Source organism: Paenibacillus sp. MAHUQ-63, from assembly GCF_028765165.1.
GTDB lineage: Bacteria > Bacillota > Bacilli > Paenibacillales > NBRC-103111 > Paenibacillus_E.
Genome location: NZ_JARADB010000004.1, coordinates 115,343 through 172,443, shown reverse-complemented (window position 1 = coordinate 172,443; position 57,101 = coordinate 115,343). Strand labels below are relative to the sequence as shown.

At 51.2% G+C, this 57,101-nt stretch carries 59 protein-coding genes and 1 other annotated feature (2 of these 60 running past the window's edge); of the genes, 21 read left to right on the top strand and 38 right to left on the bottom strand.

The annotated features are described in order from the left end of the window. A protein-coding gene (gene ftsW / locus PUT07_RS23965; protein ID WP_274471146.1) for a putative lipid II flippase FtsW crosses the window boundary here: on the top strand, positions 1-8 show its end. 1,141 nt of this gene lie to the left of the window's left edge; 8 of the gene's 1,149 nt are visible here — the last part of the coding sequence; the start codon falls outside the window, past its left edge; it ends in the stop codon at positions 6-8. A gap of 29 nt (positions 9-37) precedes the next feature. Here ftsW and PUT07_RS23960 read toward each other — a convergent pair whose 3' ends face one another. After that, on the bottom strand, positions 38-424 hold the full coding sequence (locus tag PUT07_RS23960) for an Asp23/Gls24 family envelope stress response protein (RefSeq protein WP_274471145.1): 387 nt from the start codon (positions 422-424) through the stop codon (positions 38-40). Between the two features lie 190 nt (positions 425-614). On the opposite strand from PUT07_RS23960, the gene cax reads away from it, so the two are divergent. Beyond that, positions 615-1,661 carry a calcium/proton exchanger gene (cax, locus tag PUT07_RS23955; protein WP_274471144.1) on the top strand — a complete coding sequence of 349 codons (1,047 nt, stop codon included), beginning with the start codon at positions 615-617 and terminating at the stop codon, positions 1,659-1,661. A gap of 37 nt (positions 1,662-1,698) precedes the next feature. Here cax and PUT07_RS23950 read toward each other — a convergent pair whose 3' ends face one another. From PUT07_RS23950 to PUT07_RS23935, 4 genes are all read right to left on the bottom strand, one after another. Continuing rightward, positions 1,699-1,986: a YlaN family protein gene (locus PUT07_RS23950; protein WP_167064061.1), complete on the bottom strand. Its 288-nt coding sequence runs from the start codon at positions 1,984-1,986 to the stop codon at positions 1,699-1,701. Between the two features lie 122 nt (positions 1,987-2,108). After that, complete coding sequence (locus PUT07_RS23945) at positions 2,109-2,357, bottom strand: HPr family phosphocarrier protein (protein WP_274471142.1); 249 nt, start codon at positions 2,355-2,357, stop codon at positions 2,109-2,111. A gap of 117 nt (positions 2,358-2,474) precedes the next feature. Beyond that, positions 2,475-3,152, bottom strand: coding sequence for a TVP38/TMEM64 family protein (locus PUT07_RS23940; RefSeq protein ID WP_274471660.1), 678 nt, complete (start codon positions 3,150-3,152; stop codon positions 2,475-2,477). Positions 3,153-3,314: 162 nt separating this feature from the next. After that, a complete protein-coding gene (locus tag PUT07_RS23935) occupies positions 3,315-5,306 on the bottom strand; it encodes a sensor domain-containing diguanylate cyclase (protein WP_274471141.1) in 1,992 nt (663 codons plus the stop codon). Positions 5,307-5,658: 352 nt separating this feature from the next. Here PUT07_RS23935 and rpsD point away from each other — a divergent pair, with 352 nt between their 5' ends. Beyond that, the gene (rpsD, locus tag PUT07_RS23930) at positions 5,659-6,258 is read left to right on the top strand and encodes a 30S ribosomal protein S4 (RefSeq protein ID WP_274471140.1); all 600 of its coding nucleotides are present in this window, start codon (positions 5,659-5,661) and stop codon (positions 6,256-6,258) included. A 48-nt stretch (positions 6,259-6,306) separates the two neighbouring features. On the opposite strand, the gene tyrS is transcribed toward rpsD, so the two are convergent. Continuing rightward, positions 6,307-7,566 (bottom strand): tyrosine--tRNA ligase, encoded by a 1,260-nt coding sequence (tyrS, locus tag PUT07_RS23925; protein WP_274471139.1) that lies wholly within the window; start codon positions 7,564-7,566, stop codon positions 6,307-6,309. Positions 7,567-7,615: 49 nt separating this feature from the next. Further along, positions 7,616-7,896 (bottom strand) — a binding site (T-box leader). A 128-nt stretch (positions 7,897-8,024) separates the two neighbouring features. Here tyrS and PUT07_RS23920 point away from each other — a divergent pair. Continuing rightward, a complete protein-coding gene (locus PUT07_RS23920) occupies positions 8,025-11,126 on the top strand; it encodes a transglycosylase domain-containing protein (protein WP_274471138.1) in 3,102 nt (1,033 codons plus the stop codon). Between the two features lie 41 nt (positions 11,127-11,167). Here PUT07_RS23920 and acsA read toward each other — a convergent pair whose 3' ends face one another. Next, positions 11,168-12,892, bottom strand: coding sequence for an acetate--CoA ligase (gene acsA / locus PUT07_RS23915; protein WP_274471136.1), 1,725 nt, complete (start codon positions 12,890-12,892; stop codon positions 11,168-11,170). A gap of 221 nt (positions 12,893-13,113) precedes the next feature. Here acsA and PUT07_RS23910 point away from each other — a divergent pair, with 221 nt between their 5' ends. Together PUT07_RS23910 and PUT07_RS23905 are read left to right on the top strand one after the other, a co-directional pair. Continuing rightward, complete coding sequence (locus PUT07_RS23910) at positions 13,114-13,752, top strand: GNAT family N-acetyltransferase (protein WP_274471134.1); 639 nt, start codon at positions 13,114-13,116, stop codon at positions 13,750-13,752. Between the two features lie 69 nt (positions 13,753-13,821). After that, entirely contained in the window at positions 13,822-15,009 is a 1,188-nt protein-coding gene (locus PUT07_RS23905) for an acetoin utilization protein AcuC (protein ID WP_274471133.1), read from the top strand. Positions 15,010-15,075: 66 nt separating this feature from the next. Here the strand turns inward: PUT07_RS23905 and PUT07_RS23900 are convergent, their stop codons facing one another. From PUT07_RS23900 to PUT07_RS23870, 7 genes are all read right to left on the bottom strand, one after another. After that, positions 15,076-15,777 (bottom strand): 5'-methylthioadenosine/adenosylhomocysteine nucleosidase, encoded by a 702-nt coding sequence (locus tag PUT07_RS23900; RefSeq protein ID WP_274471132.1) that lies wholly within the window; start codon positions 15,775-15,777, stop codon positions 15,076-15,078. Between the two features lie 92 nt (positions 15,778-15,869). Further along, positions 15,870-16,871, bottom strand: a complete 1,002-nt coding sequence (gene ccpA, locus PUT07_RS23895; protein ID WP_274471131.1) for a catabolite control protein A — start codon at positions 16,869-16,871, stop codon at positions 15,870-15,872. Between the two features lie 180 nt (positions 16,872-17,051). Beyond that, positions 17,052-17,459: a hypothetical protein gene (locus PUT07_RS23890; RefSeq protein WP_274471129.1), complete on the bottom strand. Its 408-nt coding sequence runs from the start codon at positions 17,457-17,459 to the stop codon at positions 17,052-17,054. Between the two features lie 124 nt (positions 17,460-17,583). Beyond that, positions 17,584-18,126 (bottom strand): type 1 glutamine amidotransferase domain-containing protein, encoded by a 543-nt coding sequence (locus PUT07_RS23885; RefSeq protein WP_274471128.1) that lies wholly within the window; start codon positions 18,124-18,126, stop codon positions 17,584-17,586. Position 18,127: 1 nt separating this feature from the next. Then, positions 18,128-19,876, bottom strand: coding sequence for a phosphoenolpyruvate--protein phosphotransferase (gene ptsP, locus PUT07_RS23880; protein ID WP_274471127.1), 1,749 nt, complete (start codon positions 19,874-19,876; stop codon positions 18,128-18,130). Next, positions 19,873-21,762: a glucose PTS transporter subunit IIA gene (locus PUT07_RS23875; RefSeq protein ID WP_274471126.1), complete on the bottom strand. Its 1,890-nt coding sequence runs from the start codon at positions 21,760-21,762 to the stop codon at positions 19,873-19,875. Before PUT07_RS23875 ends, ptsP begins: the two co-directional genes overlap by 4 nt. A 121-nt stretch (positions 21,763-21,883) precedes the next feature. Next, positions 21,884-22,591, bottom strand: a complete 708-nt coding sequence (locus PUT07_RS23870; protein ID WP_274471125.1) for a hypothetical protein — start codon at positions 22,589-22,591, stop codon at positions 21,884-21,886. Positions 22,592-22,774: 183 nt separating this feature from the next. On the opposite strand from PUT07_RS23870, the gene PUT07_RS23865 reads away from it, so the two are divergent. Further along, positions 22,775-23,341 (top strand): FAD-dependent oxidoreductase, encoded by a 567-nt coding sequence (locus PUT07_RS23865; RefSeq protein WP_274471124.1) that lies wholly within the window; start codon positions 22,775-22,777, stop codon positions 23,339-23,341. Positions 23,342-23,426: 85 nt separating this feature from the next. On the opposite strand, the gene PUT07_RS23860 is transcribed toward PUT07_RS23865, so the two are convergent. From PUT07_RS23860 to crcB (PUT07_RS23840), 5 genes are read right to left on the bottom strand one after another with little or no spacing between them, the layout of a single operon-like run. Continuing rightward, on the bottom strand, positions 23,427-23,852 hold the full coding sequence (locus tag PUT07_RS23860) for a CoA-binding protein (RefSeq protein WP_274471122.1): 426 nt from the start codon (positions 23,850-23,852) through the stop codon (positions 23,427-23,429). 11 nt (positions 23,853-23,863) lie between these two features. Continuing rightward, the gene (locus PUT07_RS23855) at positions 23,864-24,682 is read right to left on the bottom strand and encodes a C39 family peptidase (protein WP_274471121.1); all 819 of its coding nucleotides are present in this window, start codon (positions 24,680-24,682) and stop codon (positions 23,864-23,866) included. Between the two features lie 39 nt (positions 24,683-24,721). Next, positions 24,722-26,017 carry a 3-phosphoshikimate 1-carboxyvinyltransferase gene (gene aroA / locus PUT07_RS23850; RefSeq protein ID WP_274471119.1) on the bottom strand — a complete coding sequence of 432 codons (1,296 nt, stop codon included), beginning with the start codon at positions 26,015-26,017 and terminating at the stop codon, positions 24,722-24,724. Positions 26,018-26,043: 26 nt separating this feature from the next. After that, positions 26,044-26,403 carry a fluoride efflux transporter CrcB gene (gene crcB / locus PUT07_RS23845; RefSeq protein WP_274471118.1) on the bottom strand — a complete coding sequence of 120 codons (360 nt, stop codon included), beginning with the start codon at positions 26,401-26,403 and terminating at the stop codon, positions 26,044-26,046. Next, the gene (gene crcB / locus PUT07_RS23840; protein ID WP_274471117.1) at positions 26,400-26,837 is read right to left on the bottom strand and encodes a fluoride efflux transporter CrcB; all 438 of its coding nucleotides are present in this window, start codon (positions 26,835-26,837) and stop codon (positions 26,400-26,402) included. The genes crcB (PUT07_RS23845) and crcB (PUT07_RS23840) overlap by 4 nt, the downstream gene beginning before the upstream one ends. A 53-nt stretch (positions 26,838-26,890) precedes the next feature. Here crcB (PUT07_RS23840) and PUT07_RS23835 point away from each other — a divergent pair, with 53 nt between their 5' ends. Beyond that, positions 26,891-27,181, top strand: a complete 291-nt coding sequence (locus tag PUT07_RS23835) for a rhodanese-like domain-containing protein (RefSeq protein ID WP_274471116.1) — start codon at positions 26,891-26,893, stop codon at positions 27,179-27,181. Positions 27,182-27,202: 21 nt separating this feature from the next. Here the strand turns inward: PUT07_RS23835 and PUT07_RS23830 are convergent, their stop codons facing one another. Continuing rightward, the gene (locus PUT07_RS23830; RefSeq protein WP_274471115.1) at positions 27,203-27,709 is read right to left on the bottom strand and encodes a shikimate kinase; all 507 of its coding nucleotides are present in this window, start codon (positions 27,707-27,709) and stop codon (positions 27,203-27,205) included. Between the two features lie 171 nt (positions 27,710-27,880). Between PUT07_RS23830 and PUT07_RS23825 the strand changes: the two genes are divergently transcribed. Further along, entirely contained in the window at positions 27,881-28,180 is a 300-nt protein-coding gene (locus PUT07_RS23825; protein ID WP_274471114.1) for a hypothetical protein, read from the top strand. Positions 28,181-28,192: 12 nt separating this feature from the next. On the opposite strand, the gene gndA is transcribed toward PUT07_RS23825, so the two are convergent. The 7 genes from gndA to PUT07_RS23790 form a co-directional block, all read right to left on the bottom strand. Then, the gene (gene gndA / locus PUT07_RS23820) at positions 28,193-29,605 is read right to left on the bottom strand and encodes an NADP-dependent phosphogluconate dehydrogenase (protein ID WP_274471113.1); all 1,413 of its coding nucleotides are present in this window, start codon (positions 29,603-29,605) and stop codon (positions 28,193-28,195) included. 33 nt (positions 29,606-29,638) lie between these two features. After that, positions 29,639-30,406 carry an SDR family oxidoreductase gene (locus PUT07_RS23815; protein WP_274471112.1) on the bottom strand — a complete coding sequence of 256 codons (768 nt, stop codon included), beginning with the start codon at positions 30,404-30,406 and terminating at the stop codon, positions 29,639-29,641. 62 nt (positions 30,407-30,468) lie between these two features. Further along, positions 30,469-32,040, bottom strand: a complete 1,572-nt coding sequence (gntK, locus tag PUT07_RS23810; protein ID WP_274471110.1) for a gluconokinase — start codon at positions 32,038-32,040, stop codon at positions 30,469-30,471. Further along, positions 32,037-33,308 carry a lactate racemase domain-containing protein gene (locus PUT07_RS23805; protein ID WP_274471108.1) on the bottom strand — a complete coding sequence of 424 codons (1,272 nt, stop codon included), beginning with the start codon at positions 33,306-33,308 and terminating at the stop codon, positions 32,037-32,039. The genes gntK and PUT07_RS23805 overlap by 4 nt, the downstream gene beginning before the upstream one ends. A gap of 18 nt (positions 33,309-33,326) precedes the next feature. Next, entirely contained in the window at positions 33,327-34,331 is a 1,005-nt protein-coding gene (locus tag PUT07_RS23800; protein ID WP_274471107.1) for a LacI family DNA-binding transcriptional regulator, read from the bottom strand. 179 nt (positions 34,332-34,510) lie between these two features. Further along, on the bottom strand, positions 34,511-35,107 hold the full coding sequence (locus PUT07_RS23795; RefSeq protein ID WP_274471105.1) for a hypothetical protein: 597 nt from the start codon (positions 35,105-35,107) through the stop codon (positions 34,511-34,513). A gap of 214 nt (positions 35,108-35,321) precedes the next feature. Beyond that, entirely contained in the window at positions 35,322-35,558 is a 237-nt protein-coding gene (locus PUT07_RS23790) for a DUF6953 family protein (protein WP_274471659.1), read from the bottom strand. Between the two features lie 220 nt (positions 35,559-35,778). On the opposite strand from PUT07_RS23790, the gene PUT07_RS23785 reads away from it, so the two are divergent. Continuing rightward, a complete protein-coding gene (locus PUT07_RS23785; protein ID WP_274471104.1) occupies positions 35,779-35,871 on the top strand; it encodes a YjcZ family sporulation protein in 93 nt (30 codons plus the stop codon). Positions 35,872-35,926: 55 nt separating this feature from the next. On the opposite strand, the gene PUT07_RS23780 is transcribed toward PUT07_RS23785, so the two are convergent. Genes PUT07_RS23780 through PUT07_RS23770 form a run of 3 tightly spaced genes read right to left on the bottom strand, consistent with a single transcriptional unit; the run spans position 35,927 to position 39,188 of the window. Further along, positions 35,927-37,081, bottom strand: coding sequence for an ABC transporter permease (locus PUT07_RS23780; protein WP_274471103.1), 1,155 nt, complete (start codon positions 37,079-37,081; stop codon positions 35,927-35,929). Then, positions 37,074-38,240, bottom strand: a complete 1,167-nt coding sequence (locus PUT07_RS23775) for an ABC transporter permease (protein ID WP_274471102.1) — start codon at positions 38,238-38,240, stop codon at positions 37,074-37,076. Before PUT07_RS23775 ends, PUT07_RS23780 begins: the two co-directional genes overlap by 8 nt. A 12-nt stretch (positions 38,241-38,252) precedes the next feature. Continuing rightward, a complete protein-coding gene (locus PUT07_RS23770) occupies positions 38,253-39,188 on the bottom strand; it encodes an ABC transporter ATP-binding protein (protein WP_274471101.1) in 936 nt (311 codons plus the stop codon). Positions 39,189-39,371: 183 nt separating this feature from the next. On the opposite strand from PUT07_RS23770, the gene PUT07_RS23765 reads away from it, so the two are divergent. After that, a complete protein-coding gene (locus PUT07_RS23765; protein WP_274471100.1) occupies positions 39,372-40,502 on the top strand; it encodes a sensor histidine kinase in 1,131 nt (376 codons plus the stop codon). A gap of 27 nt (positions 40,503-40,529) precedes the next feature. Further along, on the top strand, positions 40,530-41,192 hold the full coding sequence (locus PUT07_RS23760; RefSeq protein WP_274471098.1) for a response regulator transcription factor: 663 nt from the start codon (positions 40,530-40,532) through the stop codon (positions 41,190-41,192). A 5-nt stretch (positions 41,193-41,197) separates the two neighbouring features. Here the strand turns inward: PUT07_RS23760 and PUT07_RS23755 are convergent, their stop codons facing one another. Continuing rightward, the gene (locus tag PUT07_RS23755) at positions 41,198-42,052 is read right to left on the bottom strand and encodes a stalk domain-containing protein (protein WP_274471658.1); all 855 of its coding nucleotides are present in this window, start codon (positions 42,050-42,052) and stop codon (positions 41,198-41,200) included. Between the two features lie 198 nt (positions 42,053-42,250). Between PUT07_RS23755 and PUT07_RS23750 the strand changes: the two genes are divergently transcribed. After that, on the top strand, positions 42,251-42,883 hold the full coding sequence (locus PUT07_RS23750; protein WP_274471097.1) for a YktB family protein: 633 nt from the start codon (positions 42,251-42,253) through the stop codon (positions 42,881-42,883). A 115-nt stretch (positions 42,884-42,998) separates the two neighbouring features. After that, positions 42,999-43,685: a hypothetical protein gene (locus tag PUT07_RS23745; RefSeq protein WP_274471096.1), complete on the top strand. Its 687-nt coding sequence runs from the start codon at positions 42,999-43,001 to the stop codon at positions 43,683-43,685. 162 nt (positions 43,686-43,847) lie between these two features. Here the strand turns inward: PUT07_RS23745 and PUT07_RS23740 are convergent, their stop codons facing one another. Next, a complete protein-coding gene (locus PUT07_RS23740; protein ID WP_274471094.1) occupies positions 43,848-45,020 on the bottom strand; it encodes an MFS transporter in 1,173 nt (390 codons plus the stop codon). 34 nt (positions 45,021-45,054) lie between these two features. Further along, positions 45,055-46,290 (bottom strand): MFS transporter, encoded by a 1,236-nt coding sequence (locus tag PUT07_RS23735; protein WP_274471093.1) that lies wholly within the window; start codon positions 46,288-46,290, stop codon positions 45,055-45,057. 171 nt (positions 46,291-46,461) lie between these two features. Between PUT07_RS23735 and PUT07_RS23730 the strand changes: the two genes are divergently transcribed. Next, positions 46,462-47,931, top strand: coding sequence for an aminotransferase class I/II-fold pyridoxal phosphate-dependent enzyme (locus tag PUT07_RS23730; protein ID WP_274471092.1), 1,470 nt, complete (start codon positions 46,462-46,464; stop codon positions 47,929-47,931). 85 nt (positions 47,932-48,016) lie between these two features. Beyond that, positions 48,017-48,436: a DUF1885 family protein gene (locus tag PUT07_RS23725; RefSeq protein WP_274471090.1), complete on the top strand. Its 420-nt coding sequence runs from the start codon at positions 48,017-48,019 to the stop codon at positions 48,434-48,436. 70 nt (positions 48,437-48,506) lie between these two features. On the opposite strand, the gene PUT07_RS23720 is transcribed toward PUT07_RS23725, so the two are convergent. The 3 genes from PUT07_RS23720 to PUT07_RS23710 all read right to left on the bottom strand — a co-directional run bounded on the left by PUT07_RS23720 (position 48,507) and on the right by PUT07_RS23710 (position 50,505). Continuing rightward, the gene (locus PUT07_RS23720; RefSeq protein WP_274471089.1) at positions 48,507-48,818 is read right to left on the bottom strand and encodes a DUF1292 domain-containing protein; all 312 of its coding nucleotides are present in this window, start codon (positions 48,816-48,818) and stop codon (positions 48,507-48,509) included. Between the two features lie 91 nt (positions 48,819-48,909). Further along, a complete protein-coding gene (locus tag PUT07_RS23715; protein WP_274471088.1) occupies positions 48,910-49,530 on the bottom strand; it encodes a stalk domain-containing protein in 621 nt (206 codons plus the stop codon). An 81-nt stretch (positions 49,531-49,611) separates the two neighbouring features. Beyond that, positions 49,612-50,505, bottom strand: a complete 894-nt coding sequence (locus PUT07_RS23710) for an alpha/beta hydrolase (RefSeq protein WP_274471086.1) — start codon at positions 50,503-50,505, stop codon at positions 49,612-49,614. A gap of 121 nt (positions 50,506-50,626) precedes the next feature. Between PUT07_RS23710 and PUT07_RS23705 the strand changes: the two genes are divergently transcribed. Continuing rightward, positions 50,627-51,382: an MBL fold metallo-hydrolase gene (locus tag PUT07_RS23705; protein WP_274471085.1), complete on the top strand. Its 756-nt coding sequence runs from the start codon at positions 50,627-50,629 to the stop codon at positions 51,380-51,382. A gap of 159 nt (positions 51,383-51,541) precedes the next feature. Next, a complete protein-coding gene (locus PUT07_RS23700; RefSeq protein ID WP_274471084.1) occupies positions 51,542-53,134 on the top strand; it encodes an ATP-binding protein in 1,593 nt (530 codons plus the stop codon). A gap of 31 nt (positions 53,135-53,165) precedes the next feature. On the opposite strand, the gene PUT07_RS23695 is transcribed toward PUT07_RS23700, so the two are convergent. After that, entirely contained in the window at positions 53,166-53,603 is a 438-nt protein-coding gene (locus tag PUT07_RS23695; RefSeq protein WP_274471083.1) for a GNAT family N-acetyltransferase, read from the bottom strand. A gap of 83 nt (positions 53,604-53,686) precedes the next feature. Further along, positions 53,687-54,148, bottom strand: coding sequence for a divergent PAP2 family protein (locus tag PUT07_RS23690; RefSeq protein WP_274471081.1), 462 nt, complete (start codon positions 54,146-54,148; stop codon positions 53,687-53,689). Between the two features lie 96 nt (positions 54,149-54,244). Between PUT07_RS23690 and PUT07_RS23685 the strand changes: the two genes are divergently transcribed. The 3 genes from PUT07_RS23685 to PUT07_RS23675 form a co-directional block, all read left to right on the top strand. After that, complete coding sequence (locus tag PUT07_RS23685; protein ID WP_274471080.1) at positions 54,245-54,679, top strand: CBS domain-containing protein; 435 nt, start codon at positions 54,245-54,247, stop codon at positions 54,677-54,679. A 386-nt stretch (positions 54,680-55,065) separates the two neighbouring features. Next, the gene (locus tag PUT07_RS23680) at positions 55,066-56,376 is read left to right on the top strand and encodes a spore germination protein (protein ID WP_274471079.1); all 1,311 of its coding nucleotides are present in this window, start codon (positions 55,066-55,068) and stop codon (positions 56,374-56,376) included. A 34-nt stretch (positions 56,377-56,410) separates the two neighbouring features. Continuing rightward, positions 56,411-57,101, top strand: partial view of a GerAB/ArcD/ProY family transporter gene (locus tag PUT07_RS23675; RefSeq protein WP_274471077.1) — the 5' portion only. The gene runs 386 nt beyond the window's last position; the window shows 691 of its 1,077 coding nt (coding positions 1-691); it begins with the start codon at positions 56,411-56,413; its stop codon lies off the right edge, out of view.

Below are 57,101 nucleotides of genomic sequence, written 5' to 3'. Positions count from 1 at the left end.
GACCCTAATCGACTTCGCATTCGATTGGGTCTTTTTTTTATTTGACGCGATGAGGATCGTCCACTTCGGTGTTGTTGTCTTCTTTGAAGGCAACGCCTTCCACCTTCACATTCACTTCGACCACCGTTAATCCGGTCATATTCTCAACGGCTTCCCGCACGTTCTCCTGGAGATCCCTGCAAACGTCCTGAATGCGCGAACCGTAGTTGACGATGACGCGCAGATCGATCGCCGCTTCGACTTGACCGACCTCGACGGAGACGCCGCGCTGTACGTTCTTACCGCTCAGACGCTTCGCCAAGCCTTCGGAGATGCCGCCGGACATACCGGCGATGCCGGGTGTTTCCAGAGCTGCAAGACCTGCTATGGTGGATACAACATCATCAGAAATACGAATTAAGCCGGTTTGATTGTCTTCAGCCATATGTATCAACTCCTAACGTAGGATCATTGAACGGAGCCCCAAAGCCTCTCCGCTCAGGTATAAATCTATTGTAATAAGTTCAATACATGAAAGCAAGAAATGCCCAAATCGAATTTACTTTAAAAGCCAAACTGGGTATAGTAAGAAGAAGTTAAAAGGTTTCCATACTTTAGGAGTCGGAGGGTGTACATTGAAGGGTAAATTGTTTTACGCAGGTTTAATCATTTCTTTTGTGGCAACGGCCATTGCGCATTACATGCATGTGAACACGACCTGGCAATTCGTCATTGCCTGTATCGCGATTATATTTGTTGCCGGCTTCTTGGGCAAAGCGACGGAAAGCGTAGCTCATTATGCAGGCGAGCGTGTAGGCGGCTTCCTGAACGCCACGTTCGGCAACGCAGCCGAGCTCATCATCGCCTTCTTCCTGGTGAAAGACGGCTTGTATGACATCGTCAAAGCCAGCCTTACCGGCGCGATCATCGGGAACCTGCTGCTTGTGCTGGGACTCAGTATTTTTGCAGGCGGACTGAAGTTCAAGGAGCAGTCGTTCAATGTGAAGCTCGCTTCCCATAACTCTTCCCTGATGATTCTCGGTGTCGTCGCGCTCTTCATTCCAGCTATCTTCACCGGGGGTTTGACGACCAAAGAAACTTCGAGCATGAGCATGATCGTCGCCATTCTGCTCATAGCCGCCTACATCCTATGGCTGATCTTCTCCATGATTACGCACAAAAGCATTCTGTCCGATGAAGCCATCGAACACGGGGAAGCGGCCTGGTCCAAAACGACTTCGATTCTGTTCTTGGTGCTGGCTACGGTGATGGTGGCTTTTACGAGCGAATGGCTGGTCGGCACCTTAGAGGAAGTCACGCATAAGTTCGGATTCTCCGAGCTGTTCGTCGGGGCCTTCCTTGTGGCGATCATCGGCAACGCGGCCGAACACAGCGCTGCCGTCATGATGGCCATGAAGAACAAAATGGGCGCTGCCGTCGAGATCGCCATCGGAAGCTCCCTGCAAATCGCGCTGTTCGTAGCTCCCGTGCTGGTCATTGCCAGCTTCTTCATCAGCGGCACGCCGATGAACATCGTCTTCACTACATACGAGCTCGCCGCAATCGGGGTTGCCGTCTTTATAACGAAGTCCATTACGCAGGACGGTTCGACGAATTGGTACGAAGGACTGCTGCTGCTCGTCGTCTACATCATCCTGGGCGTCGTGTTCTTCCTCGTCTAGCGTTTCAATCCACAAAAAAAAGTAACCCAGCGATGGGTTACTTTTTGTTATTAAGCGCTTCATATAGCTGAGCAAGATTACGTTCAAGCTTGCTGAGGATTTGTTTGCCCGGCAGCTCGGAGATGAGCCCCGCCCGAATGGCAAAATCAATCTCTCTAGACAGACCGTACATTTGCGTATCTAGAACTTCTTCATACAGCGGGCATTGACGCGTCGTCAAGTTTTCCATCTGTACTTCGATCAGCTTCTCGATTTTATCTGCATCTTCTTGAAGAAGATTTAGCGCCTTTTGATTCATGTCCAGCAATAGATCAGATGAAGACATTCCACTTCCCCCTATACGCATAGTCATCCGTCCTTATATGATCTATATTAAGCGAAATTGCGCCAATATACAAGAGAAGGTACCCTCAGAGATTCTGAGAGTACCTTCATCCGGAGGTTGGACTAGTCTTCTACAACGTTAACCCCGAGTTCGTGTTTAGCAAAAACTTCAGCCATTGCGATTTTCGCTTCTTGTGCATCCGGCCCATGAACGTGCAAATCATATGTACTTGAGCTCAAAAGCGTTGTGAACAAGCCTAAGATACTCTTCACGTCGATATACTTATTATCGTATTGGAGAACGATGGATGATCTAAATTTATTAGCTGTTTGTGAAATTTCAACAATTGCTGCATTGTTAGCACTTGGCATATTTCATTCCTCCATTTATTTGCATATGAGTTAGTCGCCTTGCTTTCTATATGATAACTTGGATAGGTGATAAAGCGCAACTAGAAAATTTCCTTCATTCTCCAAGAAGAGAGCGCTTTATTTGGTCTTTGGCGCCAGCGCCCGCTTTACCCCGTTTCCAATGAAAATCAACACGATCAAAATGCCCAAGAGGATGAGCAGCCGCCCTTTGTACTTATGGAAATGAAACAAATCATGGGCGATCAATGACTCCAGGAACACAATCGGCAGTTTCCCCAGCACCGTTCCCCACAGGAAATGCGTAAACCTGATTCTCGTCAGCCCTGCAGCGAAATTAATCGCCGAAGAAGGCAATACCGGAATGAGCCTGCCTAACAGCACATACAGGAATCCCCGGCGTTCCATCCGGCGGCTGAACTGCGTAACGAGCGGGAATCGTTCCAGCTTCTTCTCGACCCAGGCATGTCCGTAATAACGGGCGAAATAAAACGAAGCGACGGCTCCCAGAACGGACATCACATAATTCACGAGAAATCCAACCTCTATCCCGAAAATGGCGACATTCGTTCCTGCGACAAGAACAAACGGGATAAAAGGAAAAAACGTTTGGCCGAAAATTAAGGCCATCCCGATGATTTTACCTGTCCAACCCAGATCCCTCAAGTGATCAGCCAGTTGACGCATATTGCTGTGAGCCAGCTTAATGCCGATAGGGTTATAGAAGAAGAAATAAATCAACCCAGCAAGTAAAACAAGAACACATAAAATTGAGAGAATCCGCTTTTTTCTGACCACTGACAAATTTCGACCATCCTTCCCTTAACCCAACTATTGTAACATGTTACCGTTAGTACAGGAAGAGAAAAGTAGCACGAACCTGCATCTAGCATGCCCTCTTTCCTCCGAAATATGAAAAATAAAAACCACCTGCCTGCCGGCAAATGGTTATATGCGTTATTAACCGACCTGAATCTGGTTACGGCCATTATTCTTCGCTTGATATAGCGCCATATCGGCGCGGTAGAACAAGGATTCTACGCTGATCTTGTCCTCTTCCCAATTCCAATCGGAGACACCGCAGGAGACCGTCACATGCGGGTCGGTCTCTTCCATCACCCGCGTGCGAATCCGTTCGGCAATGCGAATGGTCTGATCCTTGGCGACTTGAGGCAAGTACACGGCTAACTCCTCTCCGCCCCATCTCGCCGCGATATCGCTGTCCCGAATGCTGGTCTTAATAATCTGGGAGACCTGAATCAAGATTTCATCACCGATCTGATGGCCGTGCGTATCGTTGATCCGTTTGAAATTATCGATATCCACCACAATCAGGGAGCCGCAGAAATCTTTCTTCTGCAGGGCATTAGCCTGTTCATCCAAGTAATGGCGGGCATACAGCCCCGTCAAATTATCCGTAATAACCATGCGCTTCACTTCCGCATGCAGCGACGCATTCGTCATGGCCAGACCGATATGCCCGGAAAGCACCTGCAGCAGCTTGTAATTATCGTAGGAGAAGAAATTCGGCTTGCTGTGGACGACGAGGATGACACCTTGCACCTCTCCGTTCACCAGAATCGGCGAACCGATCAAGGATCTCGAATTCGTCAGCTGCATCAGCCTGGACTTCACTTTGTTGTTCGACCAATAATCCGAGATGATAACCGGTTCTTTCGTACGGTAGATCAGACCGGAAAAGCCTTGATCCATAGCGAAGGACTCATGAATAATAGCCGGCAAATTCGTCGCTTGAACGATCAGCTTGTCCTTCTGATCTTTGTTCGTTTGCAGAATGCAGCTGTAATCGGCACCGAAAATGTGTAACAGCTCCGCAGAGGCCGAGCTGAAAATTTCGTTCAACCTGAGGCTCTGATTCAGCTGCTTCGTAATCTCGTTAATTAAACGCAGCTCGTTGATCATCAGATTGGATTGCTCGTACAGCTTCGCATTCTCGAAGGCTGAGCCGGCCGTATCCGCAAGCAAAGAGATGAATTGCAGATCGGAAGCATGGATCAGATCGTGCTCGAATTGCATGTAGAGCACGCCGTAAACGCCTTGTTTGCCCGATAACGGAGCGGCTACCTTGCCCGTGCTGGGACCTTCGCTGCCGGGTGTCGGCTCGAAGATCACGGTGCTTTCCATAAAAGCCCGGGTACAGATATCGTTCTCAATACTCTGAAAATTCAACGGCTTCACGGACAAATTCGTCGAGTCATTATCTTGTGACAGCAGCAAATCCACCTGCATAAGCGGGTATACCCGGTATAAGCATTCGATGGCTTCCGTCAAAACGGAATCGACGTCAATCTTCGCATGAAGCTTCTTGGAAGCATCGAACAAAATATCGTGCTTCTTGAAATCCAGCTCGCGCTGTTGATGCTGGAGCAGCAGCAGATCGTATCTGCGGCGGTCTTCAATGCTCTGCACACAGCTGTGAAACGAAATGGATAATGTATATAATAATTGAGCGAGCTCATCTATATCATCGTGCAATTGGGAAAATAGTCCCAAAAAAGCGATTGGCTTTCCATGCGGATTCAGGATCGGTATGGCCGCTCCCTGCGTTGTCAGCAGCTGGGAGGATCCCATTTGCGCGCCGGACATCGTCTGCAGGCTCCGCATCTCAGCGCTGCGGGCAATCGGATTATCCAATCGGTCCGTGAAGCTCCATGATGTACCCGTTTGCAATAAATCGTCCAAGAACGGGGTATCATGCGAGCAGGCATTCATCACGCGGAGATCGCTGCCTGCGCTTAAGAACGCGGTTCGCGGCGGAAGCATGGCTTGTCCGAACTCATAGATCCAATACTCGAAGGCGTCTTGAAGCGCTTGATGGCAATGCCATTCTTCATAGGAAAAGTTGCTAGAAAGAACAAGTCCTTGCCGAATAAATGCTTCGAAGTGCTCTGCCGGGCTATGCTGTTTCATACTACGAAGTGATTCACTCATAGGCTCCCCTCACTACCAAACGTAGTCCTATTGATCCAGTACAAAATGTATACTTCGTAATCATACTATTTTTCTGCCCGCATTGCACGACATTTTCAATTCCAGACGATGGATTCAGACTTGACACTTGCCGTCGTTTTTAATAAAATAAGAAGTCGAGTAACACCAAGATTACGGTGAATGCCATTTGTGATCACCCTCACTGCTTTTGCTCCTGCCAAGACAGCGGCTGAACTACTCTTGACAGGGAATTACACATGATGATTCGTTAGCAAAATCAGGCACTTGTCTTCACCCTGACATCTAGATGCTTTCTACTAAACTATTTGTAAAAAGAAGGAGTTTTTCCTAAATGTCACGTTATACAGGACCTAAGTTCAAATTAAGCCGCCGCGTAGGTATTTCCTTGAGCGGTAACGGCAAAGACATGAAACGCCCATTCCCTCCAGGTCAACACGGCCCAGGACAACGCAAAAAAATGAGCGGCTATGGCGTTCAATTAAACGAAAAACAAAAACTTCGCCACATGTACGGTTTGAACGAGAAGCAATTCCGCAACTTGTTCGACAAAGCTTCCAAATTGAAAGGTATTGCCGGTGAAAACTTCATGGTTCTGCTTGAGAGCCGTTTGGACAACCTGGTTTACCGTCTTGGTCTTTCCAACTCCCGTGCAGGCGCACGTCAACTTGTTTCCCACGGTCACGTGACTGTGAACGGCAAGAAAGTGGATATCGCTTCCTACATCGTTTCCACTGGCGACGTGATTGCACTTCGCGAAAGAAGCAAAGGTCTTTCCGCAGTGAAAGAAGCTCTTGCTAACCGTAACCACCTGCCAGCTTACCTGGAGTTCAACGATGCAGCTGTAGAAGGCAAATACATCCGTTTGCCAGAGCGCGCTGAGCTTCCACAAGAAATTGACGAGAAACAAATCGTCGAGTTCTACAGCCGTTAATAAAAGCAAACCCCTTAGGGATTTCCCTGAGGGGTTTATTTTTTGTATCTATTTGAATTGCGCCAGGTAATAGTTCTTTTTGCCGCGGCGAATGACGAGATACGTCTCTCCCAGCCTGCCTAGATCTTGGGCTGCCGCTTCAAGCGACGTTACCTTGACGCCGTTGACGGTCACCGCGCCGCTCTCGATATCTTGACGGGCTTGACGCTTGGATGGCGCTGCACCGACGGCAATAAGCAGATCCACCAATGCGATATCCTCCTGCTCAATCACCGAGGAAGGCACATCTTTGAAAGCTTCCTCGATCTCTTGACGGGACAGCTCCTGAATATTACCGCTGAACAGGGCGGCCGTAATGTTCAGCGCGCTCTCCAGCGCCTCACTGCCGTGCACCAGCTTCGTCACTTCACGGGCAAGCAGCTTCTGCGCTTCCCGCTTCTCCGGCTGTGTCTGCACTTCAGTTTCCAGACGCTCGATCTCTTCATGGCTGATGAAGGTGAAATACTTCAAGAAACGAATAACGTCGGCATCCGCCGTACCCAACCAGAACTGGTAGAACTGATAAGGCGATGTTTTGTTCGCATCGAGCCAGATCGCTCCGCCTTCCGTTTTGCCGAATTTTTGCCCGTCGCTTTTGGTAACGAGCGGCAGCGTGACGCCGTAAGCCCGGTTCTCGGTCGTCTTGCCGATGAGCTCTAGACCGGCGGTAATATTGCCCCATTGATCGCTTCCGCCAATTTGCAGAGAGCAATTCTTCGTTTCATTCAGCTTCAAGAAATCGTACGATTGCAGAATCATATAGCTGAATTCTGTGAACGATATTCCTTTGGAAATCCGGGAATCCACCGAATCTTTGGCGAGCATGTAGTTCACTGTGAAGTTTTTGCCTACATCGCGCAGGAATTCGATCACATTGAGCGAGCCGAGCCAATCGTAGTTATTCACCAGCTCTGCGCTGTTGTCGAGCTCCGGCGAGAAGTCCAGGAAGCGCGATAGCTGCTCTTTGATGCTTTGTGACCAGGCTTGCACCGTCTCTGGACCGTTCAGCGTTCGCTCGTTCGCTTTGCCGCTCGGATCGCCAATCAGACCTGTGCCGCCCCCAACGAGCGCCAGCGGAATATGTCCGGCCTGTTGAAACCGTCTCAGCGTCAATATCGGCAGCAAGCTGCCGATATGCAGGCTGTCCGCCGTCGGATCGAACCCGCAGTAGAGCACGACCCGCTCTTCGCTAAGCTTCTTGTCTAAACCTTCGCGGTCCGTAATTTGATGCAGCAAGCCGCGAAACTCCAAATCTTTCAAAATCGACATGTCCATCCATCTCCTTGTCTCGTGTAAACGCAAAAAAGCCTTTCATCCACAAAGGGACGAGAAGACTTGACTCGCGGTACCACCCTAATTAAAACAGCAGTTACGTACCTCTATATCCGAAGATCGGATCTGTACGGCTGACTATTTTCACTCTGTGGCCTATAACGGGGCTTAACCGGTAAATACTACTAATGCAGCTCGTTCGGCTGCAAATTCCCACTTACTGCTCCTGACCGTAATTCACTAACCTGCAGGTACCGGTTCGCACCTTCCACCGGCTCTCTGAAAGCATCCGCAAGCTACCTACTGCTGATCCATCTCCGCATTTGATTCCATATATATCACAAATTTCTGCGAATTGTCAAACGGTGCAAGCACGTATTCTTCGTTCATCATTACCGCAGGAAGGGCAATTATGGTATACTATTAGCGTTCATGTAAGGAGGATATCTGAACTTATGCGCAATTTTTTCGCTAAATGGAATCGCCCATGGGTGAGAACAACACTCAAAGTAACATGGATTACGCTAAAATGGACGCTGATTTCCGCATTTCTGGCAGGTCTTGTAGGTGGATTCGCCGCATTCGGATATGTCAGCGCTCTCGTCAAGAAAGACCCGGTTCGCAGTGAAGAAGAGATTCGCCAGCAGATGCAGGAAAATGCCATCACCGGATTCGCTTACTTCAATGACGATACGGTCATTGGACAATTAAGAACCGAAGAAGACAGGCGTCTTGCCCAGCTCGATGACATCCCGCAAGTGCTGTTGGATGCCGTTCTGTCGATTGAAGACAAGGACTTCAACAAACATCACGGGATCGATTTCCGCGGATTATACCGCGCAGTCACGCAGAAGCTGCTGAACGAAGAAGTTCAAACCGGCGGAAGCACGATTACCCAACAGCTGGCCAGACGGGTATTCCTGACCCTCGACCGCGATGACGGCCGCAAGGCAAGAGAATTGCTGCTTGCACTCCGAATGGAGCGGCTCATGTCGAAGGACGAAATTTTGCTCGCTTATCTCAACAAAATTCCTTACGGCAACGGCGCGACAGGCTACAACCTGTACGGCATCAAAGCCGCAGCCAAAGGGCTGTTCGATATTGACGATCTGAGCAAATTGAATGTTGCCCAAGCCGCCTATCTGGCCGGTCTGCCGCAATCCCCTTCGCAATATTCGGCCTTTACAAGCAAGCCGGCGTTCGATGAGGAAGGCTTCAAGAAAGCCGTCACCCGTCAGCAGCTCGTACTGAAGCGAATGTTGGAAGAACAAAAAATAACGAATGAACAATATCAAGATGCACTCAAATTCGATCTAAAAGCGTCGATGCCGCCTGCCGCTCAGAAGGCCTACACGACTTACCCGTATTTGATGATCGAAACGGAGAAAGAAGCCGCTGAAATTTTACTCAAAATTCAGAAGCCCGAACTTGATCCGGTGAAGAATCAAGCCGCATATAACGAAGCTCTGAAGAGTATACATACGCAGCTTCTGCGCGGCGGGTACCAGATCTATACGACGATCGACAAGACGATCTACGATTCCATGCACGAAATTTCGAACAACGACAAGAATTTCGCACCGGACGATCCGAAGAAAGGGATCGAACAGGTCGGAGCGATCATGATCGATTCCAAGACCGGCGCTATCAAAGGCATGATCGAAGGCCGCGACTTCTTCAAGGAGCAGCTGAACCATGCGACGCAAGCGTACAGACAGCCGGGCTCGACCATGAAGCCGATCGCCGCCTACATTCCGGCTCTTGAGAAAGGCGCCATTCAGCCGGCAAGCATCGTGGACGATATCCCGATCATTTTGAAAGACGGCGTCAAAGGCTTCCACCTGCCGGAGAACTGGGATCACAAGTTCCATGGCTTGATGACCGCGCGAAAAGCTTTGAACCAGTCCTACAATATTCCTGCCATTGATATCTTCTTGAATAAGGTGGGAATCAACGATGCTTGGGATTTCGCCAAACAGCTCGGCATCACATCGATTCAGAAAGAAGATTACTACGCACAAACAGGGGTTATCGGCGGGTTAAGCCGCGGTACGTCCGTCAGAGAGCTGACCGGAGCGTATGCAGCCATCCCGAACAAGGGCGTGTTTAACGAAACATTCATGATTCGCGAAATTAAAGACTCGAACGGCCAGACGATCTATGCCCACGATCAGAAGCCGACCCAGGTCTTCTCGCCGCAAAGCGCCTATCTGATTACCGATATGATGAAAACGGTCATCAGCCAAGGTACGGCCACGGATCTGATGAAGAAATACAAATCATACGGCAAGATCGAGATTTCCGGCAAAACCGGTTCCACGCAGGATGATGCGGATGCCTGGTTCATGGGCTTTAGTCCTGACATTACGGTCGGCGTCTGGATCGGCTACGATCAGCCGATTAACAAGCTGTCGTCCAAGACGCTGCAAACGAACCATGCCAAAGATATTTGGGCTTTGATCATGAACAAGACCATTGAGCAGAAGCCGGAGCTTTTCCCTGCCAAAACGTTCACGAAGCCGGATGGAATCGTCTCCGCCACCGTCTCCAGCTTGTCCGGCAAGCTGCCGAGCGAGCTGACGGCAAGCTCCAACCTGCAAGTGACCGATATCTTCAACAAGAAGTATGTGCCGACGGAAGTCGACAACGTGTTGGTCCCTATGAAAATCAGTTCTTATAACGGATTGAATTACATCGCGCAGGATAGCACGCCGGCGGATTTCGTCCAAGAGAAAACGGTCATCAAACGTCAGAAGTCGATCTCCCAGCTGCTCAAAGAAATTCAGGATGCGATGAGCAAGCTTCCGGAGAAGAGCCGCAAGCCGATCGACAACTACAAGCCGACGGACTATGACGACGATGCGCCGTCCGAAATGGACCCGCGGGCTGACGACGGCAAAGAGCCGGCGGCACCTACGAACGTCGCCGTCTCGAAGAACGGCGAGCACGTGACGATCACCTTCCAGCCAAGCAGCGGCGCGGATCTCGTCGGTTACCGCATCTATCGTTCCGACAATCGCGGCAAGTTCCAGCTGATGGGCGGCAAGGTCGTCCTGGCAGGTGACGAAGCGAAATTCAACGATACGATTCCAGCCGCAAGCTTGATGGGCTACTATGTAACCGCCGTCGACGTAGCCGGCAAAGAATCGGCACCAAGCCGTTCCTCCTACACGGACGGCAGCTCGCTAGACTCCTTGTTCGTCCCTTCCGGCGAAGGCACACCGGTACCGGAATCGACGAAGGAGCCTGCCGGACCGTCAGAGTCTCCGGGCACGGCAGCCAAGGACGCTCCGGCCGCGCCAACCGGCCTCAAAGCCAAAGCGGATGGCGCAGGCATTACGCTCACTTGGAAAGCGAATGCGTCCAAAGATAAAGTCAAGAAATACAATGTCTACTATAGCAGCAAAGAGAAAGGCACCTATACGAAGCTCGGTACCGTCGACAACGCGGCAGAGTTCCATTACTACGCAGCGGCCTACAACGGTTACTACAAGGTAACGGCTGTCAACGATTCCGGCGAGTCCAAACCTTCTGCGGCTATTGCTTATAACGATTAAAAAAAGAACCTAGCGGTGTTCGCACCGCTAGGTTCTTCTCATTAATCTTCAATTGTCGATAAATCGCCTGTCGGCAAATTGAGCTCCCAAGCCTTAAGCACGCGGCGCATGATTTTGCCGCTGCGCGTTTTGGGCAGCTTGTCTTTGAATTCAATTTCGCGCGGCGCCGCATGCGCGGACAGCCCTTCTTTGACAAACTTGGAAATGTCGGCCTTCAGTTCGTCCGATGGCGTGAACCCTTCACGCAAGGCGATGAATGCTTTGATAATCTCGCCGCGCATCGGATCCGGCTTCCCGATGACGCCTGCTTCCGCCACTGCCGGGTGCTCGACCAGCTTGCTCTCCACCTCGAAAGGGCCGACCCGCTCGCCTGCGGTGTTAATGACGTCATCCACGCGCCCCTGGAACCAGAAGTAGCCTTCTTCGTCCATGTAAGCCGAGTCGCCGGATACATACCAGCCGGTCAAACGGAAGTACTCTTCATATTTGGCAGGATTGTTCCAAATTTTGCGCATCATGGATGGCCAAGGCGTCTTAATGGCCAAGTTGCCCATCCGGTTCGGAGGCAGCACATTGCCCGCATCGTCGATGATGGCAGCTTCCACGCCCGGAATCGGACGGCCCATGGATCCCGGTTTGATCGTCATGGAAGGATAGTTACAGATCAGCTGTCCGCCCGTTTCCGTCATCCACCAAGTATCATGGATACGCTGGTTGTACACTTTAAGTCCCCAACGAACAACTTCCGGATTCAACGGCTCGCCTACGCTGAGCACATGGCGCAGCGAAGACAGGTCATAACCGGCAACCACATCGTCACCGGCGCCCATCAGCATACGGAACGCAGTCGGTGCGCTGTACCAAACGGTTACTTTGTATTTCTGCAGCGTATTGTACCAATCTTGCGGACTGAAGCGCCCTCCGCGGATGACATTCGTCGCTCCGTTCAGCCACGGGGCGAAGATGCCGTAAGAGGTACCCGTTACCCAACCCGGGTCTGCCGTACACCAATAAATATCGTCCTCTTGCAGATCCAGTACGATTTTGCCTGTATAGTAATGCTGCAGCATCGCGTTCTGCACGTGGAACACGCCTTTGGGCTTGCCCGTGGAACCCGAAGTGTAGTGAATGATAAGCCCGTCTTCGCGGTCCAGCCACTCAATCTCCAAATCGGTGGACGCTTTCTCCATCTCTTGGTAGTAATCGACATGCCCTGCGGCAGGCTCCACATTGTCCCCTACGACGATAATGTGCTTCAGGTTCGGAAGCTCACTCGCCGGAATGCGGGACAGCAGGCTAGGCGTTGTAATAATCGCGACGGCTGCACTGTCTTCCAAGCGGTCTTTGACAGCGGTCTCCATGAAGGCTTCGAACAGCGGACCGACGACCGCGCCCACTTTGAGTGTGCCCAACAAGGCATAGTACAGCTCAGGCGTACGCGGCATGAAAATAAACACGCGCTCCCCTTTGCCGATGCCAAGATTGCGCAGCACATTCCCGAATTGGTTTGATTTCGCTTTCATTTCGCCATATGTAATCGCTTCTTCTCTTTGATTGTCGCTATAGTAAAGGGCAATTTTATCCTTCTTAGCGGATTCGGCATGACGGTCGATGGCTTCATAAGCCATGTTCACCTTCCCCGTTTCATACCACGAAAAGTTCTTTTCGATCTCTTTCCAGTCGAAGTTTGCATGAGTTTCTTCGTAATTTTTCATGTTAGGATTAGCAGCAACAGCTTCAACGAGTTCAACTTTCATTTGATCCATGTTCGTAAAACCCTCCTCACGTGATAAACCGCTTTCATTTTACTGATGTATTTGAGCAAAATGTGATCGATTTTTGACACATTCTATTATAACACACAGAATTTTTTTCGCCTACGTTTAGTTCGGCTTTTATTTCCAAATAAAATTTGATATAAAGGGACTATGACCGAACGAAGAAGGAATCACTCATCATGCTGTTTTTCAAAAGGAGAGCTAAGGCTATGCAGCATATCAAAATTTATCACGCCATTCGCTTGCAGAGAGCTCCCGATCAGCCAGAACTTATAGTCGAAGGTCCTGTCTCAGCCGAGAGCCTGCGCGCTCTCACCATGCACCACAAATTGGACGCCTTCCGCAGGCCTAAGGAGCAGCATGAAGCCTTGGTGGAAATTGCGGAGCTGCCGGAAGGCCGCATTATCATTGCCAGAGACGGTTCGACGATCGTCGGATATGTCACCTTTCATTACCCCGATGAAATCGAGCGGTGGTCGCAAGGCCGCATGCAGGATTTGATCGAGCTCGGAGCGATTGAAGTTGCGGATGATTATCGCTCGATGGGACTGGGGAAGAAAATGATTCGTCTCGCCTTTGAAGAGGAGCAAATGGAAAATGTCATCTGCTTCAGCACGGAGTATTACTGGCACTGGGACTTGGAGAACAGCAAGCTCACGGTCTGGGAATACCGTCAAATGATGGAGAAGCTGATGAAAAGCGTCGATATGATCTGGTTCGCTACCGACGATCCGGAAATCTGCTCGCATCCGGCCAATTGTCTTATGGTGCGAATCGGCAAACAAGTGCCGTTAGCTTCCGTCGAGCAGTTTGACCGCATTCGGTTTCAACAGCGCTTCATGTACTAAGTTCGCTGCGGCGAAAGGATTTCTAGGGCTTAAGGCAAGAGGGTTAGCCCATTCGGGGGAATGTGGGATATGAACAAGCAAGCAGCGAGTCCTGTCTTCATCTATGACGATGAAGAAATTCAGTATAAATTTAATGAACAGCACCCTTTTAATCAGGATCGGCTGGTCATGACCGTCGATCTGCTGCGTAAAGCCGGAGCGCTGGATGACAGCATGCTTCGAGCGCCTCGCCCGGCTGCGGAGCGCGAGCTGCTGCGGGTCCACGCACCCGCTTACATCGAAGCGGTGAAAGCGCTTAGCCAAGACGTGCCGGAGGAGCGCTGGATCAAGGAAGCGGCGCGCTTCGGCCTCGACACCGACGACACGCCCTTCTTCCCCGGGATGCACGACATCACGGCGAAGATTGTGGGGGGCTCCATCACGGCAGCGGACCTCGTGATGTCCGGCCAAGCCCCGCATGCGCTCCATCTCGGCGGCGGGCTGCACCACGCCCTGCAGAGCAAGGGCGCCGGCTTCTGCGTCTACAACGACGCTTCGGCGGCGATTGCGCATATCAAGGAGACGTACGGCGCGAAAGTGCTGTACGTCGATACGGATGTGCATCATGGGGATGGCGTACAGTGGAGCTTCTACGCCGATCCCCAGGTATGCACGCTGTCCATTCATGAGACGGGGAAATATTTGTTCCCCGGCACGGGCGCCGTGAACGAACGCGGCGAAGGCGATGCGTTCGGGACAAGCATTAACGTCCCGGTGGAGCCTTACACCGAGGACGAGTCGTGGCTGGAATGCTTCGGCGAGGTGCTGACCGAGACGATCGCCCGCTTCCAGCCGGACGTGATCGTCTCGCAGCATGGATGCGACGCCCATGCGTTCGACCCGCTCGCGCATGTGCACTGCTCCATGCGCGTGTACAAGGCTATGCCCGAGCTGATCCACTCCCTTGCGCACACCTGGTGCGAAGGGCGCTGGGTGGCGCTCGGGGGCGGCGGGTACGACATCTGGCGTGTCGTACCGCGCGCTTGGAGCCTGCTCTGGCTCGTCATGAGCGAGCAGGCGGTGTTGTCCCAGCTGACGGCGCAGCCGCAGCTGTCGCTGCCCCAGGCGTGGCTGGACGCCTGGCAGAGCAAGAGCCCGGTCCAGCTGGCGGACACCTGGCTGGACCCTGCGGATGCCTGGACGCCTATTCCGAGGCGCCAGATTATTACAGAGAAGAACCGGCAGACCAAAGAGCTTGCCATGATGTATTTGAAATAAGCCGTCGCCCAAAAAGCTCAGAACCCGCCATCAAGGCGTTTTCTGAGCTTTTTGGGGCTGTTGGGCTTACAGCTGCTTTACGATTTCTTCCACCATTTTGTAGGAATTCTCCGAGGCTTGCACCGTAAATTCCGCGAAGTTCACATGAGCCGATCCATCGGCCTTGTCAGACATCGAGCGCAGCACGACGTAAGGAACGTCATTCATGGAACAAACCTGCGCAACCGAAGCTCCTTCCATCTCGACACAGACGCCTCCGAGCGACTCGTGAAGATCGGCAACCGCCTCGCGGTTGGCGATAAATTGATCGCCCGACAGCACTTTCCCCTGCTTCACTTTGCCTGGGAACAGCTTCTCCCCTGCAGCTGCAGCGAGCTCTACAAGCTTGCCGTTCGCTTCGAAGACTGACTTGGCTTCATAAGGAATGACCCCTCTTGCGAAGCCGAGCGGTGTCACATCCATGTCATGCTGCATGCATTCCGTGGAGACGACCAAGTCCCCGATATTGAGCTCCGGAGCCAGCGCTCCCGCTACGCCCGTGAAGATCACCGCTTCAACGCCGAATTTGTCCACGAGAATTTGGGTGGTGACAGCGGCATTCACCTTACCGACGCCCGTGCGGCACACGACGACTTCCTTCCCGTAATACGTTCCCTCCCGAAACGTAATTCCGGCCTTAACCGTTTCGCGAACATCGGACATATGCGCCACCAAAAGCTCGATCTCTTCATTCATCGCACCGATAAGTGCCAGTTTCTTCCATGTCATGTTATCATTCCTCATTTCGATAGGTATATACAGGAGAAAACCTCTAGATAAGGCCATTCCTGCCCGGAATGCGCTCATCTAGAGGCTTCAGTTTATTGCGAGACGGAATTGCGGTAGATCACTTCATGCGGCAAAATCACTTGCATATTGTCCGTCGATTCTTTGTTCATCAGCTTGGTCAGCAAACGCATCGACACCGCTCCGATATCATACATCGGTTGGGCTACGGTCGTTAGTGTCGGTCTGACCATGGAAGCCATGCGGATATTGTCTACGGAGATGACGGCAATGTCCTGCGGCACTTTCAAGCCGTTATCTTGAATCGTATGAATAGCGCCGATCGCCATCTCGTCGGTTGCCGAGAAGATGGCCGTCGGACGAGGCGTAAGCTCCAGGAAGTATTTCACGGCTTCCACGCTGGACTCGTAACGATAGTTGCCGATTCGGACATATTCGTCGCGAACCTCGATACCGGCTGCTTCCAGCGCCTTCTTGTAGCCCTGGTAACGAGCGAATCCGTTCGCCGGATCCTGCAGCGTTCCCGAGATCATGGCGATATCGCGGTGCCCCGATTCGATCAGCACGTTGACGGCATCGAATGCAGCTTTCTCATGATCGATGTCGACAGAAGCCATCGTATGGTTCTCATCCTTCGTTCCGCACAAGACGACAGGAACGGAGGAGGTGCGGAATGCTTGGATATGATCTTCCGTAACGACTCCGCCCATGAAGAGCAGCCCGTCGACTTGCTTCTCCAGCAGCGTGTTAATCACGCGGATTTCTTTCTCTTTCTTCTTGTCGGCGTTGCTTAGAATAATATTGTAGTGGTACATGTTGGCAATATCTTCAATCCCGCGCGCCACTTCCGCGAAGATAGAGTTGGAAATGTCGGGAATCACGACGCCGACGGTTGTCGTCTTCTTGCTAGCCAAGCCTCTCGCTACGGCATTCGGCCGGTAACCGAGCCTTTCAATGGCTTCAAAAACTTTCTTACGTGTTTGCGGCTTGACGTTCGGATTGTTGTTAACCACCCTGGAAACGGTTGCCATGGATACGCCTGCTTCTCTAGCTACATCATAAATGGTTACGGTCACGGTTACTCTCTCCATTTTCAAAAGTATTCTGCGAGCCTAGTATATTACCGTTATGATACGACAAATTAATCCATCTTGCAACGAAAAATGAAAATACTTTGAAAATAATTTCAATTTGTTTTCAAAAAGCGTACGCAGGATGTACAAAAGCCAATCCGAAACGGATTGGCCCTATGTAACTTATGTCGATATTGCGCTCTGTGTAATTTGGGACAACCGTTTGCGAATTTCTTCCGCCCATGGCTCGTCCCCTAGCGATTGCGCCAACAGCAAGATGTCCAGAAGCTCATTAATACGCTCTTCTACAATCTTTTCCATGGAATCGTTCATATGTTCTTTCTCCGTTACCTTCAGCAGCAGAAACGCCACTTCCGACAACTCGTGGAAGAACAGCTGTTGCTTCTCAGGCTTGCTCCCCAGCTTGCCGATGAGTCCGGTAAGCTCGGGTTTCACATGAGGAACAACCTCACTCCGCCCGCATGCTTCACATGAATAAATCGGTACATTCTCAATATCCACTTTACTTTGATAAATAACCGTACGCAGACGAAGGTTCATCGTGCGTCCGCACTTACAATACTTTTGCATTCTAACACTCCTTCACTGGCAGGCGGCATGTACATGTATTACTTGTACTTAGGTATTCTACGATTTTAAACGATTTCCTGCCGTATGAAGAGTAGTAGTTTTTGCCACGATTGGAAGTGTACGATTACTTTGCCTGTCTGGAATTGAACTTGATCAGCTCATCTGCGAATACTTTGGAGAAAGCCGGAAGGTCCGGCGGACGGCGTCCGGAAACGATGTTGCGATCGACCACAACTTCTTCATCGACCCATGTTGCGCCTGCATTCTCAAGGTCATCGCGAATCCCCGGCGTTGACGTCATCGTGTAGCCGTTCACAATTTTGGCCGAGATCAGCACCCAGCCGGCATGGCAGATTTGTGCAATTGGCTTCACGGCTTCATGGAACTCCTTGGTCAGGCGCAGCACATCCGGATACCGGCGCAGCTTGTCGGGCGCCCACCCGCCCGGCACATACAATCCGATATAATCGGATGACTTCACTTCGTCAAATGCGTAGTCCGTCGTAATTGGCACGCCGTATTTGCCATGATATACCGTCTTGGCTTTGGGGCCTACGATATCGACGACAGCTCCCGCTTCGCGCAAGCGCAGCACCGGGTACCACATCTCCAAATCTTCAAATTCTTCATCTACGAAAGCTAACACTTTTGTGCCTTGCAATTCCATGTTAATTACCTCCTACAATGGATTCGGTTTGTTCGGTTTGTTCCGTTTGCGTGAGCAGCTCTATGATTTCATCACTCGTTTTGCAAGCAAGGATTTCATTCAGCAGCAGCTTGCACTGTCTCGCATCACTACTTAGTAAGCGGTGCTTCACTTGGAGAAGTGTATGGACGGAAATGCTCAGCTCTTCAATGCCGAGTCCCAACCAGATCGGCAATGCGCGGACGTCTCCCGCCATTTCGCCGCAGACCCCGACAGGGATGCCTACGCCTTTGGCCGCGTCGATCACGTGCTTGAGCAGCCGGATGACAGCTGGATGATAGGGATTATATAAGTGCGCGATGGTTTCGTTCATCCTGTCTACGGCAAGCACATATTGCACGAGATCGTTGGTCCCGATACTCATGAAGTTGACTTCGCTGGCAAGCACATCCGCTATGAGCGCCGCCGCAGGCACTTCAATCGTCAAGCCTACTTCAATGTTGGCATTGTATGGCATGCCTTGCGCGCTCAATTCGGCTTTGGCCTTCTCCAGCATCGCCTTGGCTTGACGTACCTCGGCAAGCGAGCTGACCATCGGATACATGATTTTCACATTCCCGTAATGGCTGGCCCTCAGAATCGCTTTGAGCTGCGTCAGAAAGAGGTCTTTCCGGTCTAACGAAATCCGGATCGCCCTGTAGCCGAGGAACGGATTATCCTCTTTGGGCAGCGGCATATAGTCCAGCTTCTTATCTCCGCCGATGTCCAAGGTGCGAATCACGATCGGGCGGCCCTTAAGCTGCATAGCGGCGTGACGATACACCTCGAATTGCTCGTCCTCCCCGGGAAGCGAATCTCGATCCATGTATAAATATTCGGTTCGGAACAGCCCTACGCCGGATGCGCCATTGCGCACGACCTGATCGATTTCCATGACCGAATTGATATTCGCATGTAAATTTACGATGCTGTTGTCCAATGTGACCGGAGCGACATCTGCGATTTCCTGCAGACTCTCCTTGAACTCAAGCCAATTCTTCTTGCGTGCTTGATACCTCTCGATCGTCGTTTTGTCCGGATTAATATAAAGTGTGCCCTCTTGCCCGTCAATAATCAAGAAATCGCCATTCTGAATAGGACGCAGAAGCTTCCCTTCCAAGCCCAGCACGTAAGGCACGGACATCGCTCTCGCCATGATCGAAACATGGGAATGCGTGCCGCCCAGAATCGTCAGGAGGCCGAGCACTTTGGACGGGTCCAGATGGGCCAGCTGCGAAGGTGTCAGCTCCTTGGCGACGAGAATGTACGGATGGTCGATCGGAGGAACGGTCGAGCTCGTATCGCCCAGCAGGTGCTTGAGCAGCCGGTTGCCAACATCCTTGATGTCCAGCGCCCGTTCCTTCATATACTCATCGTCGATCATATTGAACATGCCGACAAACTTATCGATCACTTCTTTGACAGCCACTTCGGCCGCCTTATACTGAAGCTCGATAATGCCTTGAATTTCATTCATGAAAATCGGATCTTCCAGAATCGCCAGGTGGGCATCAAAGATGTAGGCTTGATCCTGCCCCACCACTTCTTTAATTTCCTGCTTGATCAATTCCAGCTCGTCTTTGGAAGATCTGATACCGTCATACAAGCGTTCGAATTCATATGCCAGGTCGGTCACATCGATCATTTTCTCAGGGAAATCCCACTCCCAGGTAGGTATGACAAAAGCCTGACCCATCGCAATGCCTGAAGACGCACCTATCCCTCTGATCATCCGTTCATCCCCCCCGAAGATTTAGTAGGCTTTAAGACGACGGACATCACAGAACCTTGGCCTTTTTTCACTGCTTTGAACGGAGCGAAGCTCCAAGACTTAACAAGATCCGGATTTGTAATAATCATAGGTGTCGCCATAGAAGAAGCAAACTTTTTCACTTTATTATAGTTAAATTTCACGAGCAGCTGCCCGGGCTCGACGCGGTCGCCTTCTTTCACCACCGCATTAAAGCATTTGCCGGGCAAGCTCGACGTATCGATACCGATATGCAGCAAGACTTCCAAGCCCTCGTCCATCAAAATACCAAGCGCATGCATCGTCGGATAGATGTGCATGATCGTACCTGCAACCGGGGAGAGCAGCTCCCCTTTCTCAGGGATAAAAGCCACGCCGTTCCCTACCAGGCGGGATGCAAAAATCCGGTCAGGCACTTCCTCGATCGGGATCATACGGCCCTGCATAGGCGATTGGAACAGTACGACATGGATATCTTTGCGCAGTACTTTCATAATTTCTTCGCGTATCAGCTCTGAGAATGTTCCGAACACGACCTGAACATTGCCTCCTCCAAGACGGATGACGCCTGCAGCTCCTAAGTGTCGTAATGCCGTGATGTCTATCAAACGATCATTAACAAGCGTAAGTCGCAATCGGGTAATGCAGGCTTCGATCTTCTTAATATTGTCTTTCCCGCCAAGCGCTTGCAGAATCAAAGGCGAGCGGTACGGGATATCGCCGGCCCACTCCTCAAGGGATGAGCCTTCTTCCCGCCCAGGCGTAGGAATTCGGAACCGCCTGATCGCCCAGCGGAACATGAAATAGTACACGAGGCCGTACACAAGTCCAATCGGAATGAGCAGCAGGCCGTTATGTGATAAATGCAAGTTGATGACATAATCGATAGCGCCAGCCGAATACGAGAAGCCATGCTGGATATGCAGTTCGTAAGCCAGCCACATGGCCGCACCGGATAGGATGGCGTGAATGATGAATAAATAAGGAGCGACGAACAGAAAGGCGAATTCTATAGGCTCCGTTACCCCTGTCAAGAACGAGGCCAATGCCGCGGTCAGAAAGGTGGCTCTTATCTTCGGCTTCAAATCTTCCCGAGCTTCGCCGATAATGGCAAAAGCGATGGCGGGCAGCGCGAACATCATGATCGGATACAAGCCGGCCATATACATGCCTGCTGTGGGATCACCGGCGAAGTAGCGCGGCAGATCACCGTAAACCATATGGCCTTTGGAGGTTTCGTAGGCCCCAACTTGGAACCAGAAAAAGTTATTTAAGATATGATGCAAGCCCGACGGCACAAGCAACCGATGGGCGATGCCGTATACGAATGTGCCGAAGCCGCCCATCCCGAGCAGCCAATTCGACAGCTTGCCCATCGCTACTTCCAAGTACGGGCCAATACCGATCATGATATAGGACACGACCAGCGTACAAAGTCCCATGATGAGCGGCACCATTCGCGGACCACCGAAAAATTGGATATATTCCGGCAGCTTGATCTCTTTGCATCGATGATAAATAATCGCAGCGAGCAAACCGATTAATATTCCGCCGGGTACGCCGAGTTGGAACTGTGCGCCCAAAGCATGCTCGATGAGCCGTGTGAACATGAAATAGCCCAGCATGGCAGACAGTCCGGCGATACCGGCACTCTCCGTAAGCCCCAGTGCCACACCGACAGCGAAGATGATGGGTATATAGTCAAAGACCGTATTCCCGGCTAACAGCAGCATATCCCCAAAGCCGGATGCGTGAATCGCATCCCAAGGCAGGTCCCCTAGACGAAGCAGCACAGCAGCTATTGGTAATGCAATGGTGGGCAGCATCAAGGAGCGGCCGAGCTGTTGTAAGTTCCCCATCCAGTTCAAACGTATGCTACCTCCTAAAAGTTTCTCTTATCAAATCGTATAGCTTGTTCGCCGGTTTGTCAAAACAAAATAAGCAGGTCGAGGATCGACCTGCTTATTTAAGCGGCTAATTGAGCTTGGATTAGTGGGAAGAAGAATATCCGAACTGCTGGCCCATACCCATGCCCATGCTGCCGAACCCTTGGTTCGAAGCTTGAGCGTTTTGTTGATAGAAGCTTTGCTGCGGCTGGTAGCTGCTCATTCCTTGCGCGCTTTGCTGGGAAGCATAGCTAGGCTGGAACGATTGTTGAGAAGTCGTTGTGGAATCGCTGCGCAGATAAGCGTCATGTCCCGGTTGATTGCCGCGGTAGTTAGCCGTATGGTACGCATTTGGAGAAACCGCCGTTTGTCCGAAAGGCTGTTGATTGAACGATTGCGCCGAGGAGCTGCTGTATTGGCTTGTGGAGAAAGGCTGTTGATTCATAGCTGTGTAGCTGATTGGTTGGTATTGGGTGGATGCGAATTGATTGCTTCTTCCGCTATTATAAGTAGAGTAAGCATTTTGGAAGCTGGATGGTTGATATGCGGACGGAGTCGTCGAGTCGCTGCGCAAGTATGCATCATGTCCCGGCTGATTTCCGCGATAGTTCGCAGTATGATAGGACTCTGTCGAAGCCATTCCTTGATTGAAGCTTTGATTGAAGCTTTGCGTGCTTTGTGCTGGATTTGGCTGATTGTGTACATAGCTTGATGGTTGGAATTGTTTCTGAGCTTGGTATTGCGATGTCTGTGTGTTCGGAGTGCTGTTAAAGTTAGATGCGCCGTAATTGTTGTTGAAGCTGTTATACATGTGTAAATCCTCCTTCAAAGTTTTTCTATGTTGGGCTTCTTTTGGAGCCTCTTTTATTCTCTCCGCTTGAACGTAATTTATTATTTTTTCTTTAACATACTTTCTATACACATAAGTTGACTAAGTACAGCCGTTATGCCATAATTTTCTGGTACCCATACTCTTACTAGGAGGAACACCGAAATGGCATATGATATCATTATTATCGGAGCAGGTCCTGCAGGAGCAAGCGCGGCTTTATTCACGGCCAAAGCAGGGAAAAAGACGCTGGTCATCGACAGTGACCATAGCGTTACGAAGCGGGCATGGATAGAGAACCACTATGGCGTGGAAGGTATTACCGGTCCTGATTTGGTCGAAACCGGCAAGAAACAAGCAACAAAGTTCGGCGCTGAATTCGTTCAAGACAAAGCTACGAAGCTGGACCAGGCCGGAGACGGTTTCCAAGTGACGGCGGAAAATGGTACATATGAAGGTAAGTATGTCATCCTTGCAACAGGTTTATCCGCAGATTTGGCGGAGGCTTCGGGCATTCAAACCAAACCCGGCACGGAGCCGCGCATCAAAACCGTCGTCGATGCCGATGCACAGGGCAACACAAGCCTTAAAGGCGTATGGGCTGCGGGCACGATTGCCGGGGTTTCCATGCATACCATTGTCACAGCCGGAGACGGCGCCAAGGTGGCCATTAATGTGATCAGCGAGTTGAATGGCGCGCGTTATGTCGATCACGACGTATTGAAGGCTTAACGCGATCCGCACTTTCCTCATTAAAAAAACCGCTATTCTCCAGCCGTGAAGGCAAGGGAATAGCGGTTTTTTGCGATGCCGTTACTTAGTTGTTCCGAGGGTTAAGGATGGCGTCTTCCACTTTGATGCAGCGATCCATGATGACTTCCAAGCCTGCCTCGCTGGCGATGAGGCCTGCTTCTTCATTCACGATATCCAATTGCAGCCAGAACACCTTCGCTTTAATTTTGACGGCTTCCTCTGCGATAGGAACCACTTGGTCTGCACGCCGGAATACATTGACGATATCGACAGGTTCAGGAATATCCGATAACGAGGCGTAGCATTTCTCGCCCAGAATCTCCGTCGCATTCGGATTGACGGGAATAATTCGATAGCCTCGGCTCTGCATAGCGGCGGCCACCATATACGACGTGCGGTCCGGCTTATCGGACAAACCTACGACGGCAATATTGCCTGCATTCGCCAATAGTTCCTTGATGTGTTCTCTTGACGGATTCTCAAAAGTCATGGACGTACCTCCTATTTGTTCAAGTATGTGAGGCCTTGCTTCCCCATGGCGGACCAGCTGTCGATAAACTGAGCTTTGTTTACCTGAACTTGCTTTTTCCCGCTTAACGGATCATTTAAGTATACATGATTCTCATCATATCCGACCATTAATACCGCATGCTCCGCATAGGTCGTTTGGATCGGACCGATCGGGGTATCCCATGTAACCCATTTATAAGGGATATTATAATCGATTGTTGTCCAAACGATGACAGGCAATCCCCTGGCAATTTGTTGTTCGAACAGCTCGAAATCCTCACCGGTAATGTCGATCGCTTCGGGAATATAGGACTTCAGCAGTGGAAATAACCCCGCATGATAGATTCCGAAGCCCCTCAGCTTCCGCGTCACATCGCCGACGAATCCCGTGTTCGGATTGCCCCAGAAGGCAGGTGACCCGTCGCTATTCAGCTTGATCGGCGTCGTGTCCTTAGGCATCTCGGCAACAAGCTCCATCTTGGTTTTGGCAATGCCGTAATAATGCAAGAGCATCGTTAAGCTCGTAATTTCACAGCCTGCCGGCAGTTCGGGCAGCTGAGCAAAAACGGGTGCATCAATCATTGCCGATTTTTTTGTCTGGATCGTCGGTTGTGGCGTAGCCACCACCGCTGTTGGTACCGGTTCCGCCTCCTGGGCCAACACAGTCTTGCTGCGTGCCGCGAACAAAGCCGGCTCTTTGCCGCTCGCTTTGGCATACAGCAATACAGCGAACACGGAGCTTGCGAACACCAGACCGGCAACGAGGAATAATCCAAACGTCACCTTTAAACCCTGCCAAATAATCCTCATGCTGACTCACCCGTTCGTTATCGTTGTATTGGATCCGTTCTACTCCGCTACAAGCTCAACCTGGGCACCGATCGAACGCAAATGGTCGAAATACTGCGGGTAAGATTTGGCGACGTGATGCGCATCGCGAATCGTCAAACCTTTCTCGGAGCGAAGACCGACGACGGTTAAAGCCATAATGACACGATGATCGAAGTGCGCATTGATCTCGACACCGCCCGGTACACCATTCGGTTTGCCGTGAACAATGATTTCACTTTGCCGCTCTTCCACATCAGCGCCGGCTTTCCGCAGCTCGTTCAAATAATCTGTGATTCGGTCGCATTCCTTGTAGCGTAAATTCTCGACATTATAGAAGCGCGAAGTTCCTTCCGCGAATACGGCAGCCGCTACCATGGCAAGCACAGCGTCCGTGAAGTGGTCGCCGTCGAATTCGCCGGCAACCAGCTTCTGATTGCCTTTGACGTGAACGACACCGTTATCGTGAGTCAAATTAACTCCCATCGCGCGCAGAACATCCACGCAGGCCTTCTCGCCCTGCTTGCTGTTCTCTTCCAGGCGGAGTACGCGAACATCGGAGTTCGTAACAGCCGCAGCCGCAAGAATCGCCGCAGAGCCCGGGTAATCCCCTTGGATAACGTACTCCTTGGCTTGGTACGATTGGCCGCCTGGAATGCGGTAATGCATCAAATCTTCGCTGGCATGCACGACGATGCCCGCTTGCTCCAACACTTCCAGCGTCTGGCCTACAATAATTTTGGATTTCAAATCGTGCAATACTTGAATCTCCGTATCTTCTTCCAGCAGCGGCGTCATGAATAACAAGGAGCTCAAGAATTGGGAGCTCACGTTGCCCGATACGGTCAGTTTGCCGCCGCGAGGTTGTCCGCCTTTAATAGTTATCGGCAAACGGCCGTTAGAATGTTGTACCTCGACACCCATTTGTCCCAAAGTTTCGATTAAATCGTCATGCGGACGCTTGCCCAGCGACTCCGGATACGTATTGACGAAGGTGACTTCCGGCAGGAAAGCGGCTGTGGACATCAAGAAGCGAAGGACAGCGCCGGCATTGCCAACGTTTAATTCGGAAACGTGCTTCGGATGTTTCCCGAATCCGGTAATGACAATTTTCTCATCGTCCTCTTCGATAATGGCTCCCAGATCGCGTACGCAGCGTCTCATAGCGTCGCTATCTTCACTGTGTGCGGGATAATAAATGGTGCTTGTCCCATTCGCAAGCGCCCCGATCAGCAAGTAGCGGGTTGTGTAGTTTTTGGAGGATAGCGCGTTGATTTCTCCTTGTAGGCGGGAGGTTGGTTGCACGATGGCTTTCATGTGGTTAATATCTCCTTCACAAATGTTTATATGTAATAACCGATGAAGCATAGTAGAATTCCACCGGTGTAACTAAGCATGGTATAGATGAGATAGGCTTGCCATTGCCCTGCGCGCAGCTGCTTCACACATTCCAGATTGAACGTCGAGAATGTCGTGAATGCGCCCATGAAGCCTGTGCCGATGAGCAGCTTCCAGTTATCGAAAGCATGATATTTCATAAGTATTCCTAGCAGAAAACAACCCAAAAGATTTATAGTCAGTGTACCATACGGAATAGAACTTGGGAACCGTTTGGACATATAACTGCCGATCCCGTAACGGCTGACCGCTCCGAAGAAGCCTCCCAAACCGACGAGACACATGGGGCCTAACCAAGCTGTCATGAGGACATAGCTCCCTTCCCATTCCCCTCGGCAAGCCGGACGCCAAGCCAAGTCAGACCGAGGCCTGCCCATAGGCTCACGAACACATACAAGAACGCTAGCAGCCAATAGCCGTGCTTCACCATGGCAATCGTCTCATAACTGAACGTTGAGAATGTTGTGAATGACCCGATAAACCCTGTTGTAACCGGCAATTGCAGCTTCACGGGCAGCAGGGACCCCTTGGTATAGGCCAAGTAGCCGAGCAGGAAACAACCGGCCAGATTGCAGATCAGCGTCCCCCACGGAAAGAGCGCCGGTGATACCGGATTCCATATAAGCGATATTCCGAATCGGGCGAGCGCGCCGAATATCCCGGCTATGCCGATATAAAGCATTGAATCCAACTCCTGTTTCGTGCCGTGTTTGACATCCGGACTTAATGTTTCTATCATGATTGGTAATGGGGCTTCTACCCTCAGTTTATTACATACTAGGAGGTCTGCACGTGAATACGATATTACCATCCGTCGTCAAAGAAAGACTAAGCAGCGGCGAGAAACTGACGATCATCGACGTTCGCGAAGATGAAGAAGTCGCAGCCGGCATGATCCCGGGCGCCATTCATATCCCGCTTGGCCAATTGCCGGAGCGAATGAGCGAGATTCCGCAGGAAGGCGAAGTCATCATGGTTTGCCGCAGCGGCAACCGCAGCGGACGTGCGCTAAGCTTCCTGGAGGCGCAGGGCTACACAGGTCTCAAGAACATGACCGGCGGGATGCTCGATTGGGAGGACTAAGCTTAAAGCTTGTCCCCTCCCTTATAGACCCGCTTCCTTCATGATCCGCTCCACAATCTCTTCCGCAGTCAAGTCGGACGTGTCGATGACGGCATGCGCAAAATCATAAGCTGATTTCCGCTGTTCAAGCAGCGTGTGAACGCGTTCTTCCAGATCGCCTTGCAAAAGCGGGCGGCTCGTATCGCTGCTTACGCGATGAATGATCGCCTCGGGCGTTGCTTTCAGCGCAACGACGTAGCCGCATCGCAGCATGCAGCTCCGGTTCGCTTCCGCCAGCACAGCCCCGCCGCCGGTCGCAACGACCTGTCCGGTCTGCAGAAGCACCCGTTCCAGCGTCTCCGTCTCCAAAGTCCGGAAATGCGCCTCCCCATGCAATCGGAACAACTCCGCGATGCTCGTCCGCTGCTCTTCTTCAAGCACGGCATCCGAATCCAAGAAGGTCCAGCCCAAACGCTCGGCGAGCTTCTTCCCGACCGTCGACTTGCCCGTTCCCATGAAGCCTACAAGTATAAGATTGCTTGTTGTCACTTTAATCCCCTTTTCTCATATGCTGTTCATACAAACTTTCCCAACATCATACCATAGCTGCTACACCATGAATACAATCAGCCAAAAAATCATATAGTAGTGTGAATAAATTCCAACTCAAACAGTTAAGATTCTAAGAGAGAACCTATGCCGACAAGGAGAGATGAAGCTTTGAACCCAACTGTTGCCTATTCCAACCGCACACAGGGCAAGCTGGAGCAAATCTTACACCCTAGTTATATCCTGTGCAAAGAGGACGTTGTATGGATTCTGGAGTTTATTAAGAAAAAAGTGGCTGAAGAAGACCCGCGCATGCAGGGCCTTGCTCAACCACGATTGTTGAAAAATTTCCGTTATTTTGCCGAAGTCTCGCTTATGCTCATCCATTGGCGGGGCGGCTTCGATCAGGAAGCCGACCGTCTGAAAATGTGGCTGCGCGAAGCGGCATACGGTTTGCAGGAAGAGGCATAAGCCCCTGTCCGCTTAGTTTTCCATCCAGTTGAAGTGGAAGGAACCTTCTTTGTCCACACGTTGGAACGTGTGAGCGCCGAAATAATCGCGCTGCGCTTGCAGCAGGTTAGCCGGCAATCTTTCCGTACGGTAGCTGTCGTAGTAGGCAAGCGCGGATGCGAAGGCTGGCACTGCAATACCGCGTGTAACAGCTTCGGATACGACTTGTCTCCAGGATTGTTGATAGTTTTCAACAACGTTCTGGAAGTAAGAATCTAGCAGCAGGTTTTTAAGTCCCGGATTGCTGTCATACGCATCCTTAATATTTTGCAGGAATCTTGCACGAATAATGCAGCCGCCGCGGAAGATCATCGCGATGTTGCCGTATTTCAGATCCCATTGGTATTCGTCAGATGCAGCTCTCATTTGTGCGAAGCCTTGTGCGTAGGAGCAAATTTTGCTTGCATACAGCGCTTGGCGAACAGCTTCAATGAATGCTTTGCGATCGCCTGTATAGGCTGGAGCAGCAGGTCCTTTGAGCACTTTGCTTGCCGCTACGCGTTCTTCCTTCATCGCGGAGATGAAACGGGAGAATACGGATTCCGTAATGATGGAAAGCGGTACGCCGAGGTCCAGAGCGCTTTGGCTGGTCCATTTTCCTGTGCCCTTTTGGCCGGCGGAATCCAGAATAACGTCAACCATCGGTTTGCCTGTTTCTGCATCATACTTCGTGAAAATATCGCGCGTAATCTCGATCAGGTAGCTGTCAAGCTCGCCGTTATTCCACTCGGTGAAAATCTCATGAAGCTCTTCTGTACTGACGTTCAGAACGTCTTTCAGCAATTGGTAAGCTTCGCAAATCAACTGCATGTCGCCGTACTCGATGCCGTTGTGCACCATTTTGACGTAGTGGCCGGCACCGTCCGGTCCGATGTAGGTGCAGCATGCATCGTCGCCGACTTTGGCGGAGATCGCCGTCAGGATCGGCTCCACAAGTTTATAAGCGGATTCTTGGCCGCCTGGCATAATCGAAGGGCCTTTCAGCGCGCCTTCTTCGCCGCCGGATACGCCTGTGCCTACGAAGCGGATGCCGTGAGCTTCCAGCTCTTTGTTACGGCGCTGCGTATCAGGGAAGTATGCGTTGCCTCCGTCGATCAGAATGTCGCCTTTTTCAAGGTACGGCAGCAATTGGTTGATCGTATCGTCCGTTGGACCGCCCGCTTTGACCATGATCAAAATTTTGCGCGGAACTTCAAGCGATTGTACGAATTCTTCCACACTGTATGTACCTACTAGATTTTTGCCTGGGGCTTCTTGCAGAAGCTCTTTTGTTTTTTCGGCTGAACGGTTAAATACGGATACAGTGAAACCCCTGCTCTCGATGTTCAATGCCAAGTTTTTCCCCATAACCGCAAGTCCGACTACACCAATTTGTTGTTTAGACACGTCTCTCATACACCCTTCCGATTAATATATAATTTAAATCGTCATCGCGCCGAAACCGCCATCCACTCTTAAAACGGAACCTGTTACAAAGCTGGATGCTTGTTCCGAAGCAAGGAATACAGCAGCCCCCTGAAGCTCGGATGCCTCACCGAACCGGTTCATTGGCGTATGACGCATAATGGACTCGATCCGTTCAGGCGACAAAATCTTACGATTCTGCTCAGCCGGGAAAAATCCAGGGATGATCGCATTCACACGCACTCGGCTCGGAGCGAATTCGCGCGCCAAGTTCTGTGTGATGTTATTGACGGCCGCTTTCGAAGCGGAGTAAGTGAATACACGGGAAAGCGGCGGATCGGACGAAACGGACGAAATATTGATAATGCTTCCACCTTCGCCTCTCTCAACCATATACTTCCCGAATACTTGGCAGGCTAGCACGACGCTTTTCAGATTGACCTCCATAATAGAATCCCATTCTTCCATGGAAATGTCAAAGAAAGGAGTCGCACTATTTTTGCCCGGGCAGTTCATCAGGATATCTGCGCTGCCAGACCAAGCAAGCACGTCTTTCAGAACTAGCTCCAAATCCTCGCGTTTGGTCGCGTCGGCTTGGAACGTTTGCGCTTCGCCGCCAATCGCCTCGATTTCGCGGCGAACTTGTTCGCTTTTCTCCTGATTGCGGCCGACAATGGCGACCTTCGCTCCGTGACCTGCGAGAGCAATCGCCATGGAGCCGCCCAGTGTGCTGTTACCGCCGATAATTACTGCTGTTTTCCCCGTAAGATCGAATAAATTCATTGTCTCTTCATCCCCTCTGTCATTTGTGCTCGGAACTTACGCCGTAAGGCGCCAAAGCTAATTTATGATTGAGGGCTCCGAAGGTGCTGTCCTTGGAAGGCGGTTATCGCATCGAATTGATCTTTTAACTGATGATATACGCTTGTATAAATAGATGTCAATTGTTGATAGATGCGATAATTGCTTTCGTTCACCTCGTGAGCCGTTCCAACCTGAATCCAATTGTGCGCGTGGGACAAATCGTCAATCTCGCCCATCGCCAGCAAACCAAGCAATGCGGCCCCGATGCCGGAGCTTTCGATCGAGTCCGGCACGGTAACGGAAGTGCCCAGCATATCCGTCATCATTTGACGCCAGAACTCGCTTCTGGCGAAGCCGCCGGAGGCGCGAATCACTTCCGCCGGCCCCATGATCCGCTCAAGCGATGTAGCGACGGCTTGAATGGAGAACATGACGCCTTCCAGCGCTGCGCGAATCATATGCTTCTTCTGGTGGCTGAGCGACAGTCCGAAGTAGACGCCTCGCGCATTCGCGTTCCAGTAAGGCGCCCGCTCGCCGGATAAGAGCGGCAGAAACAGCAGCCCGTCCGAGCCTGCGTTCACTTCCGAAGCCAAGGCCGTCAGATGGTCATACGGATCCATGCCTTTCTGGCGGGCTTCCTCGGCTTCCGCGGTCGCGATCTGATCGCGAACCCAACGGAAGACGATGCCGCCGTTGTTGATCGGTCCGCCGACCACCCAGAACTTCTCGGTAAGCGCGTAGCAGAACAGCTTGCCTTCCGGGTCCGTCTGCGGCTTGTCGACAACGCTGCGCACCGCGCCGCTCGTGCCGATCGTGACGGCCACGACGCCCGGCTCGAAAGCGCCGACGCCCAGGTTGGCGAGCACGCCGTCGGACGCGCCGACGATGAACGGCGTGTCTTGGGCCAAGCCCATCGCAGCGGCATCATCGGCGCTCAGGCCTTCCACGCGGTATGTAGTAGGAACAAGCTCGGACAGCTGATCCGGCGTAACGCCTGCATGCAAGAGCGCTTCCTCGTCCCAATTCAGGTTCACCAAATTGAACAAGCCTGTCGCACTAGCCAAGGAATGATCGATCACGAAGCGGCCGAACAATTTGGCGAATACGAACTCCTTGATGCCAATGAACTTGTAGGCTTCTTTCATCAGTTGCGGCTCATTATCGCGGAACCACATCAGCTTCAGCAGCGGCGACATCGGATGAATCGGAGTGCCCGTTCGCGAATAAATTTGCTGGCCGAGGCCGCTGCGCTTCAATTCATCCGCATATTTGGAGCTGCGGTTATCCGCCCATGTGATGCAAGCCGTGAGCGGCCGCGCATCCCTGTCGACAGCGATCAGGCTGTGCATAGCCGAGCTGAACGAGACGCAAAGCACTTGCTCGGCGGTGATGCCCGCCTTCGCTACGACCGCGCCGATGCCATGCACGACAGCGTCAAGAATTTCTTGCGGGTCCTGCTCGGCCCGATCCGCTGCGGGGGTGAAGAGCGGATACTCGATGGAATGAGACGCCACCACTTTCCCTTCGCGCGAAATAACGAGCGTCTTCGTGCTTGTTGTACCGATGTCAGCCGCAACGATGTAAGGCTTAACGGCACTTAACTTGTCGGTCATTTGCTAATATTCCCCTCTGCGTTAAATGAAAGATCATAAGGCTCTGACAAAATTTCAATATCCGGATGAACTCGCGCTGCGTCCAATAAGTTGATGGATATTTCGATTTCGCCAAGGTGCAGCGTATCTTGAATGCGAACCAATTTGCATTTGGTATAATCGAGAATGTTGCACGTTTTCACCGCGGCTTTGATCGCGTAGAAATCGTTCTCGAGCGTCGTCGCGATCTTCGTAGGCGCACACACCGTAGACGTGAGTCCGTTGGCATAGGTGAATTCCAGATTCGTTTTGTCCACGAGGCGCTGCGTTGTGAAGTCGGCGGTACCGACGCCATTCGCATTCCCCTTCGTTTCCGGAGTCAAATCCAGAACGACCATCTTCGCGACGTCAGGACCTCCATGCGCGTAAGGTGTCGGGTAACGACCCGTCACGTTCGGATCCATGCCGTCGCCGCTAATGTTTTTGCCGATATAATCGATGACAAGCACGTCGATCTCATCGAACAAAATTTTCGGCAGGCGGGCTTTGGCCTCCACCAGCAGCTGCTCCTCACGCTCTTCGATCTCGGCTGCAGGCAGCACTTCGACGCGGCACGTCTCGTCGTAAGCATTCTCGACCAGCGCTACGCCGAATACGATCGGCAGCTTCTTAATCATGAGATTCGCCATGGCCGGCACGTTCTCCGCCATATATTTGAAGCCCAACTGATGGCAGGCTTCAGCGCCCTTCTGCTTGCCAAGCCCGATCGCGATCATTTTCATGATGCCGCTTTCGATGCGTCCGCGGAATGCCGTATGCGGCTTCACGCGATTGATGACAACGATGGCATCCGCTTCGGAGGCGATGCGGTCGACATACACAGGCAAGCCGTTCGGCAGCTCGTCGATCTTCACGACTTCCATCGAAGAACGGATCGGTGCGCCCATCGTCGCTTCCGTAATACCGAAGTGCAGCAGCACTTCCGTTTGCCCTTCCGCCGTAGCGCCGCCATGGCTTCCCATGCAAGGCACGATGAATGGGAATGCGCCTCTGGCTTTGATCGCATCGATCGTCGTTTTGGTGAATCCGGCGATGTTGGCGATTCCGCGGCTTCCTACGGCAACGGCAACCTGCTGGCCGGGAAGAATGGTTTCCATGACGCCGCTGCTGGCCAGCTTATCCGCCAGCTCCTGCTCTGGATTTTCCAGAATCGTACGGTCGAATTTCTGGCGAATTTTGACCATTTGCGGAATCGGAATATCATTTAACAGCTCTCTCAAAATGCTCATCGACTATTCCCTCTTTCTTTATATGGACAGCTGCTTCACGGACTCCCGCACGATTAGCTCCGTCTTGAGGAGCACCTGCTCGGTTTCGTGGTGTTTGTTCTCGATGTTGTCGAGGAGCCGGATAGCGCCTTCTTTACTAATTTGTTCAATCGGCCTGCGCACCGTTGTGAGTGCAGGCGTCACATAAGCGGCGAAGACCGTGTCGTCGAAGCCTACGACCGAAATATCGGCGGGCACCTGCAGGCCGGCTTCGGATATCGCTTTGATCGCGCCGAGCGCCATTTCGTCGTTGCAGCTGAAGACCGCAGTCGGCGGCTTGGCCAGCTTCAGAAACTGCTGCATCGCATGATGGCCGCTCTCGAGGTCGTACAAGCCCGGGAGCCGGTATGACTCCGGTATCGTCACTCCGTAGTGCCGCATCGCGCGTTCAAAGCCGTCCTTGCGGTTCTGGGCGGATTTAAAGCCCTTGCGCCCTTCGATCAAAGCGATGCGTTTATGGCCTTGCTCGATTAAATACGAGCTGGCCAGGAAAGCTCCCTGCTCTTCGTCGGAAAGGACGTTCAGCACCCCGGCTGTGGATACGGGCCTGTTCAGCACAACAAGCGGAATCCCTTTGCCGGCAATATGCTCGATAATCGACTGATCGTCATCGCTTTGCGAAACGACGATAATACCGTCAAAGCTTTTGCGCGTAATGGATTGGAAGCTCGTGTAGTCGTCAATCCCTTTGACTATAAGCTGATATCTGTCCTGGATCACCGAGTTGACGCCGCGAATCGCTTCATAGAAGAAGCCCGCGGAAGTACCTTTACTCAGTGTGGTAAAGAAGAGCCCCAAATTATACGAACGGTCGAGCACTAAGCTCTTGGCACTGTAATTCGGCGTATAATCCATCTGCTTGGCAATCTGACGGATGCGTTCCTTCGTTTCCTCTTGAATAAGCGGACTGTTGTTGAGCGCCCGGGAAACGGTCGTATGAGATACGCCTGCAAGCTTGGCTATGTCCTTAATGGTTACGCTCATACCTTCACCTCTAAATGAAGCATATCACAATGATGCACACGTTAACAATAGTCTTTTGTGCGAGTTTGCAATTCTCATTCCCACCGCGGCTGAGCGGCCATTCTTTCCACTAAAATGCAAAAGAGAGTCCGTATGTATTACATACAGGCTCTCTTCTCAGTCAAATCCACTTTTCATTCTCACATCTCCAATAAGAGCATTTCTTGACGCATTTCCATGAGCTTCTGTTTGCATTCCATGATCGCCTTGGCATCCCCCGATGCGATTGCATCGTGCAGGGTGGCCAGCTCATAATCGAGCTCCATACGCAAAATCGGAATTCGCTCATCGGTTCGCTTGGATCGCAGCGCTTGCATGACTTCTTCTACTGTCACGGCAGGCTCCTTCTGATACAGCACTTTATGTTCGATGCCGCTGATCTCGACCATGCGGATAATTTCCCCGAACATAATATTCTCAATGAGAATTTGCCGATCCTTGAATCTTTTCACTACGGCATGACCGCGTGTGTCGCCGATCAGTTTCTCCATCATTTCCGCGAGCTTCTCGTCCTTGAAGGAATAATTGCCCACAATTTTATACTTTTCACCGATACGTTCGAATTTGAGCTTGATCAGCTTGCGTCCGGTACGTATGGAAATGATGAACTGCAGCTCGCTTTCGTTCCAATACAGAGAATAACCTTCCTGAATGAGCGCTTTAATGAAGTTCCGGATTAGCCGGCGATCAAATCGTAACTCTAGGTTGCAGTACTCCACTTCATGACTCTTACTCACGGCAATCCCCTCCATAATTGGTGCTTTGATTTTGTTTAAATATTCAGACAACTTATCTTCTTATCCTTATCTTATTATGAATTCTATGTTTTAGCAACTTGGATTATTGACATTTTTTTAAGGAAAAACGTACAAAAAAAGCCGATGCCTGTTTGACCGCGGCACCGGCCCATAAGCGCATACGGAAGGCTTCGGCGGTTGTCCCGATTCCCGCTTAATGCCATCCCCAGAAAAAACCGTCACGCTCCCAAGCTGCTCTTCCGCCGTGCAATTTCTTGAACAATTTCTTGACTTCTTTGGAGATCGACTCGTTCCCGTTCTCCCCGACATAGATGAAGGATTCCCCATAATGACGCCGGATATAGTCAACCGCTTCCTTCTGATACAAAATGCCGGCCGATTGCAACTGCTCCAGCATCCATTCCGCAATTTCGTTCGCCGTAACGGCCATCGCTCTCTCTCTCCTTCGTAACCCCTGATTTCCTCCTGCATGTGCAGACATACCGGCATCCACCCATTGTATCACATTTTGCGCCAAACATTCGCACATAGGTACAGGAGCACAATCACTGGTGAACAAGCCTTGCAGCCCATTCCATCCGCGGGTCTGCCTCATATGCTATCTCTGTAAGACAAATGAACAGAATTAATAAACGAAAGGGTGATTTCGCATGGGTTACGCAGCTGGTGGTTATAACTCTGCAGCAGCAATTCTAGTTCTCTTTATCTTGTTGGTTATTATATCTAGCGCTTTCGTTATCTAATTCACTTCAAATATGGAAGAGCTGCCGGCATCTTGCCTGCAGCTCTTTATTCGTTCTACGCCGTTTCCGTTTCTTCCGGCTTCAAGATGGCCGCCCCGAGCCCCAGCAGAATGAGGGCGAACAAGGCGAGTACCCCCATATGCATCCACATCTGGGATAAGTGCTGTCCGGCGGCCATGCGCTGAATCGCATCGATCACCCAAGTTTGCGGGACAAAAAGGGCGATTTTCTGCATCCAATCCGGCATAAGCGCTATCGGCCAAAAGCATCCCCCCAGCATGCAAGTCGGGGTGACGACAAGCGAGTTGATCATCCCCATGTTCGTAGCGCTCTTCACCAAACCCGCAATGGCACTGGCAATCCCCATGCTCGCCAATAAGAAAAACTCCAGCATAATGAATTGGGAGATGAGAGGCAATCCGTAATCATAATGAGTCACGTATCTTGTGAACAGAAGAATGGCGAGCACCTGCAGCGTGCCGACCAGGAAGCTTCCCATAAAATTGCCGAGCACGATTTCAACGGAGCGCACGGGCGCTGCGAATGTCCTCGCCATCGTATGCATGCGGCGGTCTTCCATAACTACCGAGATGGTATTGTTAATAATCCCCATCATGAATATCAGCATAAAACCGATCACGATATGCATGTTCGGATTCACGTACAGGTCGTAGTCCGTCACGTTCGCTCTTACTTGATGCTTCTCGGTCTGGAGCAGCGTCTGCACGACGGCCTCTTCTAACGGCCGATCCTGCAATCCAAGCTTGCGGTGCAAATCGACTGTTTCCTGATACCCGGATAGAAGGCTGTTCAGCGAGATCTGCAGCGTTGCGGTCGCTTCGCTGACGCTTAATTGATACATATCCACCTCCGGCGATCCCCCTTGCAGCAGCACTGCGCTGAAGTTCTCCGGTATGACGAATGCGCCGTTCACCTGCTGTCTCGTCACAGCTTCTTTCACTTCCGCATCGGCAGCCGTCACCTTGAGTTTGTAGTCCGGCAGCATCGTTATTTCTTGAACCAGATGCGCGCCAAGCGTCCCCTTATCCATATTCACATAAGCGATATCTACCCGGTGCTCCTGCTGCTGTCCCATGATGCCGATAATGAGCGATACGACACCTGCCGGAATGATCAGATACATCAATATGCCCCGTTTCTGCAAGAGCGTTCTTCTCAACATATGATAAGCGATAATGAAACTATTCATGGTAACCCGCCTTTCGGTAAACGGCAATCGTAACGAGCAGCAGCCCTGCGCTGATCCAACCCATCACCGAGAGGTGCTGGATTAGAACGGCCATATTACTGCCCAGCATGATGCGAAGCATGCTTTGCATCGCCCAGTAGTTCAACGTGAAGTCGCCCAGGCGGCTGAGCAGTCCCTCGGGAAGCGGCGTGAAGCCTCCGCTGAGAAATGACATCACAAGAATTAACATTTGGAAAATCGTTGAGATCGCTTTAGACGATCTGGCGTACGTAGCGATGAGCACGGCCAGACACATCGATGCAATGATAACGCTGAAACAAACGAGTGCCAGCAGCGGATAGGACGCCCCCCAATCGACATCATAGAAAAGAACGGTTGCCGTCACGATGATGGCTGCTTGGCAGCCTGCGATAAAGGCATTGCCGAGCACTTTGCCCAGCAAGATGTTGTAGGGCTGCATCGGCATGGCATTCAACCGGGAAAGCGTATGATTCTCCCGTTCGCCGTGCAGCGTCATCGCAGTGGACAAACCGGAGTACAGTAAAAACATAACCAGCATCGAAGCTGCATAATATTGCATGGCCGTGTAGTTGGAATTGGTTGACGCAAGCTTGCCTAACCGCACATGGGAGCCGCTTGCCGGCGAGGCTTCGCTCTGAATTAACTGCTGTGCCTCCGGGCTTGAAGTCATTGAAGCCGCTTGCTTACGGTTCACATTGTCTATGAAGGACCGAAGCACCAGTTGTGCCGTCAAATTCTGTTCGTATTGATTGCCTAGAATCATTTCCCACGCCGCTTCTTGCCCGGAAATCACCTGCGAGCTGAAATTGGCGGGAATAACCAGCGCAAACTCGGATTCACCCGTTTGCAGCCTGTTGACCGCTTCGTCGCGGGATCGAACCTCCGTCGTATTAATCATCTGGCTTACCTGAGGAGCGCTTAGGAAACTCTCGAACGCCGACTTCAGCACGCCGGAGTCTCCTTGAACGAGATCCACTTTCACCGGCTGAATCGTGCGGTCCTCCACTTTGAAAGCACCCGACAACGCTGAACCCAGGATGAAGATAAGCAGCAGCGGCATGGCGAACTGAATCGCCATAACATACTTCATGCGCATCATACGTATCACTTCATATTTGGCAATGATCCAAATCTGCATGTGTCCACCTCCCTAGTCTCGCAGCGTTCTGCCGGTAAGTGACAGGAATAAAGCTTCCAAATCCGGCTCCACCTGGACGAGCGATTGGATTTTGACCTGATGCTTGGAAAGAATGAACAAAATGTCCTGCAAATACGCTTGAGACGCGCCGACCAACAGCTCGAGCGCCTGATCTTCGGCCGTGACCTGCTTAATCCGCGGATGGTCGCGCAGCTCTATCACCGCTTCTTCGGTCAAGTTGGCGACTTGCAGCATTATTTTGTTATCTTGCGCCACTTTGCCGCGCAATTCCTCCTGCGTCCCGCATGCGATGAGATGGCCGCGGTCCATAATGCCGACCCGCGTCGAGATTGCAGCCACCTCCTCCATGTAATGCGAAGTATAAATGATCGTGGAGCCCATCCGGTTCAGAGCTCTTACCGATTCCAGAATGTGGTTCCTGGATTGCGGATCAATGCCCACCGTTGGCTCATCCATGATGATCAGTTTGGGATGATGCATAATGGCGCAGGCAATATTAAGCCTCCGTTTCATGCCGCCGGAGAAGGAGCTCGGCTTATCGCGCGCCCGGTCCGATAGTCCGACGAAATCCAGCGCCTCCTTCACCCGGCTATGGAGCAGATTGCCTCTAAGTCCATAAAGCTTGGCGAAAAAAGTAACATTCTCACGTGCGCTCAAATTGCCGAATATGGCGATATCTTGCGGCACCAGACCGATCAGCCGCTTCACTTCAATCGTATCTTTGGCCACCGACAGGCCGTCTACCGTCATTTCGCCGCTATCCATTCTGAGCAGTCCGCTCAGCATCTTGATCGTCGTGCTTTTCCCCGCACCGTTAGGACCTAGCAAGCCGAATATTTCGCCTTCCTGTATCGTTAAATTCAAATGATCGACAGACACTTGATTGCTGTATTTTTTGACTACATTCTTGATTTGAACGAAGCTCATTGGGTTCTCTCCTTTACGCTGGAACGTTCGATTACCTTCATTGTACATCCGGCGAACAGCCGCTGCAGGTAGATTTCGTCATGATGCCAAGGTGACTTAAGTCATAACGTCATTTGGGGCATGTAAACCCGCCGGCAGGCTGTGCTATAATTTGGATACAAGCTAGCAAAGGATGGAAAACCCTTGATCCAATTACTTCCAATAACCCGCTACTTATTCATAATCGTTCCAGGCATTGCCTCGATGTATTTGGAAGATTATTCGTCCGTCGGGGCTTACGTGTTCTATGTGCTTCTGTTCCTGTGGATCGCTCAACTGCGCAGAACTATTCTGAGAAGGGCCGTATGGATGCTGCTGATCGAAATCGGGTACGGCGCTTGGATGACTTATACGTTCGACGGCTTGCTGTTCGTTACTTTTCTCTCTACGCTTCTGTCCTATCAACCTGCTGCTCATCCCCGCTACCGCAGACCGTTCATGGGCTTGCAGCTCGTTCTGCTGAACCTTAGCCTGCAAGGTCAATCCGGCGCCGATTATGTGATGGCGAATCTCTTCTTCCTGGCTCTCGCCTTGCTGCTCGTTCATATGCACCGTATCGAGCGCAATAAAGTCGATATCGAGCTTCTATACGACCAGCTTCGCAAACAGCATTATGAGCTCGATGAAGCTCGCATGCAGTTGCTCGACTATGCCAAGCAGGTGGAAAATATCGCGCAGATGGATGAGCGGAACCGTATCTCCCGTGACATTCACGACGATCTCGGGCATCAATTGATCCGGCTGAAAATGATGATGGAAGCCGGGCTGAGAATTATGCCGACCCAGATGGACAAAGGTATGGAGATGTTAACCTCCGTTCGGGATCAATTAACCGACAGTATGGAGCTTCTGCGGGCGACGGTACGCAAATTGAAGCCTGACGACGATTCGATGCAATCGTTCACCCTCAGCCGGCTGATCGAAGGATTGACGAAGGATAACGGCATTACCGTCGAGGTTGACGTCCAAGGCTTGCCTTATGTGCTGTACCCGAGTCTCGCTTTCATTCTTTACCGGAACGCCCAAGAAGCCATCACGAATGCGATTCGTCACGGCGGGGCGACTACCGTCTGGATTCAATTAACTTATGAACGCAAGCAAGTCACGATGAGCGTGTCCAACAACGGCGGCCTCCCTTCCGGCCAAACCGCCAAAGGACTCGGCATGAGCGGCATGGAGGAGCGCAGCAAAGTGATCGGCGGTCAGCTGCTCGTGAGCAGCAATTCCTTGCCTTTCACCGTGACGACGATTCTCCCGACTTTCCGCCAAACTTAAACGATTAACAGAGAGGAATGAACCAGCATGATTCATGTCCTGATTACGGACGACGATCCATTCATTCGCGAAAGCTTGAAATTAATTATCGGACTGGACGAAGAGATCACGGTAGTCGGCACCTGCACGCATGGCGATGAAGCCCTTGCCTATGTACAGAGCGGAGCGCAAGTCGATGTGGTCCTCATGGACATTCGCATGCCCGTTTGCGACGGTGTGCAGGGTACGCTGAAAATCAAACAAGCGAAGCCTGAAGTATCGATCCTGATCCTAACTACATTCGACGACGATGAGTTTATCGTCCAGGCACTGCGGGCCGGAGCCAGCGGTTATCTGCTGAAAAACATTTCACCGGACCGGATTATTCAGGGCATCAAAACCGTCGATCAGGGCAATCTCCTCATCCATCCCGACATCGCCAAGAAATTGACAACCTTCATCTCGCCAAGCCCTGCCCCCCACGTTCCGGCGCCTGCGCCTCTGCGCGAGTACGGGCTTACGGCGAGCGAACAAGCCGTTGTCGAGAAAATCGCCGAAGGCTTGTCCAACAAAGAAATCGCCCAGGAATTGTTCCTGAGCGAAGGGACGGTTAAAAATTATATCACCGAAATTTTGAGCAAGCTGAATTTGCGGGACCGGACGCAGATCGCCATTTTTTATCTGAAGAAACAATCCCGTTCAGGCAGCTGACTTCGTTAATTACGGATTTTCTCTACTTGAATATCCTCTTTAGATGAGCTTCCTACAACGTAGGTGGGCTCATTATTACTGTTATTGTTGTTGGTGACCTCGGTCAGCCTCAGGGTCGTCCGGTAATAATGCCCGTTCTCAACGAACAAATAACTATATGTATGAAGTTCTGGCAGCGCATCGATGACAATCGGGCTTGTCATATACGGCACTTTATCGATTTCATAGAACCGGAAGTCTTCGACATAGTTCTGAAGTGTTTTCAGTATGGCAGGATCCTTCTCGCCAGTCACAGGAACTGTGCCGTAATTCGAATACGACAGTTGCGGCGGCTGGCTCCCCCAAACCTTCTTCAACTCTTCCTCGCTAACGTAAACTTCCTCCGTATACTTCTCCTTCGCTTTGCGCAGGCCTGCCGTCTTCACGCCCATGCGCTCCACATCCGCCAGCCTGTAATACGTGGTCTCCGTCGAATTCGTCAAGACCGGATACGTGCCTCCGAGATAGTCAAAATATTGCACATAAGGATATTGAAAGACAATGTCCGTGTAATTCGTTTCGTTTCCTTCGGAAGGCTGCAGCGAACTGACGCGGGGATTGATATAAATCGTTTTGGTGCTGTCCTGCCAATTCACCACGGCGCCCAGATAGGTTCCCAGCTCTTTGACCGGCAGATAGCTTGCATTGTTGTAGATGAGCGGCGGATTGGCCAGATTGACCTGCTGTCCCGCTACGACAATATGAAAGTCTTTTCTTAAATAGGCGTCTACGCGCTCAAGCACATCCTGCGCATAGACGCCGGCTGTAAAACAGGTACCCATCAAAACGCCCAGGATTGAGATTTTGAACCCTTTTTGCATTTTCAATGCGGAATCTCTCCTCTCTTCTCTATATCTGCATGTTCATTCATTTCGGCAAAGTCCTATTTTTTCCTGCTTTTTTAGACAAAATGAGACCTTATTCCTACTATTTTCCTGCGAAACTTGTAAATCGTTGCAGGGATCACTGAATTAAACTACAATAATTGAAAAACGCAAGTGAAATGAGGCATATTAACCATGAGTTTTACCGGGTTTACCCAGCATGATTTCGATACCTTTGCGATAGAAGGTCTGGATGGCCGGATGGAAGCGATCCGCGAACGCATCCAGCCTAAATTCAAAGCACTGGGCGATTCCTTGACCCAGGATCTCTCCCTTCACACCGGAACCGAGATGTTCTTGCACATCGCCAAACATTTGCGCCGCAAAATTAATCCGCCGGTCGATACGTGGATGGCTATTTGCCCGAACAAACGGGGCTACAAGCAAGTTCCCCACTTTCAGGTCGGCCTGTTCGATGACCGCGTCTTCGTTTGGCTGGCTCTGATTTACGAGCTTCCGAACAAAAGCAATATCGCCACCGCCTACATGAATCAAATCGATCGTATCCGGAAGGAGATTCCGTCCGATTTCGTCCTTTCGTTCGACCATATGAAGAAAGACGTCACCCCTGTGGCGGAATTGGACACTACCGGCTGGACGGAGGCGCTAACCCGTTTCCGCGACGTGAAGAAAGCGGAGCTGTTGATCGGCCGCAACTTGTATGTCCAAGACAAGGTACTGGCTAAGCCCGCCGAGTTCGAAGAATTGGTCAAGACAACCTTCGAGAAGCTCATTCCGCTGTATCAACTGGCTGTAGATGCAACCTAAGTAAAATTAAGGAAATTTTTATGTAAAACTAAGCTTTATTTAAACTAAAATGAAGGCCTCCTGCGCAGACTATATCCTGTAATTCCCATTTACCGGGAAAGGAGGTCCTACCTAGATGAAACAGTCTTCTATGAAAAAGTTTCTCGTAACCACGACGGCCCTCTCGTTCATTCTGGGCGCAAGCGTGCTTCCTTCGCTATCCGTCTCCGCGCAGGAGCCGTCTCTCGATCCGGAGGAGATCGTCTCCGTCCAGCAAGGAGATGAGAAAGCCGGCGGCCATCACGGCCGCAAATGGCCGATCATCGAGGAATCCGCCACCGTGATCGGCGTGGAGAAGGATGTGCTCGTCAAATCGCTCAAGAGCGGCAAAAGCATCGTGGAAGCGGCCGCTGACAAAGGCGTGAGCGAAGCGGATTTGACGGCCAAGCTCCAGCAGCTCCGGACCGGCAAGATCGATGCCGCCGTGAAAGACGGCAAGCTGACGGCCGACCAAGGCGAGCATATGAAGCAGAAGCTCGGCGAGCACTTGAAATTCATCCTCAACGAGAAGAATCTGCTCGACGGCCATGCCAAAGGCAAAGGGCACCGGTTCGGTTTGAAGCCGGACACCGACAAGCTGGCCCAAACGCTCGGTTTAAGCAAGGACGAGCTGCACGCCCAGCTGCGCTCAGGCAAATCGCTGGCAGAAATCGCTCAAGCGAAAGGCATCTCCAAGGACAAGCTTGTCGCGTCCATTAAAGATCAGCTAACCCCTTCCATCGAGAAGTGGGTGGATCACAAGAAAGACGCGAAAGCGAAGTAATTGCGCGAAAGACTGCTCCGCTGTCATCTGAGATGACGGCGGGGCAGTCTTTTGTTGTTTCGGCGCCGGGGGAGTAGGACCGGTGCGGCGGCCGCGCAAAGGCCAAACAAAAAAGCTGTACACTTGGCTTCCCCTTGGGAAAGATCCGTGTACAGCTTTCTATTATGCCGTTTGCTGCTGGCTCCGCGTCTGGCGGTCGACGAGTACGAAGCGCTGCAGCAGCAGAATGGCGGCCAGGCACAGCACGCCGCCGATAATAAATGGCAGCGAATGCGCGATGGCGAACACCGCTCCTCCGAGCAGCGGGCCGGCGATGCGGCCCAGACTGTCCATGGAGGAGCTGAGGCCTGTTGCCACGCCCTGGCCGACCTTCGTCCGCTGAGTAATCAGCGACGTCACACAAGGGCGAATCAGCGCGTTGCCCGCGCCGAACACGGACAAGTAAATCGCAGCGGTCACCACGCTGCTGGAGTACAGCAGCAGGAAGAAGCCTGCTGCCGACAGCACGAGCCCGATGCCGATCACCCGCTGCTCGGCGCCTTGCTTCACCAGACGGCGGACGACACCGCCCTGGATGAGGGCGCCGACGATGCCGCTGGCGAGGAACATCATGCCGATATCAAACGGCGTTGCGCCGATCTTGTCCATCTGATAGTACTGCAGCGTCGCTTCCAATCCGGCCAGCGTGAACGAGACGAAGAAGGAAAGCACGTACAAATACTTGGATGCACCGGAGAAAGCGGTCCATCTCGAAGGGGCTTTCTCCTTCACGGAAGACCTCTTCTCCGGCGCTAACGATTCCTTCAAGATGACGAAAGCGAACAGGAATGAAGCGAAAGCCAGCGCCGAGGCGGCGAAGAACGGTAAGTACGTCCCCCAGCGGCTTAGAATGCCCCCAATGGCCGGGCCGAAGATGAACCCCAAGCCAATGGACATGCCGACCATGCCCATGCCCTTCGTGCGGTTCTCAGCCGTTGTAATGTCCGCGACATAAGCGACGGCACAGGCGGTTGCGGCACCCGAGAAAAGCCCGCCAAGAATCCGTGACACATACATAATCCAGAGATGACCGTCAGCGAAGCCGAAAATGAGGAAGCTGACGCTGAATCCAAGTAGTCCAATTAAGATAATCGGCCTGCGTCCGATGCGGTCCGAGACAGCCCCCCATATCGGCGACATAAGGAAAGAAGCCGCTGAGTAGACCGATAAGAGCAAAGCGTTATGATACTCGGAACCGGCCCCTTTCACCACCTCGGGCAATACGGGGATAATAATACCGAAGCCAACGAAAATGGTCATCAATAACAGCATGATGATCCCGATCTGTTTTTTCATGATGCTTGCGAGCCTCCAAATCAAACATTTTCCCTTATCGTACCACACCTTTTTTGGGGATGGAAATGAACATTTGAAGAACAAGCAGCCCGATCAAGACGGCCCCGCTCATCAGGAAAGGTGCATGATACCCATATACATCCCACAATTTGCCGGATACGATCGGCCCGATAATCATGCCAAGTCCCTCGATCGTCAAGAAAAAGCCCCACACCGCCCCCCTCTTCTCCGGCGGAATCGCCGATGCAATAAGGGCGTTCCAGGATGGAATAATGAACGCGTAGCCGATACCGAGCAAGGCAACCCATACATACAGCATGGCCATACTCGCCGTATAGGTAAACAGCAGCAGTGCGGCTGCACTCATCGCGAAGCCGGCGATCAGAAACGGGCGTATGCCGAGCCTGTCCACCATTTTGCCCATTGGAATCAAGCAAATGACCGTTACGGCGCCGCCCGCCACCAGGAACATGCTGTATTCAAAGGATGAAAGCTTAAGCACATCTTTCGCATACAAGGTGAGGATGGGCGTCAAAATGCCTAAAGCGAAGGTCTGTGCGAACATCGCCGGGAACATGAGCGGACTTACCGATATCGAGCGCTTGACTTCATGGAGATAGGTGGAGACCCGCTTCAACAGCGGCTCTTTATGGGCAGCGCCATGCACCGCCGCCTTCTCGGCCGCCTTCTTCCTCGGCAGCATTAAGGCCACGAGCACGACCACGGTCATGCAGACGATCAATAACCGAAAGGCGGTGCCGTACGCATTCTCGCCGACGAAAAAATTAATCGCTACCGGCCCCAGTCCGACACCGGACAGCCAAGCCATATAGACGACGCTCATAATCGTCGCTTTGCCCTCTTCGCCCGCCACTTCCGTAGTTCCCGTAATCACGCAGGGCCACAGCGGAGCCGTGCCGAAGCCGAGCAGCGCGCAGCCGGCAATCATCCATATATATTGAGAAGCCGTCGCCATGATGATGACGGAGATGAAGGTCAGAAGCACCCCCGTCAGCATCGTCGTCCGGTAACCCAGCTTATCAATGATCCAACCGACAGGCGTTCGCAGCACATTGTCTCCTATATATTGAGCGGCAAGCGTCCAGCCGATAATGAAAGCCGATGCGCCCATCCCGGTTTTCATATAGACCGGTAAGATCGTGATCAGCAGCGCGCCTTTCACGAATTCCACGATGAACATAATGACCAGCAGCTCGATGACGAACGGAGAAAACATCCGTTGATCCTGCCATTTATGCATCCATTTCATCAGATTGCTCCTTATTCGGGCATTTTTTAGCAAGTACTGTTAGTTTTGCCGCAATTGGCACAAACTATTTTTTAAAAAATTAACTTGCATGAAATCTCTAGTTTGATATACTCATTTTGTTTGTTGCAACTTTCGACAAGCAATCCACGAGAGAAGGGAAGCGATAATCAGGTGGATCATACCCGTACCCCCCTGTTCGATGCATTGCAGAAGCATGCAGAAAGAAATCCGATTCAGTTCCACATTCCTGGCCATAAAAAAGGGGTCGGCATGGACCCGGAGTTCCGTTCCTTTATCGGGGACAACGCCCTGTCCATCGATCTCATCAATATAGCACCGCTGGATGATCTCCATCAACCGATGGGCGTCATCGAGGAAGCCCAGAAGCTCGCTGCGGACGCCTATGGCGCCGATTATACGTTTTTCTCGGTGCAAGGGACAAGCGGAGCAATCATGACGATGATTATGACGGTATGCTCGGAAGGCGATAAAATTATCGTTCCGAGGAATGTACATAAGTCCGTGCTTGCCGCGATCATTTTCGTCGGCGCCAAGCCTGTTTTCATTCAACCGGCCCGCGACAAGAACCTGGGGATCGATCACGGCATTCCGACACGGTCTGTGCGCAGAGCGCTTGAGAAGCACCCTGACGCCAAAGCGGTTCTCGTCATCAATCCGACGTATTATGGCGTATGTACCAATCTCAAAGAGATCGTCGACCTCGTTCACAGCTATAACATGCCTGTGCTCGTCGATGAAGCGCATGGCGTGTTGATTCATTTCCATGATAAACTGCCGATGTCCGCGATGGAAGCAGGCGCCGATATGGCGGCCACCAGCGTACATAAGCTTGGCGGTTCCATGACGCAGAGCTCCGTGCTGAACGTGAAAGGCAGCCGCGTGAACCCGAAGCGGATTCAGACGATCATCTCCATGCTCACAACGACTTCTACGTCATACATTTTGCTCGCTTCGCTGGATACGGCACGCCGTCATCTTGCCTTGAACGGGTACGAAATGGCTGAGCGCACCATCGCGCTGGCGCAGTATACAAGGAAACAGATTAATGAAATTCCGAATTTGTACTGCTTCGGGGAGGAGATCCTGGGCGAGGAAGCAACCTTCACTTATGATCCGACCAAAATTTGCGTACATGTGCGCAAGCTCGGCGTCACAGGCTTCGAAGTCGAGAACTGGCTTCGCGAACATTACAATATCGAAGTTGAGATGAGCGACATGTACAACATCCTGTGCCTCATCACACCGGGCGATACGCCGGAAAACATCGAAACTCTGCTGACGGCTCTGCGCGAGCTGTCGCACATCAACGACGACGTCGCTGAAGTCAAAGAGGTCGTCATTAAAGTTCCGGCCATCCCGCAATTGACGCTGACGCCACGGGACGCTTTCTACGGGGAAACCGAAGTGCTGCCTTTCAAGGAATCTGCGGACCGCATCATCGCCGAGTTTATTTACGTCTATCCGCCGGGCATTCCGATTCTGCTCCCCGGTGAAGTCATTACCCAGGAGCTCATCGACTACATTGTCGAGCATGTGGAGGTCGGTCTGCCAGTGAAAGGACCTGAAGACCGCAGCGTGCAGAATGTCAAAGTGATCGTGGAGACGCAAGCAATTTTCTAGACCGTTTTCGTGCAGGCATATATTGTAAAACCGTTTACATGATGCTATGATGTTGGTGATGTTTAGCGAATGAGGTGAACAAGCAATGGCTCAAAGCGCTTATATTAAATTCGTAACAGGCTCCGCAGTAACCGCACTCACCTTGAATGAAATCAAGGAGAAGCTTTTGCATTACCGAGAACAGCTCAGTCTGACAGCCAAGCAGCTTGGCTGGGAATATGACGAAGCCGGATTCCCTTATACGATTGAGACGAAGGCCGAGGGCGAAGGCAAGTGGTTCTACCTGAAAGGCATCAATCCCCTGTACAAATATATGGTGATTGGCGTTGGCACGGAGAAGCATCAAGACGAAGAGCGGCACTACGTTCAAGTCGTTCTACCCGACGACGCTACCCATGGCGACAAGAGTAAGGGCAACGAGTTCTGCAAGTACCTCGGGAAGCTGCTGAAGGCCGAACTTCATCTATTCAACGGCAGAATCATGTATTTCAATCCGCGCAAATGAATGAAATAGCGAAGGGCTGCCCCCTAGTAGAAATTCTACTAAAGGGGCAGCCCTTCCTTATGTATAGCGCTTATTCTTCGCCCTCTTGAGCTACGATTTCGTTGTAAATAGTCACTACGCGTTCCCATTCCTCTTCATTCTCAATGTTGACCAGGTAGGCGTCGTCGCCTTCTTCTTCAACACGGAAAATAACACCGTCAGCTTCAGGATCATTGCGATCGAGCAATACAGCATATGCTTGCTCTTGAGATTGGAAGGTATATACCATAACCATCTCGTGCTCTACACCGTTCTCGTCCGTTACGATAAAAACATCTTCCCCATGCTCGTGATCGTGGTCACAGTCCGGGCCGTGTACATGATCATGCTTCTCATCGCTCACAGGCAGAACCTCATTTCGTCGAATAATTAGTTACGTCATTATCCTAACATTTTCATATAAAGAGGTCAAACCGGATCCTGTGTTTTCCACCCTATTCGGATTGAATCTGCTTCTCGGAAACGACGGAATAATCGCTAGATCCTGCAGCCTTCATTGCAAACTTCACGACGTACGTTCCAGCCTCATCGAAAGAAACGCCATACAACGGCACTTTCAGCCAGAACGATTCTTTGGATTCGGTAATGGCTTTCACCACCGGCGTAACTACGCTTTTGCCGCTTGGCGAGATAATGGATACTCTCACGGAATCAATGCTTGTTTTCAAGTTGTCCACCTGTGCGAATACGATGAAATCAGCTTGTTTCCCTCGTTCTACGACGCCGAACGGAACGATGGCGGAATCTTTGCGCACCTCGGTCGTAAAGAATAAATGCACGTTCGGTTTGTACAAGTACGCCGTCTTGTTGGCGTTATCCCATTTCACCAAAGCTTGCAGCGCATCGCTGACGGCGCGCAGCGGCAGAACGGTGCTGCCGTCCATAATGAGCGGCGGAACGTCGGAATCGCCGAATTCCTGCGTCGTATCGTTCACTACGAGACGAGCGATATTATACCCCTTATAATCCCCCCATATCGATGAGGCTACCACTGCAGCCGTGCTAAGTACGAAAAACACCAGCATCAACGCAAATATCCGCTGTACTACTTTCATCTTCATTAACCTCCAGCTCTCGTTAGTAATCTTTGTGTCTGCATCTTTATACTCCGAAGGTCAGGAAGAGTTGCGTCGAAATTATAATTTTGATAAAAAAGCTAGAACACGCTTCTTGTAAGCTTCCGGCTGCAAATGATAGGATCCCACATGTCCCGCTTTCTTCGTCAGCCACAGCTCGAAGGTGTCCGGATGCCGGCGCCACATCCCCTCGCTGTTCGACCACGGGATGGCCTCGTCATCCTCGCTGTGAATGAACAGGATCGGTCTCGGATAAATGTGATCGACGGCGGCCAGCGCATCGACCTGACGCGGATTAACGCCGATCAATCTCGGCAGAATGTTCAAGATGAGCGGAGTGAACGGGAATCTCGGCAGCTTCGACCAGACCGGCAAATTATCTTCCAGATAGGGACTCAGCTGGCTGAATGCGCTGTCGGTGATAACGCCCCGGACGGAGGACTCTTCCGCTGCGGCCAAGAGCGACGTACTGCCGCCCATGGAGAAGCCTAATAAGCAAACTTTGCTTGGGACATTCGCATGCACCCATGCGATGGCGCCAAGAACATCCTGCTTCTCCAAATATCCGACCGTCGTCACACGGCCTTCCGACTTCCCGGAGTTGCGGAAATCAAACATCAGCACGTGGTAGCCCCCGTCCACGATCGCCTTCGCCAAAGCTAACGCAGGCAGCCCCTTCTCCAGCCGGGTACCGGCATAGCCGTGAGCCATGATGACCGTCGTCGCAGACTTGCCCGCAGGCGCGCCCGGTGAACGGAAGAACCACCCGTCCAGCGTGACATCCGCGGATTGGCTCGGGAAGGATACATCCTCCCCTCGTAAGCCGTAGGTTTCCGGAGACTCATCGACGAGCTTGCGTTTCGGATGAGTCAGCTGCCAACCTACATAGGTCGAAACTCCTATTAACAGGATAAGAATCAGAAAGAGAAATCCCCCAAGAATAAGCCATATCATTAGAATTGTCACCACTTTTTCCCTTATATGGATAATTATTCACGAAAACTTAGTTGAAATGGGTAAGCTCCCGTGCTACATTAGAAAAAGATGTTTTTTGTCGAAAAATGGAGGCGGATGAATGAGTTTGCAAATTCAAATGTTGGGAACCGGCAGTGCCTTTGCCAAAACATTTTACAATACAAGCGCATTGGTCCGTTCAAACGGGTTGAACGTTCTCATCGATTGCGGCGTCACCACACCCAAATCGCTTCACGACCTTCAGATGAAGCCCGATGACATCGACGGCATCGTCATCTCGCATATACATGCCGACCATGTCGGCGGGCTCGAAGAAATCGCCTTTCGATTATTATATGAGAGCAACCGGAAGAAAACAAAGCTCTTTCTCCCGAAGGCCATTGCCGATATTTTGTGGGAGAACACGTTGAAGGGCGGCATGTATAACCCCGCGGACGGATTCAACTCCCTTGAAGATTACTTCCATGTTCTTATTATAGAAGAAAATAAGCCTTACGAAATCGGTCCGGGGCTCACGATCGAATACATACCTACGCTCCATATCCCCCAGAAACCTAATTATTCGCTTTTCATTAACGGCCGAATATTTTACAGCGCAGATACCCGCTTCAACAGAGATCTGCTCCTTCAGGAAGTTGTCGACAACCGCAATTGTCATACGATTTTGCACGATTGTCAATTAAGCGGCAAAGGATTTATTCATGCGACACTCGAGGAACTGCTGACACTGCCTGAACATGTCCAAGAGCGCATATATCTTATGCATTACAGCGACAACATGAACGAGTTCATCGGCAAGACCGGCAGGATGACATTTATTCGCCAGCACGAGGTTCTTGAACTTCCGGAATCATAACTACTTCATCAGAACCTTCGGGACTAGTCCCTTAGGTTCTTTTTCGCGATTATCCGCGATTATTTCCTAATCTTTTCGGGCTTCAGCAGGATTTGGTAAACGGACAGAGAACATGTCACAGAGGTGTATAAACGGACATCGGTACATGCAGGAGATGATATGGTGGTTATCAATTGGATTCTTAGTGCCTATGCAATTGTATATATGCTTTATATCAACATTTTACACACGGGCATCAGCCTTCCTTTACAGCTCCTCATTCTTTCGCTTTATATTATCAGTCTCAGATTGCCGTTCAAGCATAACGCACTGCCTTGGCTGCGTCTGCTCCTTATCGGTTGTATGCATTATGTCGGGCATTTGAGCTATCTCCTTCCCCTCTACATACTAACGCTTTTCTACGATATTTATACGGAAGAAAACCGCAAGAAATCGTGGGTGCTCACTGCATCCTACGCATTCATTTTCATTGGCAACGTGTTCCTGATCAAAGGCTTCTATGACCTGCTCTGGGTCTATATGGTGGAGAGTGTCCTGCACTTCACAACGGTCGCCCTGCTGACCAAAACGACATTCTCCACACTCCAGCAAGCTGACCGGTTAAAGAAAGAACGCTACTTGATTTCCCAGCAGGATTCCCTCACAGGCCTTTACAACTACGAAGAATCACATCGACGGCTCGAACAGCTTATCCGCCAGAAACAAAGCCTCGTGCTCATCCTGATCGATTGCACGGATCTGAAAGCGATGAATACGAGCCGCGGGTTTCAAGCCGGTAATTTTATTTTGAAACAGATGGCCGAACTTCTGCAAATTTTATTCAAAGAGGCGCTATTTATCGCTCGTTACGGCGGGGATGAATTCGCAGTTGTCATGCCGCTCATGCAGGAACAGAGCTTGACAGCCTCGTTAAGGCTGAAGCTGGATTCCGACCTGCCGAAGCTGACCGGCATCCAGATCACCTACGGCATCGCTACTTACCCGCTGGACGGTCTGACCAAGGACGATCTGATCCTGATGGCCGAACATAACTTATTCATCAAGAAACGCGAGTCTTGGCTGAAACGCGAAGAGCATATGCTGCGTTCGGATAAACTGAAAGTTATCGGCGAGCTGGCGTCCGGCATGGCGCATGAAATCCGCAATCCCCTGACGACAGTCAAAGGATTTCTACAAATTTCCAAAGCAAACGGTTACAATATCGAGAACTGGTACGGCCTCATTATGGATGAAATCAACCGAATGAGCGACTTGACCGCGGAATTCCTGCAGTTCTCGAAGCCGCACAGCATCGATTTCCGGATACATTCGCTTCATGAATGCATGCTGAAGGTCATAGCTCTGATGGAGTCGGAAGCGACCCGTTTCGGGCACCAGATCCATTACGTCGATTCCGGGGACGGGGCCCATATGCTCATGGATCAGGACAAGATGATTCAATTGCTGCTCAATTTAATCAAGAACGCTTGCGAAGCCATGGAAGAAAACGGGGTCATCCAAATGCAGTTAAGCAGCGATTCCAAAAGGGCGACGATCGTGATCGCCGACAATGGCCCCGGCATTCCGAGCGATCAGCTGGAGAAAATATTTCACCCCTTCTTCACAACCAAAGAGACCGGAACCGGTCTCGGACTATCCATATGCTATAAAATCGTTCAAGACCATCAGGGCACGCTCGAAGTCGAAAGTGAGCTCGGCACAGGCACCCGGTTCATCATGACCTTCCCGTTATCTGTGGAGCAGCAGTCATAAAATGTCGCAATAGCAAAAAAAAAGCCGCTGGTTACAGCGGCTTCTTCATTCTGACGTGTAATATGCCGGCATCATAGAACGGTTCCTTGGAGATAACCTGATACCCTAACTTGTTATAAAAGCCTTCCGCGTGACACTGCGCGTCCAGCACGGAAGACGTGCAGTTCAACTCGCGAGCCTGCTGTTCCATAGCTAACAAAATTTGCTTGCCGAGGGACTGCCCTCTATATGATTTCAGCACGGCAATACGCTGCATTTTGGCGGTGCGGGGTTCGTATTCGTACCAACGGGCAGCAGCTACCGGCTGATCTCCGTCTACAATGAGAAAATGATGACAGGCTTCAGGAGATTCATCCTTCTCGTCCATTTCCAAATGCTCTGGCACCTGCTGCTCGTCGACGAACACGTTGAAACGAACTTTGAAGCAATCTTGCAGCTGATCGGCTGTCGTAACGCGAATGATTTCCATGTGAACTTCTTCCCTTCTCCCTTACTAAGACCATTCTTTGATCTTAACGCATTCCAGAAAGGTTGTCCACAATTAACCATTGTTCATTTCCGTTTTTCCAACCAGTAGCTGCAAGCCCCAATCGCAACCCCCAACAGTGCTCCACCGGCTACTTCCCGCGGCAAATGCCCCAGCCGTTCCTTCAGCGCTTTGCGCCTCCGGGCATGGTATAAACCTGGATGCTGCTTCGCCAGACGCTCGACCTGCTCATCGAGATCGTTCACTTCTACGGCAATTTCCCCTGCTGCCCGTCGAATCCCCATCGCATCGTACATAACAACGGCGCCGAAGACGGAGCTTACGGCGAAATCGATGGCTGACAGCCCTCTTCTCATGGCGATATAGGTCGCAAGCGCCGAGACGCCTGCCGAATGCGAGCTTGGCATGCCTCCGGTTTGGAACATTTGCGACCAATCCCATTTCCTTGTCGTGATATAGCCAAGCGGAATTTTCATGACTTGCGCCGTGCCAATTCCTAACAAAGCGGTCGTTAAAGCTCGATTCATCGCGCTCACCTCACCTGTAGCATCCTTCATAGGTTTAGATTCTATTCGCGATTTTTGATACAATAGAGATGTTGCTTTTCGAAAGGAGTGCGATACATGAATATCGCTTTTTTCTTACTGCCCAAATCCGAGGTTATTACAACCACGTTACAAACAACGCTTCGCCAAACACTTGAACGGATGGAATATCATCGCTATACCGCAGTGCCGATTCTTTCGGACGACGGCCATTATGTCGGCACGGTGACCGAAGGGGATCTCTTATGGTTTCTGAAAAATGCCGCAGGCGTGACCTTCGAGAATGCCCATCGCCACCTCCTGTCGGAAGTACCGCTGCGCGTTCGAAACAAGCCCGTTCACATTCATGCGGACATGGTCGATCTCATTGATCTGGCCAAAGTGCAAAACTTCGTGCCGATCGTCGACGACTCCGATAAATTCATCGGCATCGTCCGCAGAAGCGAAATCATTGAATACTGCGCCAAGCAAATCAATTTCAAATCCCCCTCCGCGGCGGGAGAGCGGCCGTGAAGGTGCTAAGCCTCCCGAACATATAGACCAGACACTTGCCATATTCCAATTGTCATCCACTTTATCCAGAACAGCGGTTCCGTCTGCATTCCTCGCGAATTCGCTTCAATCCTACGGCAAATTGACGATCCTTATCGATACGATCCCATCGATCGTACCGTGGAAGTATGGGTCCGTTCCCCCAAGGAACGGATCGCCCGCTTCTTGATTCGTCATAACCCCCTTCCGGAAATAAATGTCTTTCACAAAATCCGTTCATTCCCAATCATACCCCTATCCGGTATAGAATTAACCGCCACTCTGCTAAATCATGGATAGCCCGCTGTTTCCGGTGACACACTAAGAGGAAAACTTTGCTTAGAAAGGAAAGGATATCCTTGGATGCGATGAACCGGAATAAACAATGGTTGCTCGACAAATTAGGTCCTTCCGATGATTTGGAGCATCGCACGATGCGTTCCGCTGAACTGGAAGCTGAGATCTTATTCATATCCAATGTTTGCGACAACAATATCATCCGCGACGAAATTATAAGCCCCTTCTTCCATATGAAAAGTCTTCACGAATATGAGAATTATTTGCTGTCCTTTCCACGCAGCGGCAAGCCGGCATCCAATGTCGATGCGCTGAGCAAAATTACAGCCGGTTATGTGGCCGTCATGATCGAAGACCGTTTCGTGCTCTTCCATGCCGCACAGATCAAAGCCGCTGCCCTTAGCGACGCCCAGGTGGAAGCGACGATTCAGGGACCGCAAACCTCCTTCAGCGAGCATATCGATACGAATATCAACCTGATCCGGGTCCGTTATCAAACCAACTCGTTACGGGTGGAATCCCGTGAAATCGGACGTTTGTCCAAAACGAGACTCTGTCTTCTGTACGACGATCTGCAGGTTGATCATGAGGTGCTTGAGCGGATCAAGCAAACCATCGACGAGATTAAAGTCGATACGCTGCAGTCCGTGAATGAGCTTCACCTTTTTCTGACCAAACAGAAATTCACGATTTTCCCAATCTTCGTGTCCACGGAACGTCCGGACAGGACCATTGTGAATTTATCCCAAGGCAAAGTTATCTTACTGCTGGAAGGGACGCCATTCGTTCTCATCATGCCCGTCGTCTTCTTCGACTTCTATTCGTCGATGGATGATAATTACCAGATGTCTTTAGTCAGCTATTTTCTCGTGTATTTAAGGTATCTCGCACTCTTTCTCAGTCTTGTGCTGCCTGCGTCCTATGTGGCGCTAACCGCCTATAATCCGGAAATATTCCGTGTTCAGCTAGCCTTATCCATCGCAGGCAGCCGCGCATCCGTACCCTATCCTGCATACGTTGAAGTACTGCTCATGCTGATCTTGATGGAATTGCTTCTGGAAGCAAGCATCCGCCTCCCGAAGTCCGTCGGCTCGACCGCTACGACCGTCGGCGGCCTTATTCTGGGACAGGCTGCGACCTCAGCCGGGTTGATCTCCAACATCATGATTATCATCGTGTCCACGGTTGCGATCTCCAACTTTGTCGTTCCGATTAATTCAATGAGCTTCGCTATGCGAATCATGAAGTATCCGCTCATTCTGATGGCATCAGTGCTCGGCATTACCGGTGTCGTTCTTGGGCTAATCAGCATGATTGCCTACATGACTCATCTAAGAAGCTTCGGAGTTCCTTATTTGCGTCTTTATTTTTACCGTAAGTAGCGTCGTCGTCGATTCGAAGCAAGGGGGTTGCAGCGTGGTCCGGTATTTTTATTACTTGGTTTTCCTCAATATGCTGGCTAACATCGTTATCTTCGTCCCCCGCGTACTGCTTACTCACAGGTTTGAAGGCAGCATGATGTCGATCGTCTTATCCGTTCCGATCGGGTTTACCTTGCTTTACGTTTTCGTTAAATCCATTCGCCAATTCCCCCAACAAGGCTTGCCGGAAATTTTGAAAGACCATGCGCCGGGTTGGGTAAGACTCACGATTTTGATCTACTTCATCCACATGTGGTTTCTCGCCGGTGCATTAACTCTCATTGCATTCAGCGAAATTACGAAGAAATATATCAATCCCGACGTTTCCTCCATGTATATCGTTTTTGCTTTCATCGTTGTCGTCGGCCTCATTGCCCGTTTGAGCTCAGACAGTGTTCTATACTGCATGGAGATTCTGATCTTGACGAATGTCCCCATTATCGGCTGGGTCCTGTATAAGGCGATTACGAACACATATATGGATTACGATGCCGGCATGGAAATCGTCACGCACATTTGGAATATGCCCACATGGGATACTCTTTCGGCGGGTACATATATTTTCACCGGATATACGAACCTGGTTATTTTCAACCGGCTGCTGCATCCGCACAAAAAAATACCTTTCCTGTGGTCAATCCCGATTATAGGCACTTTCGTTCTGCTGACGAGCTTTTTAATCCCGA

What these genes read in the sequence shown, in the direction of transcription:
- PUT07_RS23745 (WP_274471096.1), top strand. Translation starts at nt 42,999, where the DNA reads ATGAAACAGTCTTCTATGAAAAAGTTTCTCGTAACCACGACGGCCCTC.
- PUT07_RS23715 (WP_274471088.1), bottom strand. Translation starts at nt 49,530, where the DNA reads ATGAAAGTAGTACAGCGGATATTTGCGTTGATGCTGGTGTTTTTCGTA.
- PUT07_RS23860 (WP_274471122.1), bottom strand. Translation starts at nt 23,852, where the DNA reads ATGACTTTTGAGAATCCGTCAAGAGAACACATCAAGGAACTATTGGCG.
- PUT07_RS23775 (WP_274471102.1), bottom strand. Translation starts at nt 38,240, where the DNA reads ATGCAGATTTGGATCATTGCCAAATATGAAGTGATACGTATGATGCGC.
- PUT07_RS23695 (WP_274471083.1), bottom strand. Translation starts at nt 53,603, where the DNA reads ATGGAAATCATTCGCGTTACGACAGCCGATCAGCTGCAAGATTGCTTC.
- PUT07_RS23855 (WP_274471121.1), bottom strand. Translation starts at nt 24,682, where the DNA reads ATGAGGATTATTTGGCAGGGTTTAAAGGTGACGTTTGGATTATTCCTC.
- PUT07_RS23815 (WP_274471112.1), bottom strand. Translation starts at nt 30,406, where the DNA reads ATGAATTTATTCGATCTTACGGGGAAAACAGCAGTAATTATCGGCGGT.
- PUT07_RS23710 (WP_274471086.1), bottom strand. Translation starts at nt 50,505, where the DNA reads ATGATATGGCTTATTCTTGGGGGATTTCTCTTTCTGATTCTTATCCTG.
- PUT07_RS23800 (WP_274471107.1), bottom strand. Translation starts at nt 34,331, where the DNA reads ATGAGCGTAACCATTAAGGACATAGCCAAGCTTGCAGGCGTATCTCAT.
- PUT07_RS23760 (WP_274471098.1), top strand. Translation starts at nt 40,530, where the DNA reads ATGATTCATGTCCTGATTACGGACGACGATCCATTCATTCGCGAAAGC.
- PUT07_RS23750 (WP_274471097.1), top strand. Translation starts at nt 42,251, where the DNA reads ATGAGTTTTACCGGGTTTACCCAGCATGATTTCGATACCTTTGCGATA.
- PUT07_RS23740 (WP_274471094.1), bottom strand. Translation starts at nt 45,020, where the DNA reads ATGAAAAAACAGATCGGGATCATCATGCTGTTATTGATGACCATTTTC.
- PUT07_RS23705 (WP_274471085.1), top strand. Translation starts at nt 50,627, where the DNA reads ATGAGTTTGCAAATTCAAATGTTGGGAACCGGCAGTGCCTTTGCCAAA.
- PUT07_RS23960 (WP_274471145.1), bottom strand. Translation starts at nt 424, where the DNA reads ATGGCTGAAGACAATCAAACCGGCTTAATTCGTATTTCTGATGATGTT.
- PUT07_RS23700 (WP_274471084.1), top strand. Translation starts at nt 51,542, where the DNA reads ATGGTGGTTATCAATTGGATTCTTAGTGCCTATGCAATTGTATATATG.
- PUT07_RS23905 (WP_274471133.1), top strand. Translation starts at nt 13,822, where the DNA reads ATGAACAAGCAAGCAGCGAGTCCTGTCTTCATCTATGACGATGAAGAA.
- PUT07_RS23735 (WP_274471093.1), bottom strand. Translation starts at nt 46,290, where the DNA reads ATGAAATGGATGCATAAATGGCAGGATCAACGGATGTTTTCTCCGTTC.
- PUT07_RS23690 (WP_274471081.1), bottom strand. Translation starts at nt 54,148, where the DNA reads ATGAATCGAGCTTTAACGACCGCTTTGTTAGGAATTGGCACGGCGCAA.
- PUT07_RS23910 (WP_274471134.1), top strand. Translation starts at nt 13,114, where the DNA reads ATGCAGCATATCAAAATTTATCACGCCATTCGCTTGCAGAGAGCTCCC.
- PUT07_RS23805 (WP_274471108.1), bottom strand. Translation starts at nt 33,308, where the DNA reads ATGAGCATTTTGAGAGAGCTGTTAAATGATATTCCGATTCCGCAAATG.
- tyrS (WP_274471139.1), bottom strand. Translation starts at nt 7,566, where the DNA reads ATGTCGATTTTGAAAGATTTGGAGTTTCGCGGCTTGCTGCATCAAATT.
- PUT07_RS23780 (WP_274471103.1), bottom strand. Translation starts at nt 37,081, where the DNA reads ATGAATAGTTTCATTATCGCTTATCATATGTTGAGAAGAACGCTCTTG.
- PUT07_RS23900 (WP_274471132.1), bottom strand. Translation starts at nt 15,777, where the DNA reads ATGACATGGAAGAAACTGGCACTTATCGGTGCGATGAATGAAGAGATC.
- PUT07_RS23865 (WP_274471124.1), top strand. Translation starts at nt 22,775, where the DNA reads ATGGCATATGATATCATTATTATCGGAGCAGGTCCTGCAGGAGCAAGC.
- acsA (WP_274471136.1), bottom strand. Translation starts at nt 12,892, where the DNA reads ATGGATCAAATGAAAGTTGAACTCGTTGAAGCTGTTGCTGCTAATCCT.
- ptsP (WP_274471127.1), bottom strand. Translation starts at nt 19,876, where the DNA reads ATGATCAGAGGGATAGGTGCGTCTTCAGGCATTGCGATGGGTCAGGCT.
- PUT07_RS23890 (WP_274471129.1), bottom strand. Translation starts at nt 17,459, where the DNA reads ATGCAAAAGTATTGTAAGTGCGGACGCACGATGAACCTTCGTCTGCGT.
- PUT07_RS23680 (WP_274471079.1), top strand. Translation starts at nt 55,066, where the DNA reads ATGAACCGGAATAAACAATGGTTGCTCGACAAATTAGGTCCTTCCGAT.
- crcB (WP_274471117.1), bottom strand. Translation starts at nt 26,837, where the DNA reads ATGATAGAAACATTAAGTCCGGATGTCAAACACGGCACGAAACAGGAG.
- PUT07_RS23920 (WP_274471138.1), top strand. Translation starts at nt 8,025, where the DNA reads ATGCGCAATTTTTTCGCTAAATGGAATCGCCCATGGGTGAGAACAACA.
- PUT07_RS23945 (WP_274471142.1), bottom strand. Translation starts at nt 2,357, where the DNA reads ATGCCAAGTGCTAACAATGCAGCAATTGTTGAAATTTCACAAACAGCT.
- crcB (WP_274471118.1), bottom strand. Translation starts at nt 26,403, where the DNA reads ATGACAGCTTGGTTAGGCCCCATGTGTCTCGTCGGTTTGGGAGGCTTC.
- rpsD (WP_274471140.1), top strand. Translation starts at nt 5,659, where the DNA reads ATGTCACGTTATACAGGACCTAAGTTCAAATTAAGCCGCCGCGTAGGT.
- PUT07_RS23885 (WP_274471128.1), bottom strand. Translation starts at nt 18,126, where the DNA reads ATGGAATTGCAAGGCACAAAAGTGTTAGCTTTCGTAGATGAAGAATTT.
- PUT07_RS23755 (WP_274471658.1), bottom strand. Translation starts at nt 42,052, where the DNA reads ATGCAAAAAGGGTTCAAAATCTCAATCCTGGGCGTTTTGATGGGTACC.
- PUT07_RS23950 (WP_167064061.1), bottom strand. Translation starts at nt 1,986, where the DNA reads ATGTCTTCATCTGATCTATTGCTGGACATGAATCAAAAGGCGCTAAAT.
- PUT07_RS23870 (WP_274471125.1), bottom strand. Translation starts at nt 22,591, where the DNA reads ATGTATAACAGCTTCAACAACAATTACGGCGCATCTAACTTTAACAGC.
- gntK (WP_274471110.1), bottom strand. Translation starts at nt 32,040, where the DNA reads ATGACCGACAAGTTAAGTGCCGTTAAGCCTTACATCGTTGCGGCTGAC.
- PUT07_RS23935 (WP_274471141.1), bottom strand. Translation starts at nt 5,306, where the DNA reads ATGAGTGAATCACTTCGTAGTATGAAACAGCATAGCCCGGCAGAGCAC.
- PUT07_RS23725 (WP_274471090.1), top strand. Translation starts at nt 48,017, where the DNA reads ATGGCTCAAAGCGCTTATATTAAATTCGTAACAGGCTCCGCAGTAACC.
- PUT07_RS23770 (WP_274471101.1), bottom strand. Translation starts at nt 39,188, where the DNA reads ATGAGCTTCGTTCAAATCAAGAATGTAGTCAAAAAATACAGCAATCAA.
- PUT07_RS23685 (WP_274471080.1), top strand. Translation starts at nt 54,245, where the DNA reads ATGAATATCGCTTTTTTCTTACTGCCCAAATCCGAGGTTATTACAACC.
- PUT07_RS23790 (WP_274471659.1), bottom strand. Translation starts at nt 35,558, where the DNA reads ATGGCCGTTACGGCGAACGAAATTGCGGAATGGATGCTGGAGCAGTTG.
- PUT07_RS23785 (WP_274471104.1), top strand. Translation starts at nt 35,779, where the DNA reads ATGGGTTACGCAGCTGGTGGTTATAACTCTGCAGCAGCAATTCTAGTT.
- aroA (WP_274471119.1), bottom strand. Translation starts at nt 26,017, where the DNA reads ATGAAAGCCATCGTGCAACCAACCTCCCGCCTACAAGGAGAAATCAAC.